Genomic DNA, 57,543 nt, shown 5'->3' on the forward strand with positions numbered 1-57,543 from the left:
AGCGATCAGCGCTTCGGCTGCCTCCATTTCCGCCAGGATGTTTTTCGCATGATCGTAGAATATGCGCCCGCTATCGGTAAGGCTTTGCCTGCGGGTGGTGCGATTGAGCAGCTTGATCCCCAGGCCATGCTCCAACGCCCTCAACTGCTTGCCGGCCAGCTGCGATGACAATTCGAGTTCCTCGGCAGCAGCTGAAATGGAGCCAGTTTCGACGGCCTTTACGAACACTTGCATGCAAGCCAGTCTATCCATTTGAAACTAGTTGTTTGCTGTTATGATCCATGGCGATAATTTATCCCCGCTCATTTCATATGTACAGGTACCTCCATTGCACTCGGCCTTCTGCTGAACCCGCGGTCGGCTCAACGTCAAAGGAACACCTTATGGCCTCTTTCGCAAAAACAGCCGTTCTGGCAGCTGCCTTGGGCAGCACTGCACTCGCCGCAAACGCAGCACCTGTTGGTACATCCGATAACCGGAAGCCCACTGTCGTGCTGGTGCACGGCGCGTTCGCCGATGGCTCGGCCTGGAACAAAGTTATTCCCCTCCTTCAGAACGAAGGGCTGAAGGTTGTTTCGGTGCAGAACCCTCTTACGTCGCTGGCCGATGACGTAGCCGCAACGCGGCGCGCACTGGACAACGAGACCGATCCCGTCGTCCTGGTGGGCCATTCCTGGGGTGGTGTCGTCATCACCGAAGCTGGCCGGCACGAGAGCGTCAAATCGCTGGTCTATGTCGCCGCATTCGCTCCATCGGAAGGGCAATCGGTGGCGGAGCTGACGAAAGACTACCCCACACCGTCCGGTTTCGCTCACATCATCGCCGATAAAGAAGGATTCCTGACGTTGAGCCCCGAAGGGGTGGCCAAGCATCTCGCACAGGATCTTCCGGCCGATCAAACGTCGCTGATGGCGGCCACACAAGGCCCCGTGCGTGGCAGGAATTTCGAAGAGAAGGTCAGCGATGCGGGTTGGAAGACCAAGCCTTCCTGGTACGTTATCAGCGAGCAGGACCACATGATTCAGCCGGATCTACAAAAGGCGATGGCAAAGAAGATCTCGGCTCACGTTGTGAGCTTGTCGGCAGGACACACGCCGCAACTGTCGCAGCCGGCTGAAGTCGCAAAAGTGATCCTTGCAGCTGCGGCTGAGATATCAAAGTAGAAACGCCCATGCGCTGAACATCGGATGTGCGCAACTTCCCATTCCACTCACGGCGAACGAGCGCAGCCATAGAAACTGCCTGCGCTCGGTAAAAAAGTAAAGTTGAAATTCAACAGTCGACAGCCGCCGCTTCCATCAGAACTCTTCCCATGAAGAAGCGGCAGCGGCGGTCGCGGTGGCGGCGCGTCCGCCAAAGGCACCGGCGAGCTTTTGGCCGAGGCTGCGCGCCGGCGAGGTGACCGGCCTGCTTTCGGGATTGGCAGCACGCGGTGCAATCTGCCCGGCATCCAGTTTGAAGCGGGCGATCAGGCGGGCAAGATTGGCCGCCTCGTCCGCCAGCCGGTTGGTCGCGGCGGTGGATTCCTCGACCATCGCGGCGTTCTGCTGCGTCACCTGATCCATCTGATTGACCGCGGTCGAGACCTCGGAGAGGCCGGTCGACTGCTCTCTCGCGGCCGTTGCGATCGAGCGTACGTGCTCGTCGATCTTGACCACCTGATCCTGGATATTGCCGAGCGCTTCGCCCGTCGCCGTCACCAGCTTTACCCCGGAATGGACCTCGTCGCTGGAACGGTTGATCAGCACCTTGATGTCCTTGGCGGCATTGGCCGAGCGCTGTGCCAGTTCGCGCACCTCCTGCGCCACGACGGCAAAGCCCTTGCCGGCCTCACCGGCCCGCGCCGCCTCGACGCCGGCATTGAGCGCCAGAAGATTTGTCTGGAAGGCAATCTCGTCGATGACAGAGATGATCTTGCCGATTTCGCCTGACGCCTGCTCGATCCGTCCCATGGCCGAAACGGCTTGGCTGACCACGGCGCTCGACTGGCCGGTGCTTCTCTTCGCCTCGTCGACCATATGGCTGGCTTCCGAGGCACGCTCGGTCGAGTGCTTCACCGCGACGGTAATCTCTTCCAAGGCGGAAGAGGTTTCCTCCAGCGAGGCCGCCTGCTGTTCGGTGCGCTGCGACAGATTTCCGGAGGCGATCCTCATCTCGCCGGCGCCGCCGTTGATAATGTCGACGGCCGCCCGCACCTCGCCGAGAACGGAGCGCAGATTGGTCATGGTTGCGTCGACATTTTGCTTGAGTTCTCCGAAGGCGCCCTGGAACTCGCCCCTCATGTTTTCGGTCAAATCACCTTCGGCGAGTGCTGCAATCACCCGGCATGTCTCGGCGATGCCGCGATCGACCGATGCAACCAGGGAGTTGACGCCCCCGGCGAAACCATTCAAGTCCTCGTAGCCGTATTCGGCGGCAGCGCGCCGTGAGAAGTCGCCGGTGCCCGCGGCCGTGATGACCGCGTCGACGTTCTTCTGCATTTCAATGACCTTCGTCCGCTTGTCTGCGCCGGCAGCGTCCAGTTCCCGTATCCTGATGCCATTCTGCTTGAAGACCTCGACGGCACGGGCCATCTGGCCGATTTCGTCGCGCCGGCCGGCGAAGGGGATATTGATGTCATGATTGCCGTGGGCCAGATCGTTCATGTTGGTGGTGAGCCGCCCGATCGGCCCTGCGATCACCCGGGCGCCGAACACGGCGGCGCCGATCAGCGTTGCGATCGTCAGCAGGCCGATGCCGAGATTGAGAAAGAGAACCAGAACGGCGGCGGCATTCGCCTCTTCCCCAGCCTTTGCCGCCATCGCCTTTGCTGAGTCCACCCCTTCATCGATCAGCTTGGCTGCCTCATCCGAGACGGTCAGCAGCTTTGCCTGAACGTCCTTCTGCTTTGCGTCGAGTGACGTGTCGCCGGCTTTGAGGGCGGCCTTTGTCTTGGCAATTTCGACCATCTCGCCCGTTGCGGCGAAAAGGCTCTCGGCCAGCGTTTTGAGCTTCACGATACGGTCCCGGTTGACCGGCAACCGCAGTCCGTCCATGGCCTCGTCCAGGTATTTGATAACCGAGTGATGGCGAGCGGCGATGTAATCGGCAGCCTTGGCAATGTCGTCCGCGGACGTGGCGAGGCGCAGATCGCGCACGCCGACCTGCATGCCGCGCCAGGAAGCCTTGGCATCGACCAGATCGCGGGAAACGATAAGCTGATCTTCCTGATATTTCGCGCTTTCGTAGACATGCTGGCCACCCTGCCAGACGGTGATGAGCATAACCGCCACTAGGAAAATGCCGATGCCGGAAAGAATGGCCAGTTTGGTGCTGATGCGCGAAAAGATGCTTGCGGGCATGTGTCAGGTCCTGCTTCGCGGCAACAGGAGTCCTCATATCCCCTGCTGTCCCTCGGAATGGGTGATCGACTTCATGCGACCGCCGCCTGTGCGCCCGGTCTTTTCGAAGCCCTTCGCTCTCGAAGGGAAAATCGCCACGGCTTGGCTAACTAAGGTTCGATAAAGATCTAATAAAAAGTTCAACTTTCGCCGAGCCTGAAACTTGCATGCGCGATTGGGATAGCAAGCGCCGGAATTGGATACGACAAAAAACCAGCCCCGATTGCAGGGGCTGGGTCGGGTCATCACGGCAACTGGGCGAATCACCCGCCGGTCGGCTTCGGCTTCGGCTGCAAGAGCAGCGGATCACTCCGCTACATCAAAGCGATGAGCCCTTTGTCAGACGAAAGCGTCAGGCCTTCTGCAGCTTCCAGGTCCGGATCTCAAACGGCATGATGTCGGCGGGACCTTTCCGTTCCATCGGCTCTTCGAGAATATTGAGCGGCGGCGAGGCCCTCCATGCGGACGGCAGGGCAAGGGAGAGGCGGCCGCGCCGGCCAGCGGGTTCGTAGAGACGCAGGATGAGGCCGTCGCCCTCTTCCGCCGGTTTCAGGCCGGAAAAGGCGACGGGGGTGCCGGTGACCGCAAGCGGCGCGAACGTGCCGGCGGAGAGGCCCTTGGCTTCCACTGCGACGAGCGGCTGGTTGAGATCGAGCGCCTCGTCGAGCACGCCGCCCTCGTGCCAGGCGCCGTCATGCGGCATCAGCGCATAGGTGAAGCTCTGCTCGCCTTCGTCGGCCAGCGGATCCGGATAGATCGGCCCGCGCACCAGGCTCATGCCGATCACGTTGCCGCGGGCGCTGTGACCATACTTGGCATTGTTGAGCAGTGCGACACCGAAACCCGGCTCGCTGATATCGACGAAACGATGGGCGACCGCCTCGAACATCGCCTGTTCCCAGGAGGTGTTCGTGTGTGTCGCCCGCTCGACAAGGCCGAAGGCGCATTCGAACGTAGCCTTGCGCGACCGGACATCGACCGGGTTCAGGGCGCGCAACAGGGTGCGGCGGTCATGCCAGTCGATCGTCGTTTCGATATCGAGCCGCTTCGCATTGGCGGTCAGGATATAAGTCTGGGTGACGCTCGAATTCCGGTAGCGATGGATGACGCGGATTGCCGCGCGGTGCGGGCCGCTTTCGACGAGCGAAATACTCTCCGGCGCCTCGAGACGGACGGCCTTTTCGGCATAATCCGCATCGATATCCCAGGCGTCCCAATTGCGCGGCTTGTCGGCCGGATAGACCCAGAGCTGGTTGGCCGAACCATCGACCGCTTCGCGGCCCGTCGCCTTGTGGATGATGCTCGCAACCGCCCCGTCCTTGCCGATGATGACGGCGAGGTAGTCGTTTTCGAGGCGATCGGTGCTGGCCTTAAGCCCGCCCGCCGGCTGCAGCGCCTGCCGATCGAAGACCGCGACGGACAGAGGAGCGACGATATCGCCGGCCGAGATGACCGTGCCGTCGGCAAGCGTGGCGCTCACCGGCCGCGGCGCAAGCGAGGGATTGACGACGACGAGCGCATCGCCGACCCCACCCTTCGGCAGATGGGCCGAGAGCGCCTGCAAGGCCTTTGCCTGCTCGGACTTTGCATTGTCGATGACGCCGCCGAGTTCCTGCTCCGCATCCTGATAGACCTCGCGGATGCTCGATCCCGGCAGGATGTCGTGGAACTCGTTCTTCAGCACCACGCGCCAATCCGCTTCGAGGCTTTTCGGCTTGTCGGCACCCAGCATATGGGCGAGCGAAGCGAGCGTTTCGGCGGTAATCAGCGCCCGTTCGGCCTGGCGATGCTTGCGCTTGACGCCGCTTTGGCTCGTCAGCGTCGCGCGGTGCAGTTCGAGGTAGATTTCGCCGTCCCAGACCGGGAGGTTCTTTTCCCCCGCGGTGCGATGGGCCTTCTCATAGAAGCTTTTGACGGTGCCCCAGCGCGCCTGCGGGATGGCGGGGAAATCGCGCAGCTGCACTTCGCGTTCTACCATTTCGGGCGTCACGCCGCCGCCGCCGTCGCCATAGCCGACCGCCAGAAGCGAAGTATCGTGCTGGACCTTGCCGCGGAAATTCTTCCATGTCGGCACATAACAATCGGCCTGCACGAAGCCGTTATATCCCTGCATCGGATTGTCGAAAGTGTGGGTCAGCACCTGGCTGCCGTCGAGGCCCTTCCACCAGAAGAGATCGGAAGGGATGTGGTTGGTCTCGCTCCAGTTGACCTTGATCGTGAAGAAGCTGTCTATGCCGCCCTGTCTGAGGATCTGCGGCAGCGCACCGGAGAAACCGAAGCAATCAGGCAGCCAGCACACCGTATGGCGCGTGCCGAAGGTCTTTTCGAAATAACGCTGGCCGTAGAGAACCTGGCGGACAAGGCTTTCGCCTGTGGGCATATTGGTATCGGGCTCGACCCACATGCCGCCGACCGTTTCCCACTTTCCTTCCGCGACCTTCTCCTTGATGCGTTCGAGAAGCTCCGGGTCTTCCTCTTCCATCTGCGCGTAATAATGGGCGGTCGACTGGTTAAAGCGGAAATCGTCGGAGAGCTCCATCAGCGACAGCGCCGTATTGAAGGTACGCCGCATCTTCCGCCGCGTCTCGCGATAGGGCCAAAGCCAGGCAAGGTCGATATGGGCATGACCGGTCAGCAGCAATTCGCCATTCGGGGGGAAGCGCTTCTGCAGTTCCTTCAACCGCGCCGTCAAAACCTCGAAAGCAGAGGCTGCCGAGGCGCTCTGTTCATCACTCAGGCCTGCCGGATTTGCCGCAAGCTCCGGCAGTTCCCAGATCTTCTGCTGCATCACTGCATCGGCGGTGCGGGAGATGTAAGCGGCCGTATCCGACGGCCAGTCGAGGCTGCGCAAGGCCTGTTCGGCGGCATCGACCAGATGCGGCACGACTTCATGTTCACCAAGTATGCCGATCGCCTCGGTGACCTGCTTCAGGAGAAGATGCAGCTGATGAGCAGGACGATCGAGCCAGATAAACCGGGCCTTATTCAGCCGCGGCGCCCGGTTCGGCTCGCCGAACGGAAAGCGCGCAACGCTTTCCGTCGCAATCTTGAAGCGGCGACCTGTGACCGGGAATTCCTGGTGATAGGGATCGAGACCGAACGTCTCCGTCCCGCCGCCGGGATAGGTCAGCGTGATCAGGCTTTCACCGCCGAGATCGAGCTGCAGGCGGATATCTTCGAGCGGCCAGTTCGCCGGCGCCTCGGCAGTGACGGCAAAATGCACGACGCCCTGGCGATGCGGCCAATCCTGATGATGGGCGATCGGTTCGCCCTCGAACGTCCAGCCGTCGATCGGGCTACTCTGCCGGTCCCGCCAATGCGCCAGCTCGGCGATACGGACTTTCAGGCGGTCGAGGCGTTGGGCAGTGGTCAGAGGCATGGCTTATCCTGTTGAAAAATCGGCGGCGCGCGATCCGGAATCATGGCTTCGGGAGATGAAGATGATGCGACAGAGATCGCAAATGCCGGCCCCTCCTCCCAGCGGGTCCAGCCGGCGCTTAGATTAAGTAACTTTGATTTGGCGTCAAGCCTGCAAAAAATCAATTGCAACGGGCACGAGCGTGGCGATGTCCGATGCATGGGTTTCGGACACCCTATACTCTGTCACAAGCATGTCATGAAATACGTCGACACCTCGTGCCAAATCAGGAGCGGGTACACAGATGGACTATTTCAGACGTTTCAATTTTCTGTTCGCAACGCCGACCTTTGACAACGAGGATCTGGAGGGTGCCCGCTACCGCCAGATCGTCGAGGAGATCGAACGCTCCGGCTTTGAGGTGGTGCGCGCGCGCAATCTCGAAGATGCCGAGATCGCCGTGCAGACGGACGCCGCAATCGGCTGCATGCTGGTTGACTGGGGTAAAAAGGGGCTCGAGGGGAAGACGGCCTCTCTCATCAACCTGATGCGCCGGCGCGGTCTCGAGTTTCCGATCATCCTGCTGATCCGTCGTAAACGCTTCGAGGATGTGCCGGTTGAGGTGCTCGATTTCATCGACGGCTATGTCTTCCTTTCCGAAGAAACTCCCGCCTTCATCGCCAAGAGCCTTATCAGCCGACTAAAGCAATATGCAGAGACGCTGAAGACGCCGTTTTTCGGCGCGCTGGTCGATTATGCCGAGGAGGGCAACCACCTCTGGACCTGCCCCGGGCACAATGGTGGCATCTTTTACAGCCGGAGCCCCATCGGCCGGGTATTCATGGAGCATCTTGGCGAAGCGGTATTCCGAGACGATCTCGACAATTCCGTGCTTGATCTCGGCGACCTGCTGACCCACGAGGGACCTGCGCTGGCTGCACAGAAGGAAGCCGCCAAGATTTTCGGCGCAGAGAAGACCTATTTCGTCCTCAACGGCACCTCCACCTCTAACAAGGTCGCGCTTTCCGCGCTCGTCACCGACGGCGATCTCGTGCTGTTCGACCGCAACAACCACAAGGCCGCTCATCACGGCGCTTTGATGATCTCCGGAGGAATTCCGGTTTACCTGCCGACCACCCGCAACGCTTATGGGCTGATCGGTCCCATCGATTTCGGGGCCATGGACGAGGAAGCCCTGCGGGAACGCATCCGCACCCATCCGCTGGTGAAAGACCCCGAGGCCTACAGGAAGCCACGCCCGTTCCGCGTCGCGGTGGCGGAACAGTGCACCTACGACGGCACCATTCACAACGCCGAGATGATCCTCAAGCGTATCGGACATTTGTGCGACTACATTCTCTTCGACGAGGCCTGGGCGGGCTTCATGAAATTTCATCCGCTCTATGCCGGGCGTTTTGCCATGGGCCTTGCCGATCTCGGCCCCGACGCGCCGGGCATCATCGCCACGCAATCCACCCATAAGCAGCTCGCAAGCTTCTCACAGGCCTCCCAGATCCACATGAAAGACCGGCATATCACCGGCCAAAAACGCCGAGTGGAGCACCGGCGATTCAATGAAAGCTTCATGCAGCACGCCTCGACGTCGCCCTTCTATCCACTGTTTGCTTCGCTCGACGTGGGAGCGCAGATGATGAAGGGCCGCTCGGGCGAAGTGCTGTGGGACGACACGATCCGCCTCGGCATCGAGCTGCGCAAGAAGATCCGTGCCGTGCACCGCGAATTCGAGGAAAAGGAACACCGCCCCGAGCGTCGCTGGTTCTTCGAACCGTTCGTGCCGGATCGGGTCGTGATCCCGGACGTGTCCGGCCCCGGCGCGGTGCACGACGTGCCGTGGGAGAGCATTGCCACCGACCAGCTCGCCACCAATCCAGCCTTCTGGCACCTGACACCGGGGGCGGCATGGCACGGATTTCCCGCCATGGAGCCGGGCTTTGCGATGACCGATCCGAACAAGCTCACACTGCTTACTCCCGGCTTCGACCGGGTAAGCGGAAAATACACCGAGCATGGAATTCCGGCACCCGTGGTGGCGCAATATCTGCGTGAAAACCGGATCGTTGCGGAAAAGAACGACCTCAATTCGCTGCTGTTCCTCCTCACCCCCGGCGTGGAGGCCAGCAAAGCCGGTACCTTGATCAGCGGCTTGGTTGCCTTCAAAAAGCTCCATGACGACAATGCGCTGCTGGAAGAGGCAATCCCGGAATTCTATCGTCGCCGGCCGGCCCGCTATTCGGGAGTGCGGCTGCGCGATCTCTGCAGAGAAATGCACAGCTTCTTCCGTCAAGCCGATGTCAGCGCGCTCCAGACGATGCAGTTTTCCGCCGACCACCTGCCGCCGATCGCGCTCTCACCCCATGATGCCGCACGTTGCCTGGTGCGCAACGATGTGGAGTATCTGCCGATAGACGCTATTGTCGGCCGCATCGCAACAACGCCGTTCGTGGTCTATCCTCCGGGTATCGCCACCATCGTGCCGGGCGAGCGGTTGACGGAAAGGGCAAAGCCCATGATCGACTATCTCAAGATGTTTGAGACCTGCTTCAACACCTTCCCCGGCTTTGAGGTGGAAATTCAAGGGGTCTATCGCGAGATCGATCCATCCGGCCGCATCCGGCTTTATACCTACGTCGTCGCGGAATAGGCTGGGAAACTCAGGTCAGTCATGAAGCAGGACAGAACGATCGTCATTCGCCCGTCCCGGGAAACCGACGTCGACGCCATGTTGGCGATCTATCACCGTCATATTCGCCGCGGCATCGACGCTGGGGTGGACGATAGCGACACGCCGCAACCGGAAGAGCTGCGGCAACGGCGCAAAAATTTGAAAGACCGCCGCTTTCCACATGTCGTGGCGATCGAGGGTGAAAAGGTCGTGGGATACGCCTATGTGGTGTTGTTCCGCAAACGCCCTGCCTACCGCTATACGGTCAAGCATTCGATCTATGTGCATCACGACCATATCGGCCAGGGCATTGGCAGCCTGCTCATGCGGGGACTGATCGATGCCTGCGCGGCGGCCGGTTTCCGGCGGATGATCGGCTATATCGCCGCCGACAATGTTGCATCGCTCGCCCTGCACGAACGCTTCGGCTTCGTTCGCGTCGGCCTGTTGCCCGGAGTTGCCCATCGTTATGACCGTTGGGCGGACAGCGTTATGGTTCAGCGCTCCCTCGCCTCCGGCTCGACGACCCCACCGCCACCGCCGCCGCTCTCCACCCGCTGAATCCGGTGGGATTGGGACGATACTTCTCCGAGTTCGACGGAAGCCCGCGCCAAGCTACAGGTCGTCATGCCGGCGCTGGCCCTCCGCCGCTGAAGACTCCCGCCTGTGGCGGTGAGCGGCCATGAAGGCCCCATGCCTGAGGCCTTCATGTATGTTGGGCTGGCCGCGGAATGAACTGCTTCAACGCAGCTTGGAAGGTTGCACGTAGCTCTGCGGCCAGAAGCTGGGGCCGCTCCCAGGCAGTCCCTTTTTCATGCTTCGGTCGGCTGCATCTGCGACATCGTCGTGTTCTTCAACCAATATCGCCGCGGCGGCACCCGCAGCTGCCGTCAGAGCATTGGCCAGGATGCCTCTTCAATGTCGCTCCCGAGCAATCCGTTAATCAGGGACGACTTGCGAAGCGCTTTTGGTACCTTATAACGAGCGTTTGAAACCGGCGCCGGGTAGAACCAGGGGCCGTACACCATGTCCCCCAAATTCAAACCGGAAAGTGGCCTTATTATCCCAAGGATCGCGGGGTTACGAACCGCTCGAGATAACCAGTGCCCGCCGCGATCTTGTCCCATCCGTCGAGATCGAGGTCGATGACGGCGAGTGCCGTCGGGAATTTCTCCCGCATGCGCCCCATGGCATCGGCATCGCCGTCCGACACGATAAGCGAGGCCGCATTCTCCATGCCGGGATTGTGGCCGACGATGAGTAGCGTGCGGGTGCCAGGTTCGACGGCCCGGATCACATCGAGGATGCGCTCGGCCGACACCTCGTAGATATCCGCCGCCTCGACTTCCGAGACCTTTTTCGAAAGGGCCCTGCGGACGAGCTTCCAGGTTTCCTGCGCCCGGCGGGCCGGCGAGACAAGGGCGAGATCGGGGATCAGCTTTTCGCGCACCAAATAGCTGCCGACGACGGGTGCTGCCTTGCGCCCGCGATTCGCCAACGGCCGTTCACGGTCGGCCACACCGGCGGGCCAGGCGGATTTGGCGTGGCGCAGAAGGATGAGGCGGTGTTTCGGCAGCATCGGGTTCAACCTCAGTTTACGCGAGGCCGATGTCGTCAGCGAGAGCTTCGTTTCGTGCTGACTCCTGGAGCATGAAGGGGCCTCCGATACAACTCGCAAACTAGGCGTATGCCACTGATTCCGCGATTAAAGCCGCGACAAGACTTCAAGGAATAACGGAATCTTGATCAGCGACAACGGTTTACCGATGCCGCACCGACCCTATCTGCCCGGCAATGATGCTGAAATCGCTGGCCCCCGGCGAGCGATAGGGAGGGCGGGGATGCTTCAGATTCGCAAAATATTGGCAGCGGTCACAGCCGTCGTTGCGGTTGCCGTTTCGTCGTCGTGTACAACGAGTTCATATGACTCCGTGCAAACCGGCTCGGTTGGCTATACCGGCGCCGACTATGCGCTCCGACCTGCCTGCCGCGATGGCTTCGGCAACGATCGTCCTTGCAGCTATTAGACCAACGGCCGCTCGATGAGCCCACGCTCTTGCGCGTGGAACGCACTGATCCAGGAGAGGCATTGAAGATGCTTTCCGGATGGGTGTCGCCATGTTGGGTCTTCCCGAGAAATGATCACTTCTCCTGAACACCGCGCTGCCCATCACCAATCCAATCCCCTGATGCAACTGATTTAGTTTGTGACGCCTCTCTTGGAAAACCGTTACGAACACCGACAAGCGTGCTACACACCGAGATGTTGCTCTAGGAAAGACGGTCATGCGGTATCTTCGGTCAGGGCCGCGTCGGCTTCACACCCAGGAGATGGGCGTTCCGCGCGCCAAAACGGTGGGTCTGAGGTCGGGGGAGATCGCCGATCGGAATATTCGCGTCATCCTGGAAGCGATCCGCCGGCATGGGCCGCTGACGCGCACCGAGCTTGGCCGGCATAGCGGGCTGACCGGCCCCGGCATTACCAATATTCTGCGGCGGCTGGCGGAAGAAAAACTCGTCACGTCGAACCGCCGCAACAGCCTCGGCGGCGGCGCGACCGCCACGGAATTTGCGCTGCGGCCGGAGGGCGCCTTCTCCGTCGGGGTCAAGCTACGCCAGCGGCGTGGCGAGATCGTGCTCATCGACTTGAGCGGCCAGGTGCACGACCGGGTCTATTTCGACGTGGATGCTGCGGACAGGGTCGGCGCGGTGCATGCCGCCGCCAGGGATATGGTCGATCGCCACGCTGCCTTGCCGATCATCGGGCTCGGCATTGCCGCCAAGGACTGGACGGAGGATGAGAGCGACGCGATCGCCGCGATGTCGACGGTCGCGCGTCCCTATGTCGAGAACGAATGCACGGCAAGCCTGCTTGCCGAGCGCACCATCGGCAGCGCCATGCCGGAGGGCTGCCTGGCGATGATCATCATCGACGACGACGTCCAGGCCGGTTTTCTCGTTCGCGGCGTTCCCTATTCCGGCGTGCATGGCCGGGCGGGCAGCATTGGCGAAATGCTGACCGGCCCCGACAATGTCCAGCTCAACACCGTTGTCGGGTTCCATTCCCTGCGCTCACGCATCGGCGACGAGGACTTCGCCCGCCTGCTCGAGGGCGAGGAGTTCTCCTGCCCCTTGCTGTCGCAATGGATACGCGAGGCCGCCGGCCATCTGCTCGATCCGATCATCGCCATGGCCGGCTTCCTTGCCCCGAGCGTCGTGATGATCGGCGGCGATCTGCCGCAAGGCGTGATCGAAGCACTGATCCATCAGCTTTCCATCGAGCGGCGCGACACCTCGACAAGGCCGCTGCTGACACCCTGGATCTCGCCGATGAAACCGGCGAGCTTCAGCGGCGGCGGCGTGGCACTCGGGGCCGCCCTCCTGCCCTTCCTCAACACGTTGCTGCTGCCGCCGGCTTCAGCCTGATGCTCAGGTCAGCGCTTCATCGGCGTGGCTGAGATCGGAAGCCAGCGCCTTGTCCAGAACCTTCTGAATATTGGCGGCGCGGCGGAAGGACGGTTCCTGCGTCTTGCCGGCCCGCACGGCCTGGACGAAACGCTGATAATTGGTCTCGACGGGATCGAAGGGCACGTCGCGCCAGGTGGCAGTGTGCACGTCTTCGCCAAGACAGGCGCGCAGCGTCGATTGCCCGGTGTCGTAAATCATCTCGATCGAGCCGGTTTCGCCATAGACCCTGAGGCGCAACTGATCCATCTGACCGGCGGCGGTGCGCGTCGCCTGGATGGTGCCGATCGCGCCATTGGTGAAATCGACATTCATCGTGAAGCTGTCATTGGCGTCGAGATCATACTCGCCGATCTTATGACCCGGCACCTTGTCGAAAGTCTTCAGCCGCGCGAACACATGGGCGACGTCGAGCCCGGAACCATAGGAAGCGAAATCGACGATGTGGATGCCGATATCGCCGAGCGCGCCATTCGATCCATGTTTTTTGCTCAGCCGCCACAGCCACTTGCTTTCGCTCTTCCAGTCGCCCCAGTGACGGCCGACCAGCCAGCTTTGCAGATGGGACGCCTCGACGTGGCGCACAGCGCCGATTTCGCCGGCGAGCACCATCTGCCGGCCTTTCTGAAGGGCGGGCGAATTGCGATAGGTGAAATTGACCATGCCGACCTTGCCCGAGCGTTCGATCGCCTCGGTCATCTCCATCGCCTTGACCGCATCGGTGGCGAGCGGCTTTTCACAGAAGACATGCTTGCCGGCAGCGATCGCCTGAAGTGTCGTCGGATGGTGGATGCTGTCGGGCGTGACATTGGCAACCGCGTCGAACTCACCCCAGGCGAGAGCCTCTTCCAGCGAGGTGAAATGGTTGGCGATGCCATGTTCGCTGCAGAAAGCGGCGAGCCTTTCCGGCACGACATCGACGCCTCCTACAACGCTGACGCCTTCGATCGCCTTGAATCTCGCGGCATGCTGGTTGGCCATGCCGCCGGTGCCGAGAATGAGTAAACGCATCTTGTCCTCCATGAGTTCGCTTCCGGCTACCGCGTAGCCAGGCAAAAACCGCACTTGCCATCGCGGCCGTCCGCGATCGCCTCATGCTTCTTCAGGAAAATTGCGGTGGATGCGCCACGCGTCCGAAAGCGCGTTCCGTCACGTCGATGGCGCAGATCCTTTTCGAAAAATCGATCTCGATTTTCCGGAATTCTGCGCTAGCTGCTGTTGATTGTCGCCAGCATCTCAACCTCCCGGCTCTGGCCTCTCAAGCTGTGGCTTGACATCAAATCAAAGTAACTTAATCTAATTAATGCAGCACGGAAATGAGGAGAGGTCAACTGACCGCCAGGCTGTATTCGTTCAAAATGGGGAGGAGACCCATCATGAAGAGCGCCACCGTCAGCGCATTTGCGCTGAGCACAATGTTATTTTCAGCATCCGTTTCATTTGCCCAGGAACTTGCCACCAAAGACAGGATCGGCCTTGCCGATGCGCCAAAATCTCTCGTCGTCCGTCTGACCAACGACAGCCCGAACAATGCGGATCCGGCGATCGCCGAGGGCTATCAGAAGCTCTTCGTCGACTTCATCAAGAAGCATCCCGACTGGAAACTGCAGATGCAGTTCATGTCGTCGGATATTGGCACAGAACAGGCCAAGATGCTGGAGCAGGCCAAGGCCGGCAATGCGCCGGATTGCGCCGCCGTCGACTCCTTCGTCCTCTCGCAGTTCATGGTCAACCACGTGCTGGCGGACTTCACGCCTTATTTCTCCAAAGAAGAAGTGGACGATCTCTTCCCTTTCATCCGCGACGGCATCACCGACAAGGACAAGACGGTGCGCGCCTGGTGGTGGGATACCGACCTTCGTGTGCTCTACCGCAACAAGTCTGTGGTCGCAGATGCGCCGCAGACCTGGGATGACCTGAAAAAGGCCGCCCTTGCCTCCACCAAGGAGGGCATGGAAGGCGTGCTCTTCAACGGCGGGCGCTGGGAAGGCACGACCTTCGACTGGCTGGCGAACTATTGGGCGCTGGGCGGCAAGCTCGTCGACGACTCGGGCAAACCGGTCTTCGGCGAAGGCGAGAACAAGGAGAAATTCCTGAAGGCGCTCAACTATTTCAAGGATCTCGTCGATTCCGGCGCGGCCCCCAAGCGCGTCAGCACGATCGCCAATTACGACGACATGAATGCCGCGGCAGCCGCGGCGACCACAGCCCTCTTCATCGGCGGCAATTGGCAATATGCCCAGCTGAAGTCCACGCTCGACGAAGACGAGTTCAAGAACTGGACCTTCTCGCCGATCCCCGGCCCGACAGCCGATCAGCGCTCGACAGGTACCGGCGGCTGGACGATCGCCTCCTTCAGCAAGGACAAGGACAAGGTCGAGATGTGCGCCAACCTCGCACGCGAGGTCTATATGGGGCCGGCCAACGCGCTGCAGCAGCAGCTGCCGACCCGCAAGTCGCTGTTCGACAAATACGAGGTCTTCTCGACCGAAGCCAACAAGACCTTCGCCAAGGCTCTGGTCGACGGACAGGCGCGCCCCGGTGTGCCGATCTATCCGGAGATATCCAACCAGATCCAGATCATGATGGGTGACGTGCTCTCGGGTACGAAGAAACCGGAAGAAGCGCTGGATGCCGCCTTCAATGCGGCGATGGAGGCTTACAAGCGTCTGTGATGCTGCGGTTAAGCTCAGGAGATTGCGGCCTGCCCCTCATCCGGCTGCCGCCACCTTCTCCCCGTAAACGGGGCGAAGGGACAAGCCGCAACCTCTCGACCTCCCACCAGCCTCTCGCAGGGCACGTCCCCTCGCCCCGTTTACGGGAAGAGGGTTAGGGTGAGGGGCAGTCATCCGCACGACAACGACGGCGCCTGTCTGACAGGCGCCGCCGACATTGCCAAACCCGGACAGGGAAGCCAATGAGCCCTATTGCCATCGAGGTTGACAGCCCGCCTCAAAGCAGAACGTTCATGCGCCGTTTCGCCGGGGCGCCCCTGCCCTGGATCATGCCGGTGATCGTCGTCATCGGCATATTCTACCTCTACCCCGTCATCGACGTTTTCCGGCTTTCCTTCACCAATGCGACGCTGATCGGCGACACTCAGGACTACACGCTGGGCTCGATCGTCAATGCCTTGAGTTCGCCGCAGCTGCCCGACATTTTATGGGCGACCCTGATCTTCGTCGGCGGCAGCGTCATCGGCCAGCAGATCCTCGGCCTTGCGGTCGCCGTCACCGTCATTCGCGGCGAAAAACGCGGCCTCTTCGGCACCACGATCCTCAGGACGACGGCGCTGATTGCCTGGGTCGTGCCGGGCATTGCCGGCGGCATCATCTGGCAGATGCTGTTTTCCGAAGCGCCTTACGGCGCGCTGAACAGCATTTTCAGGCTGATGCACATGCCAACCGTCGCCTGGCTTTCCGATCCGGCCATGGCGCCATGGTCGACGCTGATCTCCAACATCTGGCGCGGCACGGCCTTTTCGATGGTGGTGATGTATGCGGCGCTGAAGGCGATCGATCCCTCGCTCTATGAGGCGGCCGAGGTCGATGGCGCAACGGCATCGCAGCAGTTCTTCTTCGTCACGCTGCCGCAGCTGCGCGCCGCCATCCTCGTCAACATGATCCTGATCACCATCCAGACGGTGAACACTTTCGATGCGATCATCACGCTCACCGGCGGCGGTCCCGGGCGGGCGACCGAGGTGATCTCGCTCTATGTCTTCAACATCGTCTTCAGAAACTATGACCTCTCCGGTGGCAGCGTGCTCTCGGTGCTGATGCTGATCATCAGCCTCGGGCTTGCCTTCGTCTATGCCTCGTTCCTGCCGAAGGAGGAAGAGCAATGAGCGGACGGACCGGAACGCGGCTCGGCGATGCCTTGAGCTATCTCTTCATGCTGGTGATGTTCGTCTTCTTTGCCGGCCCCCTCACCTATCTCCTATCGATGGCGATGCGTGACAAGCGCGAAATCTATCGCGGTGCGGCGCGCTATATTCCGCAGAACCCGACCATCGACAATTTCATCACGGTGCTGAACAACAGCTATTTTCCGATCTATCTCTGGAACGGCCTCAAGCTTGCGGCCCTGAGCGGGATCGGCGTGCTGATCGTTGCACTGCCCGCGGCTTATGCCTTTTCCCGCTTTCAGTTCCGCGGCAAGGGCCTGTCGATGATGGGACTGCTGCTCTTCCAGATGATCTCGCCGCTTGTCATCATGGTGCCGCTCTACCGCTACATGAACCGGCTCGGCATGCTGGACACCCATTTTGCCGTCGTCATGGTCTATATCGCACTCGGTGTTCCGCTGGCGACCTGGCTCCTGAAGAGCACCGTCGACGGCATCCCGCGCAGTCTAGACGAAGCCGCGATGATCGACGGCTGCAACCGCTTCTCGGTCTTCTGGCGCATCATCCTTCCCTTGTCGGCGCCGGGCATCGCCTCGGTCTTCATCATCACGGTAATTGCCGGCTGGTCGCAATTCCTGGTGCCTTTCCTGCTGCTCACCAAAAATGACCTGATGCCGATCGGCGTTGGAATCTTTAACTTCCGCGGCATGCAGACCGACTCGTCCATCCAGCTGCTTGCCGCCGCCTGCCTGATCTCGGTCGTTCCGGCGATCGTGGCCTTCCTGTCGCTCCAGAGGCTGATCCTCGGCGCGATGACCAGCGGCGCGGTGAAGGGATGAGGGTTGGTTCGGTCTCGATGCTCGATGAAGGATTCGACCCTATGAACCAGCCACTCGGCGCCAGGCCGTCCCCCGATCTGACCGGCGCCAATGTCGAGGATGCCGGCGAGCACAATAGGGCGGTCGTCCTGCGCTGCATTCACCGCCAGGCGCCGATTTCGCGGGCCGAAATCGCGAGGCGGACGGGTTTTACCAAACCGGCGATCGCCCGCATCGTCGACCGGCTGCTGGATGAGGGGCTGATCATGGAAGCCCGCCGGCGGCATGGGCTGCGGGGCCAGCCGGCGATCGAGCTCGAGATCAATCCGGACGCCTGTTTTGCGATCGGCATCAACATCGACCGCGACCATCTGACGATCCTGGCGGTCGATGCCGTCGGCAATGTCCGCGCCCGTGTGCATCACGAAAAGCGCTTCATCCTGCCGGCGGAATTCCTGCAGCTGACATCGGATGCGATTTCGCATTTCCAGCGCAGCCGGCTGATCGACGATGCGCGGCTCGCCGGCATCGGCCTGGCGATGCCAGATTGGCTCGGCGAAATTTCGCTGCTCGGCAAGCCCAGGGCCTATCAGGAATGGACCGCATTCGATGTGCGCGCCGCACTGGAGAACCTGACGCAGCATCCCGTTTTCATCGAAAACGAGGCCAATGCGGCAGCCCTTGCGGAGCTCGATTACGGCCTCGGCGCCGAGAGCAGCAGCTTCTTCTATATCGCCATCAATGCCTGCCCCGGCGGCGGTCTCGTGCTTGACGGCAACGGTCATCGCGGCGCCATGGGCCTCAGCGGCGAAATCGGCTGGCTTCCCATTGCCGACGACCGGGACGAGAAGGCCCACAAGGTCCAGCTTCTCGGCGAAATATTCTCGCTGTTTTCGCTTTATGATTTTCTTGCCCGCCACGAGATCGAGGTGAGTGTTCCGCACGATCTGTTGACGCTCGATGCGCATGGCAGGCGTCTGGTTTCGCAGTGGCTGAAGGAAATGAGCGCGCATCTGGCCGTCGCCGTCAAGCATATCGGCTTGATCGTCGATCCCGACGCCGTCCTCGTCGGCGGCCGGCTGCCGATCCGCATCGTCGACGAGCTGCTGCGCTATGTGCACGAGCATCTCGACCCCGAAGACACCACCCTGCCCTCGCTGCATCGCGCCTCAATTGGCGAGGATGCCTCGGCCATGGGCGCCGCCGCCATGCCGATGGCGGCAGCCCTTATCCTCGCATCGGCGGATGTGGCTCAACGCACGCGTTCGCCGCTGAAAAACATGGATCGCCTGAACAGTTGAACCCGCCGGCAAGGCGCCAGGGATTGGTGAAGATGGGAGGATTTTGATGAAGATCGGCTTTTACACCTCGACATTCAACGATCGCCCGCTTGAAGAAGTGGTGGATTTCGCCGCATCGGCGGGGTTCGACGCCATCGAAATCGATGTCGGCGGCCATATCAAGACGCCGGATCGGGTGGAGGCCGCCGTCGCGCTCGCCCGCAGCCGCAACCTCTTCGTCTCCTCGATCACCTATTTCGGCAATCAGCTCGATGCCGACCGCGACAAACGCAGGGAGCTCAGGGCAAGGACCGCCGATTTTGCCAGGGCGATCGGCGAGGCCGGCGTTCCGATCTTCGTGATCTTCCCCGGCCGCGACGACAGTGCCGGCGAAGATGCCAATTATGACGACTTCGCCGAATTCGCGAACGGGCTGATCGGAGAGACGCAATCCTCCGGTCTCATATTCGCGATCGAAAACTGGCCGGGGCCCAGAGATAATTTCATCGGCACGACGCCAAGGGGATGGCAGGAGCTTTTCCGCAGGATCGAAGATCGCCGCTTCGGGCTGGAATTCGACCCCTCACACCTCATCCGCATCGGCGTCGATCCCTATCGGGCGATGGAGGCGGTGAAAGACCGCATCGCCATCCTGCACGCCAAGGATACCGCGATCGACAAGGAGGCCCTACAGGCCATCGGCTACCACGGCAAGGGCTGGTGGCAATACAAGCTGCCGGGTTTCGGCCTTCTCGACTGGCCGCGGCTGCTGCGCCAGGCGCGCGCATCCGGCTTTGACGGCACGCTGTCGATCGAGCACGAGGACGCCGCCTATGGCTGGCCGGGCAAGGACCTGTCGGCGCGCAAGGAGGGCGAGCGTCTCGGCCTCGATTATCTCAAAACGGTCCTGAACGGACTTTGACGGCGAATTCGGGAGGACTGTCATGGCCCATGTTTCGGTCAACAATGCGCGCAAGGATTACGGCGCGTTCAAAGCCATCAAAGGCGTATCCGTCGATATCGGCGACGGCGAGTTCGTCGTCCTCGTCGGCCCCTCGGGCTGCGGGAAATCCACCCTGCTCAGAATGATCGCCGGCTTGGAGGGCATCACCTCGGGGAAGATCCAGATCGGCAAGCATATCGTCAACGAGCTCGCGCCCAAGGATCGCGACATCGCCATGGTGTTCCAGAACTACGCGCTCTACCCGCACATGACCGTCGCCAAGAATATGGGCTTTTCCCTGCGGTTGAAACGCATGCCGAGGACGGAGATCGACCAGCGGGTCGGCAATGCCGCCAAGATCCTCGGTCTCGAAACCCTTCTCGAAAGGTACCCGAAGCAATTGTCGGGCGGCCAGAGGCAGCGCGTCGCCATGGGGCGGGCGATCGTGCGGGACCCAGCCGTCTTCTTGTTCGACGAGCCTTTGTCGAACCTCGACGCCAAGCTCCGGGTGCAGATGCGCTCGGAGATCAAGGAACTGCATCAACGGCTGCAGACGACGACCATCTACGTCACCCACGACCAGATCGAAGCCATGACCATGGCCGACAAGATCGTCGTCATGAAGGACGGGCTGATCGAGCAGTCGGGCTCGCCGCTGGAGCTCTACGACCGGCCGAACAACCTGTTCGTCGCCGGTTTCATCGGCTCGCCGGCAATGAATTTCATCCATGGCAGCATGGGAGAAGACGGGTTCAAAACCGCCGACGGCCTGCTGCTGCCGAGCGAGCGCCGCCCGCGCGATGCCGTGACCTATGGCATTCGCCCCGAGCATATCAGGCTCGACCCCGGCGGCATCGAGGTGAAGACAGTGGTGGTAGAGCCTACGGGTTCGGAAACGCTCGTCATCGTCCGGCTGGGCACACAGACCCTCACCTGCGTCTTCCGCGAGCGGATCAGGGCCGCTCCCGGCGACGTTCTGAAGATCGCGCCGATCCATGATGCCGTTCACCTGTTTGCCGCCGACGAGCAGCGGATCACGTCAGGCGAAGCACCGCTTGAGTAAACCCGCCGAATGCCCCCTCCCGTTCGGCCGGGTGGTGGTTGGGGGCGCGTTTTCCGCGCCCCCGACCCCGAAGCTTTCGGTCCCGCCCGACTTTCATGCAGCATCGGCCAAGTGCCTGAACGAGCACCGAAAAGGTTAATATGCGTTAACCTTAAAATTCTTGGCCGGCATCGGAGAATCGCGGATAATAACGGTTAGAAGGGCTTTTGCTCCAGAAAATCGTTATCCGAAAGATTGCTGCCGATGAACGCTAATTTGACCGCCTTGAACAAGGCGCCGTTGCATTTCGAGGATATGATCCTCGAACAGGGCGACGCGATTTCAAAGAAGCTCCATCTGCTCAGCGTGCAGCGCTTTCCGCCGAATGCGAAGAAGACGCTGCGTAACTTCTCGCTGGCGGAGGTCGCCAATTATGTCGGCGCCTCGCAAAGCACGTTGAAGAAACTGCATCTCGAGGGCAAAGGCCCCTGCCCGCAGACATCGCCCTCCGGGCGCCGCTCCTATACCGCCGAGCAGATGCTGGAGCTGAGGCGCTATCTCGATGCCCACGGCCGCTCCGAGAGCCGCATGTATGTCCCCCATCGCCGCGGCCATGAAAAACTGCAGGTCATCGCCGTCGTCAATTTTAAGGGCGGCTCCGGCAAGACGACGACGGCGGCCCATCTTGCCCAGCATCTGGCGCTGACCGGCCACCGCGTGCTTGCCGTCGATCTCGATCCGCAGGCATCGCTCTCATCGCTGCACGGTTTCCAGCCGGAATTCGACCAGGCCTCGTCCCTTTATGAAGCGATCCGCTACGACGGCGAGAAGAAGCCGCTCTCGGAAATCATCCATAAGACGAACTTTCCCGGCCTCGATATCGTGCCGGCCAATCTCGACCTGCAGGAATATGAATACGATACGCCGCTTGCCATGGCCGACAAATCGACCAATGACGGCAAGACCTTCTTCACCCGTATTTCGCGCGCGCTCGCCGAAGTCGACGACCGCTACGATGTCGTCGTCATCGATTGCCCGCCGCAGCTCGGCTACCTCACGCTGACGGCGCTGACCGCGGCGACCAGCGTGCTGATCACCATCCATCCGCAGATGCTCGACGTCATGTCGATGGGCCAGTTCCTGCTGATGCTCGGCGGCATCCTGAAGCCGATCCGCGCGGCCGGCGCCGAAGTGAACCTCTCCTGGTATCGCTATCTCATTACCCGCTACGAACCGACCGACGTGCCGCAGGCGCAGATGGTCGGCTTCATGTCGACCATGTTCCATGAGTTCATGCTCAGAAACCAGATGGTCAAATCGACAGCGATCTCGGATGCCGGGATCACCAAGCAGACACTCTACGAAGTCGAGCGTTCGTCGATGAACCGGGGAACCTATGACCGGGCGCTCGAAGCGATGGACGCCGTCAACGCGGAGATCGCAGAGCTTATTCATCAGGCATGGGGACGGTGAATTTGTCGGCTGACAAATTCACCGTTTCATCAAGCCGAATCAATTGATTGACCGACATCGGAGGAAGCGATGGCACGAAAGAATCTCCTGGAAGGGTTGGCCGACATGCCCGACGAGAATGCAGGCGCGCCGAACTATCCGATGCGCGGGGCAGGCCGCTCACTCGTCCGCTCGCTGGATGAGCTTGCCAAACAGGCCGAGAAATTCCTGGAAGGCGAAGCGGTGGTCGACCTCGATCCCGATGTCGTCGAGGCTTCCTTCGTCAAGGACCGCCTGTCCGAGGATGACGATGATTTCCGCGCGCTGGTCGAAGCGATCCGTGCACGCGGACAGGACACGCCCATTCTGGTGCGCCCCCACGCCAAGATCGACGGCCGTTATCAGGTGGTCTTCGGTCACCGGCGGCTGCGCGCGGCCCGCGAGCTCGGCCGCAATGTCAGGGCCGTCGTCAAGTCGATCGACGACCGCACGCATGTCATTGCCCAGGGCCAGGAGAATTCGGCCCGGGCCGATCTCACCTTCATCGAGCGGGCGCTCTTCGCCGGGCGGCTGGAAGAACTCGGCTACGACAGGGAGGTCATCGCGACCGCCCTTGCCGCCAATGCGGCGTCGATCTCGAAGATGATATCGGTCATGGATCGCATCTCGCCGGAGGTCGTCCGGGCGATCGGGCCCGCACCCGGCATCGGCCGTGAACGCTGGGTGGAGCTTTCGCTGCTCGCCGGCAAGGCCTCCAATGCGGCAGATATCGCCAAGGTCATGGACGAGGACGAGTTTTCTCGCCTGCCGTCCGACAAACGTTTCGAAGCGCTCTACACGGCGCTGAACAAGAGCGCCCGGCCGGTGCGAAAGACGCAGGCCGCGGCAGGGAAGGTCAAATGGCAGCCGCTAGATAAGGCCGTCCAGGCGGAAATGAAGAATGACGGCAAAGCGTTCTCGCTCTCGATGAAGGCGAAGAATGCCGGCCGCTTCGGGGAATTTCTCTCCAGCAGGCTGGATGCGCTCTATGAGCAATTCCTCGCCGAGGAGAGCAAATAAGGAGCTGAAACCGCAAAAGAAAAAGGCCCCCAAACGACCTGAGTCGTGGAAGCCCTTCTCCTATCCTTAAGCAAGACAGAGAATCGCATTTTCACGAATCCCAGTCAAGAGTCCTGCAGCGCCGCCCGTGTCTTTTCAGACGCGTAAAAGACGCTCCAGCGCTCTTATCCTCGCATCGTTTCGGTGAGCGGATTTCTTTTGCCTGATGAGAGGTGAAGGAAATGGAGAGTGAATCTGTAACGACGCCCTTCGGGCGGCGGCCGATGTCGCTTGCCATGCTGCTGAAACAGCGGCGCGGCGAAGCGATCACGGCTGGCACCACGCGCAACAAATGGAAGCTGTTCCGATCGGTCTGCGAAGCCCGGGCAGGGCTCGACGTGACCGATCGGGCGTTGACGGTGCTCGATGCACTGCTGAGCTTTTATCCGGAGGACGAACTCTCCAGCGAACGCGGGCTGGTGGTCTTTCCCTCGAACATGCAGCTTTCGCTGAGAGCACGCGGCATGGCCGCCGCCACGTTGCGCCGGCACCTCGCCGTGCTCGTCGAGGCCGGGCTCATCTCCCGCAAGGACAGCCCGAATGGCAAGCGCTATATCAGGCGGAATAGGGAAGGCGGCATCGGCGAGGCCTACGGCTTCAGCCTGGCGCCGCTGCTTGCTCGCGCCGGCGAGATCGAAGCGATCGCCGCACGCATTGCCGCCGACCGGCAGATGCTGCGGGGGATGAAGGAGCGGCTGACCATCTGCCGGCGCGACATCGCCAAGCTCGTTGCCGCGGCCATCGAGGAAGCGATCCCCGGCGACTGGGAGCATGTGTCTTCGATGCTTCATGCACTGCTGCAGCGCATCCCGAGGGCGGCAACGCTCGAAAATCTTCCGCCAATCCTCGAAGAACTCGAGACGATCCGCCTCGGCATCATCAACTCATTGGAATCGCTAAATAAAAGTCATCTAGCGAGCACCAATGAATCCCAGATTGAGCGCCACATACAGAATTCGAATCCCGAATCCGCATCTGAACCAGGCTTGGAAACCGGGCAGGAGGCGAACGGGCATCCTAAGCCGAGGGCAGGGCTGGAAAGGCGCGAACCAGGAATGGCCGGCAGGGACGGGAAGGGATCGCGGGCCATGGTCCGGACGAATGCCGGGAAATTGAAATCCTTCCCGCTTGGCATGGTCCTCCAGGCCTGCCCTGATATCGTCGACTATGGGCCGGGCGGCACGATCGCCAGCTGGCGGGATCTGATGATGGCGGCGGTCGTCGTGCGCTCTATGCTGGGCGTCAGCGCTTCGGCCTATGAGGAAGCAGCCTCGGTGATGGGACCGGAGACCGCCGCCACCGTCATGGCATGCATCCTGCAGAGGGGAGGGCACATCAACTCCGCCGGCGGCTACCTCAGAAACCTCACGCAGCGCGCCGAACGCAGCGAATTCGCGCTCGGCCCGATGCTGATGGCGCTATTGCGGACAAGGGAGCGGTTTAAAGTTCTGCCGGAGGCGGGTGGACAGCAGGTCAACGTCGGGAAAGAGCCTGAAGTACCTGCTCGGCAAAACGGGGGGAGGTGAGTGCGAGTCTTTCGATGAGCTCGCTTACGGTCAACGTTGGTCGTCGATAGGCGGCGGCTTGCAGAGTAAGCGCCCTCAGCACCTTCGTCTCGTTTCTCGCGAAGATCTCGATGAGAAATTCATCTGGGGTCAAGGCAACAATGCCGTCGGGGATATTACCGAAATCAGGATGTTTGAGGTCACGATAATTGGAGCTTCTGCAGCAACTGCAGCAGCGACGACATGTCGATCCTTCGGATCATTTCGCATGGCCGGCTCGATCTCCTCCCACCCTTCCGCATTCGCTTCAGGAAATGCATCCTCCATAACAGTTCGCAACGCTTCTGCTCTGGATGGCTGCATACCGTAATCGCTGACCAGGTTACGGGTCATTTCTTCCAGAATACGAGGCGACCAATGAACCCGAAAACAACCTTCTGACGCCACGCGCAGCAGCGTATCCCGCAGCAGCATGGGAAAAAGAACATTGGCATCAAGAACAGCGACGAACATAAGCACTCATGCGAAATTTCCGATTACTCAAACGAGGCCAGTTGCGTTTATAGCGTTTGCGCGCCATATTCTCGGCATGGCCATATCACATCGCACATCGCAGGATAAAAATCCTCCCAGAACGCCGACTGCTATTCCGGCACCCGAGAGATCGGCCGCGGCTCGTATTGCATCGCTTTTACGGGCGACGTCCAGGAAGCGGCAGGGGAGTGTTCAGGTCGTTGACGCCGACGGCGAGCGTCTAGAAGTGCCCCATGCATTGGCCGAGATCATGTATCGGGCGGCCGAGCTTCTCGCTGAGGGCCGCCCAGTGACGGTTCTGCCGGACGAAGAGATGCTGTCAACGCAGGCTGCGGCCGACATTCTCAACGTTTCCAGGCAATATCTGGTTCGATTGGTCGACGCGGGGGAGCTGCCGGCGGAAATGGTTGGCAGTCACCGACGTTTGAGGGCAACGGATGTCGCGGCATTCAAGGCAACTCGAGACGCCAAGCGGACCTTGGCGCTCGATCGGTTGACATCTCTGAGTGAGGACGTCGACGGCTATCAGCTCGGAGACAAGCCTCGCTGACAGGCTCTGAACGTCACGTCTCTCAAAATCCGAGATCGGGTTCGCTCGCCAACCCCGCGTTCAGGCAGCGTCGCGATAGTTCCGCGCACCAAGCTCCGCCTTGCCCAGTTCGAACTGGGTGACCAGGTCGCGCAGGCGCTCGGCCTCGCCGGCGAGCGTGACGCTGGCGGCGGTGGTTTCCTCCACCATCGCGGCATTCTGCTGGGTCACCTGATCGAGCTGGTGCATGGCGGAATTGACTTCCGACAGGCTGGTGGCCTGTTCGCGCGCCGAGCCCGCCAGCGCTTCCATGCGCTGGTTGATATCGACGATGAAGCGGCCGATGTCGCCAAGTGCTGCGCCGGTCTGGTTGACCAGCTCGACGCCGCCGGCGACCTTGGCGGATGCCCGCCCGATCAGTTCCTTGATCTCCTTGGCGGCCTGGGCCGAACGCTGTGCCAGTTCGCGCACTTCCTGGGCGACGACGGCAAAACCCTTGCCGGCCTCGCCGGCGCGGGCAGCTTCGACGCCGGCATTGAGCGCCAGCAGGTTGGTCTGGAAGGCGATCTGGTCGATGACGGCGATGATATTGTTGATCTGCCTGGAGGATTCCTCGATCTGGCCCATGGCATCCACCGTCTGGGCCACCACCTTGCCCGAAGCGAGAGCGCTGCGATTGGCGTCGTCGGCGACCCCTCGGGCCTCTTCGGCAATCTCGAAGGCTTCGGTCACTTTGGCGGTGACGGCGCTCAGCGCCGCAGCGGTCTGTTCCAGCGTCGCCGCCTGCCGTTCGGTGCGGCCGGAGAGTTCGTTGGAGCCGTTGCTGATCTCGCGGGTGCCGGAATTGATGATCGACACACTTTCGGAGACGGAGAGCAGCGTGCCGCCGAGCTGCTCGACGGAAGCGTTGAAATCATGTCTCAGCGGTTCGAATTCCGGCGCGAACCGCTCCGAAAGCTTGAAGGCGAGATCGCCCGCCGCGAGCCGCTTCAGCCCGGCTGCCAGCCCCGATGTGGCGACCGTCAGCCGCTCGGCCGCGCTCCGTTCGGCCTGCTCCTGGTCGACCAGCCGGTTTGCTTCCGCCAGCCGCCGGTTCTCCTCGGCCTCGCTTTCGAGCCGGGTGCGGGCGATGGCATTCTGACGGAAGACTTCCACCGACCCGGCCATCAGGCCGATCTCGTCGCGGCGCCCGGCATAGGGGATTGCCTTGTCGGTTTCGCCACTCGCGAGCGCCTGCATGGATTGGGTAATGCGCTGGATCGGGCGCGACACATGCCGGGCGATCGCGATCAGAATGCCGAGGCCGATAATGGCGGCGAGGCCCGCCAGGGCCAGTTCGATTTCGATTTTCGTCTCGAGCGCGCTGCCGGCGTCGGCGACACTCTCGGTGGCGATCTTATCGACGATGGCGTTGACGGCGGCAATGCCGGTCAGGATCGCCTGCTGCGAGCGCGCCAGCTTTTCGGTGGTCGGCACTTCATCCGCCGGCTGCAGGCCGAGGCTGACCTTGACGTCTTTTTCCCAGACACCATGCGCCTGGCGCAGCGAGCGCACGCCCTCGGTCAAGGACGCTGCAAGATCGATACCGCCGAGCTCGTCGAGCGATTGCGTCAGCGCACCGTTGCTTTCGTCGAATTCCGTCTTGACCTCGGCCGCCGAGACGAAATTGGTCATCGACAGCACCCGGTCGACGACCGATGTCGCTTGCCTGAACTGCTGTTCGATATGGGCGGAGGCCAGCTTGGCGTTCACCGCCTCCTGCACCACCGCGGCAACCCGGGTCTGGCCGGTGACCGACTGGTAGCCGATCAGGAATGCGCTGCCGAAGCCGACGACGATGGTCGCCACCATTGGCACGAGAATCTGCATGCGTATGGAGAGTGTCATCGCCTGCACCTCAGTTCGGCAGCGTCGGAAGGGGGATGTCCTGCTTCTCGGCGGTCAGGGTTCCGAGAAAAGCGATCAGATCGCTGCGCTCCTGATCCGTCAGCAGAAAGGCCGACATGCCGGGATCGAGCGACGGGCGGCTGACGCCGCCGCTTTCATAGTGGGTGATCACCTCGTCCATGCTCTTCAGGCTGCCGTCATGCATATAGGGACCACGATAGAGCGTGTTGCGCAGGCCGGGCGTCTTGAAGGCATATTTATTGCCGGGGCTGCTCGGATCGATCTTGTAGCGGCCGATATCGTCGCTCGGCAAACCGATGTCATGGAACTTGTTGTCGGTGAAATTCCAGCCCGAATGGCAGGCGGAACAGCCGGCTGTGCCGGTGAACAGCTCGAAGCCCCGCTTGGCGCTGTCGGAGACCGCCTTCTCGTCGCCATCAACCCAGCGGTCGAAGGGCGACCAGTTGGATACCACCGTCCGCTCATAGGTGGCGATCGCCGTCAGCAGCGTCTCCTTGCTGATGCCCTTGTCCGGGAAGACCTCGCCGAACCAGTTTTTGTAATCGGGTATATCCTGCATTTCGGCCACGGCGTCGTCGAGCTTGCCGTTCATTTCGGCGGCGGCGGTGATCGGGCCCGCCGCCTGCTGCTCCAGGTTCGGCGCGCGGCCGTCCCAGAAGAAAGGCGAGACCCAGGCAACGTTCAGAACCGTCGGCGCCTGGCGTCCGAGCGCGGTATTGGCCGCGCCGATCGGCGTCTTCACAGGCGTCTCGAAGCCGAAGGACGGGTTATGACAGCTGGCGCAGGTCATATTCTTATTGCCGGAAAGCCTGGGATCGAAGAACAGCATCTTGCCGAGCGTCGCCAGTTGAGGGGAATAAGCCGTCACCCCTTCGAAAGGCACGGTCAGCGGCCGTTTATAGGCGGAAAGATCGGCGGCCGCGCCGGGCTGGACTGCGGCCAATGCGAAGAGGGAAGCTGCAATCAGGAGACGCATCGTTCTAGCAAGTCCGGAGGAAGTTTCTGGCTGATGCTAAATTTAGCGCAATTGCATTAATGGTATGTAAAGCAAAATATACTTGAGGCCGACGTGAAGGTTTTGCCGGCTGGAGTTGTATCGCAGATATTTATCCCTGCGAAATACAATAGCAGGTTACTATTCCTCCATTGCAAATGGAGACGACGCCTCATCCCGCTCTGGCTGACGAACTCTTCCTATTGAGAAGGGCTGCGCGAATCTGTTCGTTCTTACTCAACAGGGGAGGGGGAACCGGTGCAGGCTGCTCGGGCGCTTCGGCCTTGCCGGTATTCTGCTTGAGGCTGAGGAAGCGTGTTTGCGCGACCAGCCGGTCTTCCGAAGACAGCGGCTCGACGGGCTCGCCGTCCACGCCATGGCGCATGGAATCGGGCTGGGCGCTGGCGAAATAGTAGCGCCGGCAATGGACATAGGCGGCGGTCGCGCGTCTCAGCGTCGTCACGCCCGCGTCGGGCTTCAGGAGCGGGCGCAATTCGTTGAAGAGGCCGACGGCAAAGGGGAGGATCGGATCTCCGGGCTTCGCCGGAAGCACGCCGACTGGCCGGATCAACAGCGTGTTGATCGCGTTTGCTTTCTCGACGTCGAGCTCGGTTGCCGCAATCGGCCCGCGGCTGATCTTCCAGGGTTCCATGCATCCTCCATAGCGACCGACTGTGATGGTATCTTGACGGACAGGGGCAATAGCGTTGCGGCTCGCATATTGCCAGCCCCGCTGCAAGCTGCCATTTCCGGGCGGATATAGGCCGGCCTTATCGGCCTGCTATTGCACCTAATCGTTTTTATCGCGGAATATGCATTGACCTCCAGCATCGATTACACTTCTTATCCGCGCCCAAGATGAGTGACCGGCCGCGGGGAGGATATATGCGGGTTTTCTCGAGCATTGACGAGCTGCGCCACACGCTCGATGCGCTGAAGCGCCAGGGACGCACCGTCGGCCTGGTGCCGACGATGGGCTATCTCCATGCCGGTCATATGGAGCTCGTCTCGCGCGCCCGGGCCGAGAACGATCTCGTCGTCGTCTCGATCTTCGTCAATCCGCTGCAGTTCGGCCCGGCCGAAGATCTCAGCAAATATCCGCGCGATATGGAACGCGATGCGACCATGCTCAAGCAGGCGGGCGTCAATTTCCTGTTCGCTCCCGGCGTCGCGGACATGTATGCGCGCCCGATGAAAACCGTGGTCGACGTCCCCGATCTCGGCCGCGAACTCGAAGGCGCGGTCAGGCCAGGGCATTTCGCCGGCGTCGCCACCGTCGTCTCCAAGCTCTTCAATATCGTACAGCCGCAAACCGCCTATTTCGGAGAGAAGGATTACCAGCAGGTCGTCATCATCAAACGCATGGTGGAGGATCTCGCGATACCGGTGCGGGTGATATCGGTGCCGACCGTCAGGGACGGCGACGGCCTCGCATTGTCGTCGCGCAATGTCTATCTCAGTCCTGCGGAGCGGCGTGCCGCGGCGATCGTCCCGCAGACCCTCGACGAGGCCGAGCGGCTGGTTGCCGACGGTCTCACGGATGCCAGGGAGTTGGAAGCAAAGCTCACGGAATTTCTCGGTCGCGAGCCCCTGGCAAAGCCCGAAGTCGTCGCCGTCAGAGACGCCTCGACGCTTGAGCCGGTCGGCTCGATCGACGACCCGGTCGTCGTGGCGCTTTTCGTTCGGTTCGGCTCGACGCGGCTCCTCGACAATCGCGTCGTCCGCAACTGGGTTGCCGGGGTTATCGGCGGGAAGGGCCAGCCGGGAAAGGGCCAACCTGGAAAGGGCCAACCTGGAAAGGGAGTGACGAAATGAGCGCCATCGGATCTCAAAAGCGCCTGACGCCGACCCGCATCTCAGCCATGAAGGGCGGCAAGCCGATCGTCTGCCTGACCGCCTATACGACGCCGATGGCGCGCCTGCTCGATGAGCATTGCGATTTGCTGCTGGTCGGGGATTCGCTCGGCATGGTGCTCTACGGCATGGAGACCACCCTCGGCGTCACGCTCGATATGATGATTGCCCATGGCAAGGCGGTGATGCGCGGCGTCGCCAAAGCCTGCGTCGTCGTCGACATGCCGTTCGGCAGTTATCAGGAATCGAAGGAGGTGGCCTTCCGCAACGCGGTGCGCATCCTGCAGGAAACCGGCTGCGATGCCGTCAAGCTGGAAGGCGGCGAGGAGATGGCCGAGACCATCGCCTTTCTGACGAAGCGAGGCATTCCGGTCATGGGGCATATCGGCCTGATGCCGCAGCAGGTCCAAACGGCGGGAGGCTATCGTTCCGTCGGCCATTCCGAACACGAGACTTCGAAGATCCGGCGCGACGCGCATGCCATCGGCGGCTCGGGCGCCTTTGCCGTCGTAGTCGAAGGCACGGTGGAACCGCTCGCCCGGGAGGTGACGTCAGCCATCCACATACCGACCATCGGCATCGGCGCATCCTCCGCTTGCGACGGCCAGGTTCTGGTGTCCGACGATATTCTGGGGCTCTTCAACGATTTCACGCCGCGTTTCGTCAAACGCTACGACGACCTCGGCAAGAGGATCGCAGCGGCCGTCTCCGTCTATGCCGACGAAGTCCGGTCGCGAAAATTTCCGGCAGCCGAGCATACGTTCAAGCGCCGCTCCTGAGGCAGAATATGATCAGGTCCATCACCGTGCGAGCTGCCGTTCGCGCATGATGTCGGCCGATCGGCGAACGGCCTCGGAAACCTGCAGCAGCTGTTTGGCCATGGGGGTCGAATTACGCCAGACCATGCCGATCGTTCGCGACGGCTGCGGCGACTGGAAGCGGGAGATCGAAACCTGTGCCGAGCGCGTTTCCACGGGAACGGCCATCTCCGGGATCAAAGTGATGCCGATGCCGGCGCTGACCATCTGGACCAGGGTGGAGAGCGAACTGCCTTCCATCACTTCGCGCGGGCGAGTCGAGCCGATCTTGCAGAACGACAAGGCCTGATCGCGGAAGCAATGGCCCTCCTCGAGCAGCAGCAACCGCATTTCGCGCAGCGCCTCGCGTTCGGGCACCGGCTTGCCCTCGTCTTCGGGCCGCCGCACCAGCACGAACTCCTCCTTGAAGAGCTCGAGCTCGGTCAGCGACGGTTCCGACACGGGCAAGGCAACGATCGCCGTATCCAGCTGGCCTTGGGTCAGCTCCTGAACAAGCTTTGCCGTCTGCGTCTCGCGCACCTCGATCTGAATTCCGGCGAAAGTTTCGTTCAGATCGTTTATGATAATCGGCAGCAGATAAGGCGCGATGGTCGGTATGATGCCGATGCGCAGCCGCGACAGGAAGGAGTGGCGCGAGGCGCGCGCCAGTTCCCCCAGTTCGTCCACGCCGCGGAGAATTTCGCGGACCTTGAGAGCGAAGGTCTGGCCAAAGGCCGTCAGCTTCACCGCGCGCGCGCTGCGCTCGAAAAGCTCGCTGCCCAATTCCTGCTCAAGTTCTTTGATCTGCATTGAGAGCGCCGGCTGGGAGATGGCGCAGGCGTCGGCAGCGCGCCGGAAGCGGCCATCCCTTGCCAGGGCTTCGAAATAACGCAGCTGTTTCAGGGTCAGGTTCTTCATAAGCTCAGCTTATCGCAGCAATCAGTAAATCCAACTTAAAATTATCATATGCTTCCGATATGAAGACAGCAAGGAAGAGCGGCGCGCCCACTCGGCTCAACGTTTGAACGGCAGACAGATCAAGCAATGAAGGAGACAATCATGGACAACCCCACTGACAGCACAGGCAAATGTCCTGTTGCACATCACAAGGCTCCAGCCGGCCGGTCGAACCGCGACTGGTGGCCGAACCAGCTGAACGTGCAGATTCTTCACCACAACTCCGGCCGCGCTGACCCGCTCGGCAAGGCCTTCGACTATGCCGAGGAGTTCAAGAAGCTCGATCTCGACGCGCTGAAGCAGGATCTTCACGCGCTGATGACCGATTCGCAGGATTGGTGGCCGGCCGACTTCGGCCATTACGGCGGCCTGTTCATCCGCATGGCCTGGCATAGTGCCGGCACCTACCGTATCACCGACGGCCGCGGCGGCGCCGGTCAGGGTCAGCAGCGTTTTGCGCCGCTGAATAGCTGGCCTGACAACGCCAACCTCGACAAGGCCCGCCGCCTGCTGTGGCCGATCAAGCAGAAATACGGCAACCGCATCTCCTGGGCCGACCTGCTGATCCTCACCGGCAACGTCGCCCTGGAATCCATGGGCTTCAAGACCTTCGGCTTTGCCGGCGGCCGCGCCGATGTCTGGGAGCCGGAAGAGCTCTACTGGGGGCCTGAGGGAACCTGGCTCGGCGACGAGCGCTATAGCGGCGAACGCCAGCTGGCAGAACCGCTCGGCGCCGTACAGATGGGCCTCATCTACGTCAATCCGGAGGGCCCGGGCGGCAATTCCGATCCGATCGCTTCGGCGCGCGACATCCGCGAAACCTTTGCCCGCATGGCGATGAACGACGAAGAGACCGTGGCGCTGATCGCCGGCGGCCACACCTTCGGCAAGACCCATGGCGCCGGCGATCCGTCCCTCATCGGCGCTGAGCCGGAAGGCGGCGCGATCGAGGATCAGGGCCTCGGCTGGAAGAGCTCGTTCGGCACCGGCGTCGGCAAGGACGCGATCACGGCCGGCCTCGAAGTCACCTGGTCGCAGACGCCGACCAAGTGGAGCAACTACTTCTTCGAAAACCTCTTCGCTTTCGAATGGGAGCTGACGACGAGCCCGGCCGGCGCGAAACAGTGGCAGGCCAAGAATGCCGAAGCCTCCATTCCGGATGCCTATGATGCCGGCAAGAAGCACCTGCCGACCATGTTGACCAGCGACCTGGCGCTGCGTTTCGATCCGGTCTACGAGAAGATCTCGCGCCGCTTCCTCGAAAATCCCGATCAGTTCGCCGACGCTTTCGCCCGCGCCTGGTTCAAGCTGACCCACCGCGACATGGGACCGAAGGTGCGTTACCTCGGCCCCGAAGTGCCGGCAGAAGACCTGATCTGGCAGGATGTGATCCCGGCCGTCGATCATCCGCTCGTCGACGACAGGGACATCGCCGAGCTGAAGGCAAAGGTGCTGGCAACCGGCCTTTCCGTGCAGGAACTGGTCTCCACCGCCTGGGCTTCCGCCTCGACCTTCCGCGGCTCCGACAAGCGCGGCGGCGCCAATGGCGCACGCATCCGCCTTGCCCCCCAGAAGGATTGGGAAGCCAACCAGCCGGCCCAGCTCGCCAAGGTGCTCGGCGTTCTCGAAGGCATCCGGGCGGACTTCAACGCCGCCCAGACCGGCGGCAAGAAGATCTCGCTCGCCGACCTGATCGTGCTCGCCGGTGCTGCCGGCGTCGAGAAGGCGGCGGCAGCCGGCGGCAACACCGTCAGCGTGCCCTTCACGCCGGGCCGCACGGATGCCTCCGAGGCCCAGACGGATGCGCATTCCTTCGCTGCGCTCGAGCCGCGCGTCGACGGCTTCCGCAACTATGTGAACGGCAAGCGCCATCAGTTCATGAAGCCGGAAGAAGCGCTCGTCGACCGCGCCCAACTGCTGACGCTGACCGGACCCGAGATGACCGTCCTCGTCGGCGGCCTGCGCGTGATGAAGGCAGGCAGCCCCGAGCACGGCGTCTTCACGTCGCGTCCCGAGACACTGACGAACGATTTCTTCGTCAACCTGCTCGACATGGATACGCAGTGGGCTCCGGCCGCCGGCAAGGAAGGCGTCTATGAAGGCCGCGACCGCAAGACGGGCGCCGCCAAGTGGACCGGCACCCGCGTCGACCTGATCTTCGGCTCGCACTCGCAGCTTCGCGCCTTTGCCGAAGTCTACGGCCAGGCCGACGCCAAGGAGAAGTTCGTCAAGGACTTCGTCGCCGCCTGGAACAAGGTCATGAACGCCGACCGCTTCGACCTCGTTTGATCGGCAGCATTCGCCTGGGCGCAGCTTCGGCCGCGCCCGGGCTTTTTCTCACCGCCAACGCTCAAGAGAGCCTCATCCTGAGGTGCCCCGCAGGGGCCTCGAAGGGCGAGGCGGGCGCGCCCGTCAGGCGAGCACCACCTTGCCGCCCGCCCGGAAGGGAAGGGCGGAGCGCAGCGCCTCGCCGATCTTTTCCAGGGGAAAGACGTCCCGCACCTCGGTCGCGATGACCTTTTCAGCGATTTGCGCCGCCACGTCGGAATAGGCGCGCTGGACCTCGCCCATGTCTTCGGAATGAACCCATTCCCGGAGATGGAAAAAGGAGAAGGTGATATCGGGATGGGCGGCCCAGAAGGAATTCGGGATGCTTTGGCCCGAAAGCAGGCCGTAATGCACGAAGTGTCCGCCTGGCTTGAGCGCAGCAGCGAGGATTGAGGCACGCGCGCCGCCGACACAGTCGAGTACGGCGTTCAGCCCATGCCGGCCGGCAAGCCCGTCGGCCAGATCGCCGTCCGCCCCATCGACGATGACGGACTCGATACGGCCGCTGAGGCGCGTGCGCGATTCCTCGCTGCGGACAATCGCCACCGGCTCGACGCCGACGGCATTGGCAAGGCCGATCAGGATCGATCCGATCGAAGAGGCGGCGGCATTGACGGCGATGCGCATGCCGGGCCTCAGCCCGATCTTCTTATGCAGCATCAGCCAGGCGGTCATCGGGTTGACGTAGCTGGTCGCCGCCTCGAAATCGGAGAGCCCTTCCGGAACACGAAGACACCAGCTGGGATCGGTATCCTTGAATTCCTGCCATCCGCCGGCGCTACGCACCGGCAATACGCGGGTGCCGGGCGTAAGCCCGTAAACGTCTTCACCGCAGGCCTCGACCACCCCGAAGGCTTCGAAGCCGGGGATGAGGGGCAGGGTCGTGCGTCCGGCATAGGCGCCTGAAATGGTGATGATATCGGATGGATTGATCGACCGCGCCAAGAGCCGCACCCGGACCTGATCGCGGCGCAGCACCGGCAATGCGGCCCGCTCGATCCCGACGACATCCTGAGCCGGGCCGAATTTTCGCACCACCGCCTGATATTGCATTGCATCCCCCAGACAACAGCGGTTAGAACAGCCCACCAATTTTCGGTGACCGCATGAGTGTTGACGACAGGCCTTTAACATCCTTCCGGGTCTCGATGCGAGACATCGACATCTATGGTCATGTCCATAACTCGGTTTACCTCGACTATTGCGAGGATGCGGTCGTCGAGTTCCTGCGGCACCGGGAAATTCTGAGCCACTTCCGCCACACCTCCTCGGGCGTTGCCTATCACGTGAAGAAGGCGGAGATCACCTTTCACAACCCCATCGACGTCGACGACGTGGTCGAAGCCAAGGTGACGGTCGAGAAAATCGGGCGCACGAGCCTCTCCTTTGCGATCGAACTTTTTCGCCAGCGCGATGGCGCCCATTGCGCCTCGGCCGGGCTCGTCTGGGTCTGCGTCGACCTCTCCGACAGCCGCCCGACGCCGATCCCCGACGCCACCAGGGCCGCTTTGGGCTGACGGCCGATCTTCAAACCCGCGGGTGTCCATGCCGATCCATGCGCAGCTTCTTCGACATGCAGCCGAAAGGCCCGGTAAGCCGGCGCTGGCAATCGACGGCCGCTCGCTGAGCTACGGCGAACTCCATTTACGCGCCAAGGCGATTTGCCGTTTTCTCCAGGAATTGCCGCGCTCGTCCCGCCGCAGGCTCGATCTGCCCGGCGTGGAGAGGCTTGCGGCCCTCAGCCTCGGCAATCATATCGGCTTCGCCGAATATTTCATCGCCGCCACCGCCGCGCCGCATGCCTGCGCGGTGATCGACCCGATGATGCCGCCTGAGAGAATCGAGCGCATCATCGAGCGGCTGGCGCCCGACGTGCTTGTCGTCGACGACGATAGAGGCCCAAGCGCCGAGATCGGTCGCAGGCTCGGTATCTCAGTCATCACCGCCGGAGCCGAGCCCTTCGATCTCGCCGAGACGGAAGGCGAGCTGTCTGATGATGCCGAGGGCATCTTCCTGATCGGCTTTACCTCCGGCACCACCGCCGAGCCGAAAGCCTATGTTCGCTCGCGCGAGCAATGGCGCCGCAGCCTCGATCGTGGCCGCATGGTTTTCGAACTCGAAGACGCCCCGTCCACCCTGTGCCCCGGCGCCCTGGCGCATGGCCTCGCGCTTTACGCCATGGTCGAAGCCCTCGATGCCGGCAGCACCTTCCATTCGGTCAGAAAATGGGATGCCGCTGCCGTCGCACGCATCCTCTCCGCCGAAGCGATCGAACGGCTGGTCGCCGTGCCCACCCATATAGCAGGCATTGCCAGAGCCTGGGCATTCGAGCCGGCGCTGACCTCCCTGCGCGACGTCCTGACCGCCGGCGCGAAATTGGACGTGAACGGGGTCGAAGCCATGCGCCGCCTTTTTCCGAAAGCCCGCATCCGCGAATATTACGGCGCATCCGAGATCGGCTTCATGACCGTCTCGACCCTCGCCGGCGGCGCTATCGATTTTCCGATCGACCGGGTGGGCCAGGCCTATCCCGGCGTCGAGATTTCCATTCGGGACCCCCATGAAAACGATGTCGGGACCGATGCGCCGGGCACCATCTTCGTCAGGAGCGACCTGATCGCCGATGGCTATCTCTGGGGTGACGACGGCCAGGCGTTCCGGGTCACCGAGGCCGGAGCGACGGTCGGCGATCTCGGCGAACTCGATGGAAACGGCATGCTGCGGGTGATCGGCCGGGCAGGCGGCATGATGATATCGGGCGGCAACAACGTCTATCCGGCCGAAGTCGAGAGCGCCTTGAAAACCTGCCCCGGCATCGAAGATGCCGTCGTCTTCGGCCTGCCGGATGCCTATTATGGCCAGCGGATCGTGGCGGTCGTCTCGGGAGAGGCGACAGACGTGAAAATGCTCGCCGACCATTGCGCAAGACAGCTCGCCAGGTTCAAGATCCCCCGGGAATTCTACCATATCGCCTCCTGGCCGATGACGAGCAGCGGCAAGATTTCCAGGGGGCAGGTGGAAGCCGCGGCCATTTCGGGAGACGGTCTTGTCCTACGCCTATCAGCCTGACGAGGATTGGCAGCCGGTCGTGGTTGCCGCTTACCGCACGCCGATCGGCCGCGCCTTCGGCTCGCTTGCGACCGTTGCGGCCGAAGACCTGCTTGCACCGATCATCCGCCGGATCGTTGCCGAAACCGGCATCGCGCCGGACGATATAGACGATGTGCTGGTCGGCAATGCCGCTGGCGGCGGCGGCAATATCGGCCGGCTGGCGGCACTCACCGCCGGCCTGCCGGTGTCGGTTCCCGGTGTCGCCGTCGACCGGCAATGCGGTTCGGGCCTGGAAGCGATCATCATGGCCGCCCGCCTGATTCAGGCGAAAGCCGGCGCCTGCTATCTCGCCGGCGGCGTCGAGAGCGTCAGCACCGCGCCATGGCGGGTCGAACGACCGAAAGCCAACGGGGCGCTGCCGCGCTTCTACGGTCGCGCCCGGTTTTCCCCCGAAGCGGTCGGCGATCCCGAGATGGGCATTGCCGCCGAAAACGTCGCCCGTCAATTCGCCATCACACGCCAGAGACAGGACGAATTCGCGCTCCGCAGCCACCGCCTCGCCGTCGCGGCCGCCGAGGCGGGCCTCTTCCGGCCGGAGATCGTCGGCATCTCCACCAGCAACGGACTGGTCGACCGCGACGAATCCCCGCGCCCCTCCACATCGCTCGAGGCGCTCGCAAATCTCCGGCCGGTCTTTCTCCGCGACGGTTCGGTAACCGCAGGCAATGCCTGCCCGCTGAATGACGGCGCCTGCCTGGTGCTGGTCATGAGCCGCGGGATGGCCAAAAGCCTCGGCATCGACAAGGGCCTCGCCTTCATCGACAGCGCAGCGGCCGGCGTCGATCCCAATCTGCTCGGCATCGGCCCGGTCGCCTCGACCAGGAAGCTGCTGCAGCGTCAGCCCGGGCTTTTGCTCTCCGGCATCGATGCCATCGAATTCAACGAGGCTTTCGCCGCCCAGGTTCTGGCATCGCTCGATCAGCTCGATATCCCCGCCGACACGGTCAACAGCAACGGCGGCGCCATTGCGCTTGGCCATCCCTTCGGCGCGTCGGGCGCCATTCTCGTTACCCGGCTATATACCCAGCTGATCCGCGAGGAGGCGATCGGCGCGACCGGTCTCGCCATGATCGGCATCGCCGGCGGCCTCGGGTTGACGGCGCTGTTCGAGGCGGTCAGGTTTTGCTGAGAAGGACCGCCTTCATCGCCTGCCCATAAAAGACGGAGAGAGGGATCGGCGACGTCAGCCCCACCCTCCGTCCTGCTCGGCCCTGAGCCGAGCATCCACACCGCATCCACCGGCGGCCGTGGCTCCTCGGCTCAAGGCCGAGGACGACGGAGAGCGGGGTTGGCTTCTCGACAAACTCGGTCGGACCTGCTCAGCCACATCGGCAACGACCTGAGGCCGCTGCGTGAGGAGTGGGAGCGGTAAGTCGGACCTGACGGCAAGTCTCCGACAAGGTGAGCAATCTCCGGCGACTTTGGCCCCACCCTCCGTCCTGCTCGGCCTTGAGCCGAGCATCCACGCCGCATCCACCGGCAGCCGTGGCATGGGTCCTCGGCTCAAGGCCGAGGACGACGGAGCGTGGGGTTGGCTTCTCTCCAAACTCCGCTGGACCTATCCAGCCGCCCCCTCCGTCCCTTGCAACGCCTGACGACGCAGGTCTCCGGGCCGAACGGCCCGATCGTAGGGCGAGCCGCCCTACTGCCTTGGCATAGGGCGACAGCGACCGAGGGAGAATGGTTCGGGCTCGCGATCCGGCGCATTCTCCTGCCCATCGGTTCCGGCCGCCCGTACCCAAGTAACAATTCCATACCGATGAAGTCGCCTGCCTCGCTGAGGCGGCGATTTCGGCAGCCACCCGAGATCAACAGAGGAAATCCTCGCTAGGACAAGGAGACTACCCATGAAGATCGTCATTATCGGCGGCACCGGGCTTATCGGCTCGAAGACCGTGGAAAGATTGCGCAGCAAGGGGTACGAGGTGCTGGCGGCGTCGCCGAATTCCGGCGTCGACACGATCACCGGCAAGGGGCTCGCCGAAGCGCTCGCCGGCGCCGAGGTTGTGCTCGATCTCGCCAACTCACCCTCCTTCGAGGACAAGGCCGTCCTGGAATTTTTCCAGACATCGGGCCGCAATCTGCTGAAGGCAGCAGCTGCCGCCGGCGTGAAGCATCATATCGCGCTGTCGATCGTCGGCATGGAACGGCTGCAGGGCAGCGGCTATATGCGCGCCAAGATGGCCCAGGAACAGCTGATCAAGGCTTCCGGCATCCCATACACCATCGTCCACTCCACACAGTTTCACGAATTCATGGCCGGCATCGCCCAGTCGGGCACATCAGGCCAGATGGTGCATCTGTCGCCCGCCTATGTGCAGCCGATCGCATCGGACGATGTCGCCGACGTCATGGCCGAGGTGGCGCTCGCAGCACCCGTGAACGGCACGATCGAGATCGGCGGCCCGGAGAAAATCCGTCTCACCGACATCGTCACACACCTCCTGAAAGCGACGAACGATCCGCGCCAGGTAATGGCGGATCCCCACGCCCGTTATTTCGGCGTCGAACTCGAGGATGACTCGCTGGTAACCGGCACCGGCGCGCGGCTCGGCCGGATCCGATTCGACAATTGGCTGAGCCGGCAGCCGCCGCAGAAAAAGAGCGCTTGAGGAGACCAGATATGTTCAGAAAGATTATTTCAGCGACCGCCTTCGCCGTTGCCCTCGCAGCCGGAGCGCAGGCTTTCGCCGCATCGGGCGGCAAAGCCAAGGTAACCCTCGTCTACGACCACGAGCTTCCCAATGTTCGCGGCAAGAGCATCAAGGCCGTGCTCGTCGAATATAAGCCCGGCGGCACATCGCCGGGCCACACCCACCCGAAATCCGCCTTCATCTATGCCACCGTTCTGGAGGGCTCGATCAAAAGCCAGGTCAATGACGGCCCGGTGAAGATTTACAAGGCCGGGGAAAGCTTTCCCGAATTCCCCGGCGATCACCACAGTGTCAGCGCCAACGGCAGCAAGACCGCGCCGGCGAAACTGCTTGCGGTCTTCGTGGTGAACTCGGACGAGACGGAGCTGACGACCGACGACAAGTAAGTTGCCCTCGATGCCCGGCGCCGCCGGGCATCGTTCCTTGCTCTCAGTCAAGCAGATTGCAGCGCCATCTCCAGGTCGGCGATCAGATCGTCCGGATGCTCGATGCCGATCGACAGACGGATCGTCGATTCCAGCACGCCGATGCGCTGGCGGACATCTGCGGGCACACCGGAATGCGTCATGGCGGCCGGATGGCTCGCCAGCGATTCCGTGCCACCGAGGCTGACCGCAAGCTTGAAGACCTGCAGCGCGTTCAGAAACTTGAAAGAGGCCGGCTGGCCGCCGCGAATGTCGAAAGAGAAGGTGGAGCCGGCGCCGGTGCATTGCGCGGCGAAGGTCCGGCCGGCCGGCGAATCCGGATCGTGATAGGGCAGGTAGTGAACCTTCTCGACCTTCGGATGATCGCGCAGAAAATCGGCGACGGCCCGCGCATTGCTGTTGGCCCGCTCCATGCGCAGCTGCAGCGTTTCCAGCGACCGGCCGAGCATCCAGCAGGAATGCGGATCGAGCTGCGTGCCGATCGCGCCGCGCAGCGCCTTGACCTGCTTGATGACAGCCTTGCGGCCGAGAACGGCGCCGGCGATCAGGTCGGAATGGCCGCCGACATATTTGGTCAGCGAATAGAGCGAGATATCGGCGCCGTGCTCGATCGGCCGCTGGAAAACCGGGCCGAGCAGGGTGTTATCGCAGACGATGATCGGCGTATGCCCCTGCTTTGCGCCGATCGCGTCGGCCACGCGCCGGATCATCGCGACATCGACCAGGCTGTTGGTCGGGTTGGCCGGCGTCTCGATCAAGATGACGGAAACGCGGCCCTTGGCCATCGCCTCGTCAGCCGCCTTCTGCACCGATCCTTCGCTGACGCCGTCGGCAAAGCCGACCGCGGCGACGCCGAAATTGAGGAACGTTTTTGCCAGCAAGGTTTCCGTGCCGCCATAAAGCGGCTGCGAATGCAGGATCGCATCGCCCGGCCGGACGAAGGCGAACAAGGTCGTGGCGATCGCCGACATGCCTGAGGAAAACAGCGCGCCGCTTTCCGTCCGCTCGTAGACGGCAAGCCTGTCCTCGACGATCTCGCTATTGGGATGGTTGAACCGCGAATAGACGAGACCGGCGCCTTTTCCCGCCGGCGGCTCGCGGCGGCCCGAGACGTAGTCGAAGAAATCGCGGCCATCCTCGGCCGAGTTGAAGACGAAGGTGGAGGTGAGGAATACCGGCGGCTTGACCGCCCCTTCCGAGAGTTCGGGATCGTAGCCGTAGTTCAGCATCTGCGTTTCGGGATGCAGTGCATGATTGCCGATATGGGTTTTGGAAGGATGCGGGGCCGTCATGATCGTCTCCTCTGTCGGGATTGCCCAAAAACAAATTACATCAAATCCGCGTCTGAGGCGCAGCCATCGATGATGCTCCTCAATGATCAGTTGATGGCCTCGCCCAAAGTGTCTGCAACATAGGCGCCGCGCGCGCCCATCGGCAACGGCGGTCCCGTCGTCGTGTCCCTCGCGGTCTGATGTTCCAGTTCGGCGTTAAGTTCTGCGCCGATGACGAGAATGACGACGGAAAGCCAGATCCAGATGAGGAAGCCGATCAGCGCACCGAGCGTGCCGTAGGTCGCGTTATAATTGGCGAAATGATCGAGATAGAAGGAGAAGCCGAGCGACATTGCCGCCCAGGCGATCGTCGTCAGAGCCGCCCCCCACGTCATCCACCGGAGCTTGGCAGGCTCCCGGCTGGGGCCGAAGCGGTAGACCGAGGTCACCGCCACCGCCACAACAAGCAGAAGCAGCGGCCATCGCAGGAGAAGCGCCATGTGCTCCTTGAACTGATCGAGCCAGAGATAGGAAAGCACGACCGGCATGACGCCGACAAGCGCCACCATGACCACCGTCAGAAGCATCGCGCTCAAGGTGAAGCAGAGGCCGACGAGGTTCAGCCGGATAAGACCGCGCTTCTCATTCTCCTCATAGGCCACGTTCATCGCATCGAAGATCGCCAGCGTGCCGCTATGCGTGCTCCACAGCGCAATGCCGAGACCGACGAAAAAGGTGATGCCGAGGGCACTGTCGCGCTTGCTGACGAGCTCCTTGATCTGATCAGCCAGAAGGTCGAAGGCCCCCGGCGGCAACAGACCGGCCAGTTCGCGTAGATGCTCCGATATGGTGACCGGGTCGGCGACCAGCCCGTAGAGAGACACCAAAGCCGCCATGGCGGGAAACAGGGCCAGCAGCAGATAGAAGGTCACACCCGCGGCGATGAGTGTCACCCGGTCATTCAGGACTTCGTGGTAAACCCGCCAGAACACATCGCGAAGTCCGCTGAGCGGAATAGCCTCGGGCGTGGCAGCGCTGCGTCCATGATCGTCAACCGGGCGGCCCGGCTCCGCCGGCGGGACCAGCCCACCGCCCTGCTTTGCCTGCACCAACACAAATGCCCCGATCGCCGCCGCCATCATCGCAGCGGCGATGGACAATCTCTTGAGCGGGAGCGCATCTGCCATTACCCTATCCTCTGATTTGCTGCGTGGATAACGCCGGGTACCGCAAAAGGATGCAAGCCGTTGCTTTCTTGTGGAGATTCGGAGCGCAGGGGAGGGGAGGCCGCGGCGACAAGGGCTGCGCCGGACAGAAAGCCGGGATCGTAATATTCTGATTTCACTGGATAAGTTCTTCGATACGGAAACGAAACCGGACTTTAGTTTCATCACTGCGGGTTAAGCTATATCGACACGCCGCCGCCGTCGCCGCGATTTTGGGCCCCTGGGACGGCAAATTCGGCACCACGCAATCTTGGAAAGCCCGATTTGGACCCGAGTTTCGTCCGCCACCATCAGCTCGAACGCTGAGCATCAAGCGCGCTCCGCCTCCCCTCATTAATAGCGCCGCCGGAAATAGCCGGCAATAACGCTCGCGTCGTCCACGGCGAACATCGCCCCTTGAGGTATCGACGATGCCGGGCCAGCATCCAAGAGAGCCTCATCCTGAGGTGCCCCACAGGGACCTCGAAGGACGAGGCGGGAGCACCGACGCCGAACGAATGCAAGGAGCAACGCTGGAACGCGTCCTTCGAGGCTCCAGCCTTCGGCTTGCGCACTTCAGGATAAGGCCGCTGGAGGATGCCGCGCCGCCCCCCGAGAAGCCTCATCCTTGTACGTTGCCGTTGCTGTATAATGCGGCTGTGCGGCGGGATGCGTGTCATCCTAGGGTTTTGAACTCGCGCCTCAGCGAGCATCTCCGTCGCCATGTCTTCGCTCGAACGGTTGGTTGGGCCTTGAGCCCGCGTTGCAAGGAGGAGCACCCCATGCATGCCCCCAGAACTTTCATGGTCGGTATCGATGTCTCGAAGGCCCATCTCGACGTGGCCGTCGAAGGCAAACGCACCGTTGTCCGCTTCGACAACGATGCAGCAGGCTGAGCCGCACTCGCGGCGGCGGTGGCCGGCGCAGAGCTTGTTGTCGTCGAGGCCACCGGCGGTTACGAGATGGCGACCGTCAGGGTGCTGATGGCCGCCGATAGTCCTGTCGCCGTCGTCAATCCCCGCCAGATCCGCGATTTCGCCAGGGCCAGCGGCCGGCTGGCCAAGACCGATCAGGTCGATGCCCGCGTCATTCTCCACTTCGCCAGAGCGATGCGGCCGGCACAGATCCCCCATATCGACGACGGCCGCATCGCGCTTGCTGCCCTCGTCACCCGTCGCCGCCAGCTCATCGACATGGCGGTCGCCGAGAAGAACCGCCTCGAACATGCCCCGCAAGCCGTCGCCGTGCTGATCGGCGAGACCCTCGCCGCCCTCAAGGCCCAGCTCGCCCGCGTCGATGCCGCCATCGCGCTCGCCATCGAGGCCGAGCCCAACATGGCCGCACGCCGCGACCTGCTGCTGACCGTGCCCGGCATCGGCGAGGTCGGCGCCGCCGTGCTCATCGCCGAACTGCCCGAACTCGGCGGCATCGACGACAAGAAACTCGCCGCCCTCGTCGGCGTCGCACCGATGGCCCACGACAGCGGCGCCTGGCGTGGCCAGCGCCACATCGCCGGCGGCCGCGCCACCGTCCGATGCGCCCTCTACATGGCAACCCTCTCGGCCATCCGCTGCAGCCCGGCCATCAAGGCCTTCTACAAAAGGCTGCGCGACGCCGGTAAACCGCCCAAGGTCGCCCTCGTCGCCGCTATGCGAAAACTCATCATCATGATCAACACTATCCTCAAAAGACACACGCCCTGGAGCGAGCCGCAACAACACGGTTGCTGAGGTGCCCCGAAGGGGCCTCGAAGGACGAGGCGGGTGCGCCAACGTCCGGACGAACGCAGGGAGCAGCGTTGGAGCATGTCCTTGGAGGCTCCAGCCTTCAGCTTCCGCACCTCAGAATAAGGTTCGTTGGAGGATGCCGCGCCAACACCTCGAAAAGCCTCATCCTAAGGCGCCCCGCAGGGGCCTCGAGGGACGAGGCGGGTGCGCGCCGTCCAGCCCACGCGAGGGGCTTCTCCAGATCTCTACAAAGAACGGCGCCGGCGCTTCGGCAGGTCCGCTCGAGCTTTAGACATGCAGCCAATGAGCTACTCGGCATTGGCGGCCGCGGGCCTCCTGCGCGCCCGGACAATCTGGCCGACATCGTCGTCATATCGATCATCGGGGAAGTTTATAGTCCAGATGAGACGACGCAACGACTCCGGTGCGATACTTCGGTAACCAAGTTCCTCCAGACGGAGCAGAAGCAGCAAATGGTCGGTAACGACTATCAGCCGGGCGTAAGCGCCAAGCTGATGCAACGCAGGGCGCATGGCAGCATAGGAGTTGAGGCCGAATGATGCTGCGATCGCCTCATCGAAGTGCGACGATTTGATGTGAGGATATTGGCCACGCAGAGCTTGCTTTAAGGCGACGACATTCGAAGGCGAGAACCTGATGGATGGGTTCAACATAGGACGATCCTGTGCTCTGGTCGAAGTCTGCCGATGACACTTCGACCTTGAGGAACACGGTCGTCGAGAAGTCTTACACACCCTTCAACCCGGCAGGAGGTTTGGATAGGCTTCCAGACTCATATGGTAACCGTCAAACACTTCGCCATCAAGGCATGGGCTCGTCTTGGGGCCAACGGGATCGTTGGCGCAACGCGACACGCGAAATCGCATACCTGAACGGCTGCCAGCAACATCCGTTGTCCGCGGCGCTCGGATGAATGCCGGACGCAACGTCGGAGCGAGTCCTTCGACGATAAAGCCTTCGCCTTCCGCATCTCAAGGACGAGGACCGTCGGAGGGCGCCGCGCGGCTTTCGCCTCGGCTGTCGTCGTTGGTCCTCCGATGATCTTCCGAGCGGCAAGCGCCGATATCCAAGAGAGCCTCATCCTGAGGTGCCCCGCAGGGCCTCGAAGGACGATGCGGGCGCGCTGGACATTGAGCAATGCAAGAAGCAGCGCTGGAGCGTGTCCTTCGAGGCTCCGGCCTCCGGCCTGCGCACCTCAGGATGAGGCCCCTTGGAGTATGTCGGACCACCCCCCGAGAAGTCTCATCCCGAGGCGCCCCGCAAGGGGCTCGGAAGACAAGTGAGTGCGCCGACGCCCGAGCGATTAAGAGGCAGCGCTGGAGCATGCTTGGAGCCTCCGGCCTCCGCACGAGGGAGCTTGCAGGATACCGCGCGCTAGAAGCAAGCGAGGATCAGACATGAAAACGGCCAGCGAGAACCCGGAATTGATTGCCGTTGTCCGCGGACAACAGGGTCATTCCAGAGCGGCAGCGCAAGTTGTCCGCGGACAACCATGCAGAACCCGGGAGCACCCATCGGAAGCTGCCAATCATTTCCGACGCGTCCGGCGTCACCCTTCACGCCACCCAACCGTCAAGCTTGAATTTGCCGCTCTGCAGCACTACCTCGTGGTGGACCGAAGCGCTCCCCCTCCGAGCCGCTTCGGTTCGACGGACAGCATCCCTCCTCCCAGGCTGTCGGTCACTATCGAAGCCCGGCGCCCTCTCCCGCGCCGGGCTTTGGCTATCTCGGCAAACCGCTGTCGTCGCCGGCGAGGACGTCTCCTCATTAGCCCACCACCGGAATGGATGCTTCAGGGATCGTCGTAGCAGAGCGCCCAATGATCACCGATATACCAGCAGCGCCCTATCCGCGGGTCGGTCTTCCAGAGCAGGCTCTTGATGAACTCGATGCCGCCGCGCTTGAAGGCAGCCGTCAGCGCCTCGATCTCATTCTCGTCGATCGTCAATCCACCATCGGCGCAGACGAAATAGGCTGCACTGATCCAGCGCGCCGCAAATCCACTGGCGCCGCGCTCAATCCGAAGTGCTGCGCCATGGGATGCATGACGGCCGCCACTCGACGGCCGGCCCTGGCGCGGTACACCAAGCGGCAACACCAGGCGCCCTCCGGTTCGCAGCCTTTCGATCCAGGGCGCCGCCGGACGCCCGACGGCGAAGTTCACATAGATCGCATCCACCTCTTGCTGCGGCCATTGATTGCCGTCGGCGGCGATGACGCTGACGTTGGCCCGATCAGCAAGCGCTGTTTGAGCGTGACCCGCTAGATCGGGATCCATCTCGACGGCATAGACATGACCCGCAGCACCCACCAACTCCGCGAGAATGGCGCTATAATAGCCGGTGCCGGCCCCGATATGGGCGATGCGATCGCCGATTTGGACGTCCAGCTCATCCAGCAGCCGCGCATGCAGCGAAGGGCTGCCATTGTTGACGCCCTTGTCGGGTTGCAAGGCGAACAACGCATCCTGATAGGCCAGGACCAGATCGGAGGAAAGCAACGGGCGATATCCGCCACCCAGATTGGCGACCTGCCATGGCGGCGTACCAAGGAATTTTTCGCGCGGCACGACGGCAAAGGCGGCCTCGATCCGCGGGATCGCCGTTCCGGCGGTTGCCGCCACCTGATGGGCGTAGGCGCGGCGGACCACCGCAAGTTCGTCGGCCGTGAACGTCGCAGTCGGCATGGCACATCTCCGGACTTCGATCCGTTCCGTTTGCCGACCCCTTAGCGTCCGCGGATCCGCATCTGTCGATACATGATCGATTTCGATAGAGGATGACATCTTCAGCAGGCGGCATTCGTGACGGAAGTTAAATGCTATTTTGCTTCCCTTGCGGAAAACTTCGTTGTTACGTCATATGCTTAATATCGTCGGGACGAAAACGAAGCCGCCACCGCCCGGCGAATCTGACCTGCAAAGCAGGCAGCATCGCCGGAGTCCGCCTAGCCTCGGGCATCAACAGCCTGCCAGAGCGCCAACGATGCAATCAGGCGCGCGGCGTCGTGCCACCCATGGCGTTTACGCTGAAACGCTTCTTGATCCTGTCGACGGGCGTCCCGTCCTGAAGCGGAACTTGGACCACCCTGTCATAGGTCTCAAAGCCCATCTTCGCGTAGTAGCCAAGTCCGCTGACATTGTCGGCGCGGATGGTCGCATTGATGAAGTCGAGCCCGAATTCTTCCGCCGCCGCGCGGGTCGCCGGAAAAAGCGCGCGGCCGACGCCCGCGGTCTTTGGGTTCATGCGAGCAAAGGTCGCGATGTCGGCGACGCCTTTCGGCGGATCGCCGTATAAGCTCAACGATTGAAAGCCGACCAGCGCCTGATTGTGCTCGGCCACATGGCAGGCCAGCGGAAATTCGCCATCGATGAACCAGTCGGCGAATTCGGCAGCCGAAAGCGGCGTCTCGAGCGCTGTCGTTCCGCCGGCCCGGATGATCTCGTTCAGCAGAGCGCTCAGTTCCTCGGCGTCGGAAGCGACGGCCTTTCGGATGTGCATGTCTTGGCTACCTCGTTATCCCCGACAACCTATCGGCGAGATTTTGAGATGACAAGTCACCATTTCGTCTGCCGGGATGAGGCATCATCCAGCGCACCCGACAGCGATTTCGCGCTCCCCGATTGCGCAAACTGTCTTCAGGCGTTCAAACGCTGCTGCGTCTGCCGGTCGAAAAAATGAACCTTGGAGGTCTCGAAGGAAAGTTTCACCGGCTGTTCCGGAACGAGTTCGACACGTTCGCGCACCACCCATGTCAGCTCCCGTCCATCCACCTCCACGGCGACATGGGTTTCCGATCCCGTCGGCTCGACCACCTTGACTACGGCATCGACCCCGTTCTCGCCGCCGAAGGCGATGTCTTCGGGGCGGATGCCGAGCGTCAGCGGCCGGTTGGCGGAATTGGCCGGCGCCCGCGAGAGCGCCACGCGCGACCCGCTGGAGAGCGCCAATGCCGGCTTTCCCGCCTGGTCGATCGTCCCCTCGAGAAAGTTCATGGCGGGGGAGCCGAGGAAACCGGCGACGAAAATGTTGCGCGGCCTGTCGTAGAGTTCGAGCGGACTGCCGATCTGCTCGACACGGCCGCCATGCAGCACGACGATCTTGTCGGCCATGGTCATGGCTTCGATCTGGTCATGGGTGACGTAGACGATGGTGGTCTTCAGCCGCTGATGCAGGGCCTTGATCTCCGCCCGCATCTTCACCCGCAGTTTCGCATCGAGATTGGAAAGCGGCTCGTCGAAGAGGAAGACTTTGGGATCGCGAACGATGGCACGGCCCATGGCGACGCGCTGGCGCTGCCCGCCGGAAAGCTGGGCCGGCTTGCGGCGGAGAAGCGGCTGCAGGCCGAGAATGGCGGCAGCCTCGCCGACTTTCTTTTCGATCTCCGGCCGCTTGGCGCCGGCAAGTTCCAGCGCAAAGCCCATGTTCTGGGAGACGGTCATCTGCGGATACAGCGCGTAGTTCTGGAAGACCATCGCGATATCGCGATCCTTCGGCTGCAGATTGTTCACCACCCGGCCGTCGATGCTGATCTGGCCGCCGGTGATATCCTCCAGCCCGGCGATCATGCGCAGCAAGGTTGACTTGCCGCAGCCGGAGGGGCCGACCAGAATGGTGAATTCGCCATCGGCGATCTCGACGTCGACGCCATGAATGATGTCGACCGTGCCGAAGGATTTCTTGACGTTTCTGATGCTCAAGCCAGACATGGACTTATCCCTTTCAAGCATGTCGCGCAAAAGTGTGCAGCGGTTTTGCGGCACCGACATGCGCAAAAACAAAGAGCTAAAGCGCAAGCAGCGATCTGAAAGATCGCGACGCGCTTTAGCGTTTTCTGCGCACGCGCAGCGCCTGATACGGCTTGCGCGGGATTTTCACGCCGAAGGCGGCATCCGGCTTGCCGCCGCGCACGACCGAGCCGTGGCGCGTCGGATGCGGAACGGGTGCCGCCACCTTCTCGGCCGGCGTGATCGTCATCTCCCAGGTGTCGATGATATCGACATCGTAATCGGCGCCATCGACGGGCAGTCCGGTGGACCAGACGACCGGCTGATGCTCGCCGAAATAGATCAGCCGGAAATCGCCATCGCCGTCACGCGCGCCCGAAACGCGCGACCAGGGCCATTCGCCGATGATGCCGAGCGGCTCGAGTCCATGCTTGACGTCTGCTTCCAGCAGGTCGCGAAGGAAGCCGATCCGCTTCCAGGCCTCGCCGCGCAGTTCCCCGCCCTTGGCCCACCAGATCAGGTCCTCGGGATGGGAATAGGTCTCGCCATGGCCGGCATAGCCGCCGCGCGCCATGGTGATCCAGAAGCGATGCACGAGTTCCCCCGCATGAAGATTGCCCCATGACTGCAGGATGTCGCCCTCGTATTCCGGCTCGTCATTGACGACAGGCTTGCCATAGGCATCGCGCCATTCCTGGGTGCGCTTGACGTCGGGGTTCTGAATGCAGGTGTGGGTGACCCACGGCTTGCGGTGATCGAAATTCGCGGTCACGTCACCATTATGGATGGAGCGCAGGTGCTGGTAGGGATCGTTTTCCTCGAGGATGTGGAAGTAGCGGTCCCACTGCGCCATCGGCTTGGTGTCGATCAGGAAGTCATATTCATTGGCGAGCGACCACCAGACGTTCCGATAGGCGGAAAGACGGGCGGCGAGATATTCGACATAGCGGAAATCCTGCGCCGCCGACATGTCGGCATAACCCCAGCGGTCATAGGGATGGAAGATGATGATATCGGCTTCGATGCCGAGGTCGCAAAGGGCCGCGACCTGTTTTTCGAAATGCTGGAAGGCCGCGGGGTTGGGCCGATCGAAATCCTGCCTGCCGTCCGCGCCGCTTTCAAAGCAGGCGTGCAGTGGCTCGTTGACGTTATAGGGATAGTCCTTCGGAAACACGCCCATGCGCATCTTGTTGAAACGCGCCTTCTTCAGCGTCTCCAGCGTCTGCTTCTGCATCTCGAGCGGCTGGTGCGTCCAGGCGTAGCAGGTCGTTCCGAAGGAGAGGAACGGCGTGCCGTCGGCATAAGCGAAGTGGAATTTGTTGCGCACGCGCACCGGGCCGTGATTGCCGGCCGAAGGTGCCACCGCGGTCAAAAGGCCGGTCCTGCCGTCGAGCGCCGCGGTCTTGGAGCGCGTCTTGAACGACCACTCGCCCTCGCTGTCGGGCATGAAACGGATGCGGTAGGTGCCGTTGCCGTCATAGAAGCCCGGCACGCGCACGTCGCGGCTCTTCTGGGTGAACACGGCATCGAATGCCACGTCGAGATAGGGATTTCCGGCCGCGGGCCCCTCGAAGGCGGCCTCGAACACACCCCATTTTTCGACTGTTGCATCAGACATTCTGTCTCTCCTCGTAGAAAAGATTTCGCGATCAGCCCTTGACGGCGCCGGAGGTGAGGCCGGAGACGAAGTAGCGCTGGAACATGAGATAGACGATCGTCGCCGGCAGGACGGTCATGACGATCGCGGCGTTGAGCTGGCCGTAATTGCTGGAGAACTGCCCCTGGAACGACATCAGGCCGAGCGGCAGCGTCCACATGTGCTGGTCCTGCAGCAGCACCAGCGCCATGGCGAATTCGTTCCAGGTGGAAACGAAATCGAGGATGAGCAGCGCGGCAAGCACAGGCAGGCAGACCGGCAGGAATATCCGCCGGAAGATCGTGAAGTGGGTTGCGCCGTCGATCAGCGCCGCTTCCGACAACTCCTTCGGAATGCCCTTGAAGAAGCCGTGCAGGATGAAGACCTGATAGGGAACGCCGAAGGCGATATAGGGAAGGATGACGCCGGGATAGGTGTCGATCAGACCGAAGGAATTGACGAGCGTGAAGAGCGGCGCCAGCATCACCTGGAAGGGGATCATCGTGCCGAAGACGACGATGAGCAGCAGCGCCTTGCTGATCTTCAGCTTGATCTTGGCAAGCGCATAGGCGGCCATCGCCGACAGAAACAAGCCGAGCGGCACCTTGATGACGGTGATGATGACGCTGTTGAGGAAGGAGTTGGCGAAATTGCCGCGGCTCCAGGCAGCGCTGTAATTGTCATAGGCGAGCTCGGTCGGCGGCATGAAGGCGCCGGTGCTCGTCACCGCCGCCGGTGTCTTCAGCGAGGTGAAGACGATGAACACGAAAGGCGCGACCCAGACGAGGGCGACGATGACAAGCGTGATCCAGAGGCCGATCAGGATGGGATCACGCTTCATCGACGATGGCTGGACGTCCAGATGCACGGCGGCGGTATCGCTCGGCACTGCTGTCACGATTCGACCTCCTCATGCTTCTGGGTCCATCTCAGATAGGGGATGACGACAGCCATGGTGATCAACAGCAGCACGACGGAGATCGCCGCACCCCGGCCGAAATCGAAGATCTGCATGGCCTGGGTGAAGGCCCAGAGCGCCAGCATCTGGGTGGACTGGGCCGGGCCGCCGCCGGTCAGGCCGTAGACGATATCGAAGGCCTTCAGCGAGGAGATGATCGAAAGAACGAGAACGATGGTGATCGTCGGGCGCAAAGCCGGCAGCGTCACATGCTTGAACACCGCCCAGCGGCCGGCGCCATCGATGCGCGCGGCCTCCACCAGCGTCTGCGAGACATTCTGCAGGCCGGCCAGGAACAGCACCATGGAGAAGCCGACCGTCTGCCAGAGATAGGCGACGAAAACGGAATAGAGGGCGATATCCTTGTTCCCCAGCCAGTCCTTGATCCAGCCCTGCATACCCCAGGAGGTCAGCAGCTGAGCGAACAGGCCGAAGAAGGGATCGTACATCCACTTCCACATGGTGGCGACGGCGATCGGCGCGATGATGACGGGTAGATAGAAGACGGCCCTCAGGCCATTGCGGCCGAAGATTTTCTGATTAAGGCTGAGCGCCAGCAGCAGCCCGACCATCGGCGGGAAGATCAGGCTCATCAGCGTCCAGATCACCGTGTTGCGGAAGGCAACCCAGAAGACCGGGTCCCGGGAAAAGATCGCCGAATAATTGGCCATGCCCACGAATTGCCGGTTGGCGTCCAGCCCGTTCCACTTCTGGAAGCTCAGGATGACGACATTGAGCATCGGGTAGAGCGCAAAGACCGCATAGATCGCCAGCGCCGGTACCAGCAGGATTGCCGCTTGCATACGCGGATCATGTGTCGATTGTCGAAGTGACATGCTTTCCTCCTGGCAGTGAAAGCCGCTGCCAGCTCATGAAAGAATGTGCCAGCCGATCGACTCGAAGGTCGATCGGCCGGCGCTTGGGAGGAATCAGGTTCTGCTTGCGATGAAGGTCTGCAGCTGCTTGGCCGCCTCGGCCGGCTCGGTGTTGCCGGAGGCGACGTCATTGATGACGCGGAAATATTCCGTCGTCACATCGAGCGGGAAGGCCTGGTCGCCGTTCATGTAGACCTTGCCGTATTTCTGGAAAATCCCCAGCCATTCCGCCTCGAGCGGCTTCTGGTTGGCGTATTGGACATTCTTGTTGACCGAGGTCGAGCTCAGCTGGCCGAGCAGATCCTGCTGCACCTTCGTCGACAGGAAATAGTCGAGGAATTTCGCGGCGGTGTCGGGATTCTTGCTCTTGGTGCTGATGTAATTGTACTCGGCGAAACCATAGAGACGCTCGGTATTGGTCGGGAAGGGGAAGATGCCGTAATCGTCGAGATTGGCGCCCGAGCCGTCGAGCTGGCTAACCAGCCAGTCGCCTTCGAGCATCATCGCCGCGCGGCCGGCCGTGAAGAGGCTGTAGGACTGCTTGTTGTCGATGCCCATGAAGGGCTGCAGCGTATAGTCCTTCGTCCACTTGGCAAACTCCGCAAAGGCGTCCGTTGCGCAGGGTTCCTTGGTCCAGTCCAGCGTCATCGCCTTCAGCGCGTCGTGCTTCTCGGCGCCGCACTTGGTCTCGAGGATGACGTCCATCAGGCGCATGACGTGCCAGTTGACCGTGCCACCGAAGGTGAAGGCGGGGATGCCGGCAGCTTTCAGCTTGTCGGCGGCGGCCAGAAGTTCCTCATAGGTCTTCGGCTCTTCCTTGATGCCGGCCTGTTCGAAAAGCTTCTTGTTGTAATAGACGGCCTCGCCCTTGAAGGTGAAGGGAACGCCGTGTTTGCCGCCGGGATAAAGGTCGGCGAAAGCCGCAGCCGAGGGCAGCAATTCGTCGTTCCATTTATATTCGGTGTAATATTTGTCGAGCGGCAGAGAGAGGCCGGCCTTCACATATTCGCCGCCGAGGCCAAGGCCCGCCCAACTGAAATAGATGTCAGGCCCCTTGTCGGAGCCGGCCGCGACGCGCAGCGCCGTCTTGTGCTCGTCGACGGCGCGCTGAACGATCTCGACATGCGTTCCCGGATTCGCCGCTTCGAAATCCGTCGCGACCTTCTTCAGCGCGCCGTTGGCGGCATTGTTGTCGAAGTTGAGCGTCCAGAGCGTGATGTCTTCGGCAAGAACCGGCGTCGCGGCGAAAGACGCCATGGCAATCGCGACGATGCTCGCAGTCTTCAATTTCGCGGATAGGGTCAGCATTACCGTCCTCCTCTTGATAAGCCGGCCCCTTGTCGCAGATGCTCATTTACATGTCAACTGGTATGATGAGCTAACCATCACGATGCCGTGCGAATTTTGCGATGGAGGCGATGATGATGGCTGCCGATGCCGCACCGGGGTCGATATGGCCGATTACCCGATCTCCAAGCCGAGATGCCCGTCCCTTCGCCGCCAGTAAATCCCGGGTCGCTTCGCAGCCTTGGCGCGCTGCCCGGTCCGCCATGTCGAAGCATTCAGCAAGGGCAGATCCCGACGCCCTGACCTTGAGCGCCGCATCTGCCGCTGGCTTCCAGGTATCGACCATGGTCTTTTCGCCGGGCTCGGCCTTGCCGCGTTCTTGAATCCCTTGCGCCATCACCGCAAAAGCCCGCACGAAGTCGTCATCACTTAGTTCAGGCTTGTCCTTGACGGCGGCTCCGGCGCGCATGAAAGCCGTCGCATAGAGCGGGCCCGATGACGCGCCGACCGCATTCAAAAATGCCTTTGCCGCCGCGTTGAAGACGGCCGTCGGCGCAGCCTGCGCGGGGTCGAGCCCGCCGACGGCCTTGGCCGCGGCCTCACAGCCGGCGTCCATGGCAAGGCCATGATCTCCGTCGCCGATGGCGCCGTCCAGCTCGCAGAGATGATCACGCTGCGCCGCGATATCCCCGGCGATCAGGGCAAAGAGGTGCTGCAGGTCTTTCGTCGTGATTGCCATGGTCACCTCGCAAACATGGCGCAATCGCAGGGATGATCGATCAGCCGCTGCAGCTCGTCGTCGAGATGCATGACGGTGATCGACGCGCCTGCCATTTCCAGCGAAGTGCAATAATTGCCGACGAGCGACGTATGAATGACAAGCCCGGCTTCATCGAGCCGCGCCTTGACGCGCCGCATCATGATGTAGAGTTCCATCATCGGCGTGGAGCCCAGCGAGTTGACGAGCACGGCGACGCGATCGCCCCGCTCTGCCTTCATCTCCCGGAGGATGCTGTCCATCAGTTCGTCGGTCACCGCGTCGGCCGTCTTCAACGACTCGCGGGCAACACCGGGTTCGCCGTGAATGCCCATGCCGATCTCCATCTCCTCCTCGCCGATCAGGAAGTTCGGCTTCAAAGTCTGCGGCAGCGAGCAGGGCGCGAGCGCCACGCCCATTGTATAGGTGCGCGCATTGGCATGGCGCGCGGCGCGTTCGACCTCGTCGAAGGAATAGAGAAGATCGCAGGCAGCACCAGCCGCCTTGAAGATGAAGACATTGCCGGCAACGCCGCGCCGCTCTTCCCTCTGATCGGCAGGGGCGGAGGCGACATCGTCGGTGGTCAAGACGGTGCGCACCTCGATCTCGTCGAGCGCCAGCATTTCCGCCGCCATATCGAAATTCATCACGTCGCCGGCATAATTGCCGTACATGAAAAGCACGCCAGCGCCGCCGTCGACGGCCTTGGCGCAGGCGATGATCGGATCGGGCGGCGGCGAGGCGAAGACATTGCCGATCGCGGCGGCATCCGCCAGCCCCTTGCCGACATAACCGAGAAATGTCGGTTCATGCCCGGATCCGCCGCCGATCACCAGCCCGACCTTGCCCTTGCGTGGCCCGTTTCTGGCAATGATCGCACGCGGCACATCCTCCACCGCATAGAGATGCCGGGGATGCGCCACGAGGACGCCTTGCAGCATTTCATCGACGGCATCTGCGCCTGCATTGATAAGCTTTTTCGTCTTCACGCCGATCCTCCCAGAACGAGCTCCGACTGCATAGATGCGGCTGGCGCGCAGGACGTCAATCCGCGAGCGGCAAGACCGCGGTGGCGAATGGTGCGAGCCGCACCTCTTTGGCCAAGGCGTCGCCGTCGACCCGTCGCTCTTCGCCGGTCAGATTGACCACGTAGATCTTGGCGCCGCCGGCATCCCGCGCCACGAAAGACAGCACCTGGGAGGGCGAAGACGAAACGCCTTCCTGCCAGGACGCGCCGGCGAGTGCCGACAAAGTCTGCACCGTATTGAAGAGCGGCCGCCGCCCGCCGCGTTCGGTCGGTTCATCAGGGCCGGCAATCAGGCCGAACGGGCCGGTCAGTGCCGAAAGCGCCAGGCATTCGAGATCGGCATCCAGCACCCGGATCGCGTAGCCTAGCGCAAAGGCCTCGGCGAAACGGCCGTTGTGGCGCGGGTCACGATTGGCCATCGGAATGCGCCCACCGGACGGATTGTCCATGGTGCGGCTGCCATAAGGGTTCTGTCGCATCGGGATCGTCGACGGGCCGATGCGATAGGGCTTGTCGCCGTAAATTGCGCGGACGGATCGCGTGATGAAGGGCAGCGCTTCCAATGTCTGCATGACGCTGAGATCGTCGGCCGCATGCACGATCGGGTTGGTGCAATGGCTGACGAAGTCGATCTCGCCAGCCGGCACGCGTTTGCGGTTGAGCTCGGTGAAATAGCTCAGCATGCCGCCGCCGATGCGAATCCTGGGGAAGGCGGCGCGGGCAGCGGCATAGATCTCTTCGAGGGGAGGGCAGTCCGGCCATTTGCTGCCGGGCGGCGTCGACTGCCGATCGACGGAAGGCGAGATCAGGATCGCATCCGGTCGGAAGTCCGCACGCTGCATCTGGCGGGCAATCTCGGCCGCCTCGCTTGCTGGTGACACCTTGCAGGCAAGCGCGATCTCCAGCGTCGTGCGGCCGCGATGAGCGGCAGTGATCGCGGCAAATTTCTGCAGCGCTTCGGCGGCATGTCCGGCGTTCGGATCGAAATGGAAGAGAAGCTCGCGAGGCGCGATCTCCGACAGGAGAGGAAGGGCCGAGAGCGTTGCATCGGCCTGCTCCGGCGTAACGACCACGCCGATATCGGGCATGGT

Annotated in this window: 48 protein-coding genes and 1 pseudogene (2 of these 49 cut by a window edge); 24 read left to right on the top strand and 25 right to left on the bottom strand. The window is 62.1% G+C overall.

All coding sequences use genetic code 11. The features are described 5' to 3' along the window. On the bottom strand, nucleotides 1-252 hold the 5' portion of the coding sequence (locus tag CO657_RS28090) for a LysR family transcriptional regulator (protein ID WP_054184387.1). 648 nt of this gene lie to the left of the window's left edge; 252 of the gene's 900 nt are visible here — the first part of the coding sequence; the start codon lies at nucleotides 250-252; its stop codon lies off the left edge, out of view. 131 nt (nucleotides 253-383) lie between these two features. On the opposite strand from CO657_RS28090, the gene CO657_RS28095 reads away from it, so the two are divergent. Next, on the top strand, nucleotides 384-1,163 hold the full coding sequence (locus CO657_RS28095) for an alpha/beta fold hydrolase (protein ID WP_054184386.1): 780 nt from the start codon (nucleotides 384-386) through the stop codon (nucleotides 1,161-1,163). Between the two features lie 135 nt (nucleotides 1,164-1,298). Here CO657_RS28095 and CO657_RS28100 read toward each other — a convergent pair whose 3' ends face one another. Continuing rightward, the gene (locus tag CO657_RS28100) at nucleotides 1,299-3,341 is read right to left on the bottom strand and encodes a methyl-accepting chemotaxis protein (RefSeq protein ID WP_054184385.1); all 2,043 of its coding nucleotides are present in this window, start codon (nucleotides 3,339-3,341) and stop codon (nucleotides 1,299-1,301) included. A 391-nt stretch (nucleotides 3,342-3,732) separates the two neighbouring features. After that, nucleotides 3,733-6,759, bottom strand: a complete 3,027-nt coding sequence (locus tag CO657_RS28105; RefSeq protein ID WP_054184384.1) for an alpha-mannosidase — start codon at nucleotides 6,757-6,759, stop codon at nucleotides 3,733-3,735. Between the two features lie 283 nt (nucleotides 6,760-7,042). Between CO657_RS28105 and CO657_RS28110 the strand changes: the two genes are divergently transcribed. Both CO657_RS28110 and CO657_RS28115 read left to right on the top strand, forming a co-directional pair. Continuing rightward, nucleotides 7,043-9,400: an Orn/Lys/Arg family decarboxylase gene (locus CO657_RS28110; RefSeq protein WP_054184383.1), complete on the top strand. Its 2,358-nt coding sequence runs from the start codon at nucleotides 7,043-7,045 to the stop codon at nucleotides 9,398-9,400. Between the two features lie 21 nt (nucleotides 9,401-9,421). Further along, nucleotides 9,422-9,982 carry a GNAT family N-acetyltransferase gene (locus CO657_RS28115; protein WP_054184382.1) on the top strand — a complete coding sequence of 187 codons (561 nt, stop codon included), beginning with the start codon at nucleotides 9,422-9,424 and terminating at the stop codon, nucleotides 9,980-9,982. A 499-nt stretch (nucleotides 9,983-10,481) separates the two neighbouring features. On the opposite strand, the gene CO657_RS28120 is transcribed toward CO657_RS28115, so the two are convergent. Beyond that, nucleotides 10,482-11,000: a SixA phosphatase family protein gene (locus CO657_RS28120; RefSeq protein ID WP_054184381.1), complete on the bottom strand. Its 519-nt coding sequence runs from the start codon at nucleotides 10,998-11,000 to the stop codon at nucleotides 10,482-10,484. 262 nt (nucleotides 11,001-11,262) lie between these two features. Here CO657_RS28120 and CO657_RS37635 point away from each other — a divergent pair, with 262 nt between their 5' ends. Together CO657_RS37635 and CO657_RS28130 are read left to right on the top strand one after the other, a co-directional pair. Further along, nucleotides 11,263-11,448, top strand: coding sequence for a hypothetical protein (locus CO657_RS37635; RefSeq protein ID WP_054184380.1), 186 nt, complete (start codon nucleotides 11,263-11,265; stop codon nucleotides 11,446-11,448). Nucleotides 11,449-11,707: 259 nt separating this feature from the next. Further along, complete coding sequence (locus tag CO657_RS28130; protein ID WP_054184379.1) at nucleotides 11,708-12,847, top strand: ROK family transcriptional regulator; 1,140 nt, start codon at nucleotides 11,708-11,710, stop codon at nucleotides 12,845-12,847. A 3-nt stretch (nucleotides 12,848-12,850) separates the two neighbouring features. Here the strand turns inward: CO657_RS28130 and CO657_RS28135 are convergent, their stop codons facing one another. Then, entirely contained in the window at nucleotides 12,851-13,897 is a 1,047-nt protein-coding gene (locus CO657_RS28135; RefSeq protein ID WP_054184482.1) for a Gfo/Idh/MocA family protein, read from the bottom strand. 365 nt (nucleotides 13,898-14,262) lie between these two features. On the opposite strand from CO657_RS28135, the gene CO657_RS28140 reads away from it, so the two are divergent. The 9 genes from CO657_RS28140 to repC all read left to right on the top strand — a co-directional run bounded on the left by CO657_RS28140 (nucleotide 14,263) and on the right by repC (nucleotide 24,892). After that, complete coding sequence (locus tag CO657_RS28140; RefSeq protein ID WP_054184378.1) at nucleotides 14,263-15,561, top strand: type 2 periplasmic-binding domain-containing protein; 1,299 nt, start codon at nucleotides 14,263-14,265, stop codon at nucleotides 15,559-15,561. A 242-nt stretch (nucleotides 15,562-15,803) separates the two neighbouring features. After that, complete coding sequence (locus CO657_RS28145; protein ID WP_054184377.1) at nucleotides 15,804-16,733, top strand: carbohydrate ABC transporter permease; 930 nt, start codon at nucleotides 15,804-15,806, stop codon at nucleotides 16,731-16,733. Beyond that, nucleotides 16,730-17,572: a carbohydrate ABC transporter permease gene (locus CO657_RS28150; protein ID WP_054184376.1), complete on the top strand. Its 843-nt coding sequence runs from the start codon at nucleotides 16,730-16,732 to the stop codon at nucleotides 17,570-17,572. The genes CO657_RS28145 and CO657_RS28150 overlap by 4 nt, the downstream gene beginning before the upstream one ends. 41 nt (nucleotides 17,573-17,613) lie before the next feature. Continuing rightward, nucleotides 17,614-18,852: an ROK family transcriptional regulator gene (locus tag CO657_RS28155; RefSeq protein ID WP_054184481.1), complete on the top strand. Its 1,239-nt coding sequence runs from the start codon at nucleotides 17,614-17,616 to the stop codon at nucleotides 18,850-18,852. Nucleotides 18,853-18,898: 46 nt separating this feature from the next. After that, nucleotides 18,899-19,753: a sugar phosphate isomerase/epimerase family protein gene (locus CO657_RS28160; RefSeq protein ID WP_054184375.1), complete on the top strand. Its 855-nt coding sequence runs from the start codon at nucleotides 18,899-18,901 to the stop codon at nucleotides 19,751-19,753. A 22-nt stretch (nucleotides 19,754-19,775) separates the two neighbouring features. Beyond that, nucleotides 19,776-20,837 (top strand): ABC transporter ATP-binding protein, encoded by a 1,062-nt coding sequence (locus CO657_RS28165; protein WP_054184374.1) that lies wholly within the window; start codon nucleotides 19,776-19,778, stop codon nucleotides 20,835-20,837. Between the two features lie 243 nt (nucleotides 20,838-21,080). After that, nucleotides 21,081-22,289: a plasmid partitioning protein RepA gene (repA, locus tag CO657_RS28170; protein WP_054184373.1), complete on the top strand. Its 1,209-nt coding sequence runs from the start codon at nucleotides 21,081-21,083 to the stop codon at nucleotides 22,287-22,289. A gap of 69 nt (nucleotides 22,290-22,358) precedes the next feature. Then, the gene (gene repB / locus CO657_RS28175; protein ID WP_054184372.1) at nucleotides 22,359-23,327 is read left to right on the top strand and encodes a plasmid partitioning protein RepB; all 969 of its coding nucleotides are present in this window, start codon (nucleotides 22,359-22,361) and stop codon (nucleotides 23,325-23,327) included. A gap of 221 nt (nucleotides 23,328-23,548) precedes the next feature. Next, nucleotides 23,549-24,892, top strand: coding sequence for a plasmid replication protein RepC (gene repC / locus CO657_RS28180; protein WP_054184371.1), 1,344 nt, complete (start codon nucleotides 23,549-23,551; stop codon nucleotides 24,890-24,892). Here repC and CO657_RS38385 read toward each other — a convergent pair. Together CO657_RS38385 and CO657_RS28185 are read right to left on the bottom strand one after the other, a co-directional pair. Further along, nucleotides 24,840-24,974 (bottom strand): VapC50 family PIN domain-containing toxin, encoded by a 135-nt coding sequence (locus CO657_RS38385; protein WP_483431331.1) that lies wholly within the window; start codon nucleotides 24,972-24,974, stop codon nucleotides 24,840-24,842. The two genes, repC and CO657_RS38385, sit on opposite strands and share 53 nt — an antisense overlap. A gap of 47 nt (nucleotides 24,975-25,021) precedes the next feature. Next, a complete protein-coding gene (locus CO657_RS28185) occupies nucleotides 25,022-25,384 on the bottom strand; it encodes a PIN domain-containing protein (protein ID WP_245292991.1) in 363 nt (120 codons plus the stop codon). 259 nt (nucleotides 25,385-25,643) lie between these two features. Between CO657_RS28185 and CO657_RS37640 the strand changes: the two genes are divergently transcribed. After that, nucleotides 25,644-25,955 (top strand): excisionase family DNA-binding protein, encoded by a 312-nt coding sequence (locus CO657_RS37640; RefSeq protein WP_245487177.1) that lies wholly within the window; start codon nucleotides 25,644-25,646, stop codon nucleotides 25,953-25,955. Nucleotides 25,956-26,015: 60 nt separating this feature from the next. On the opposite strand, the gene CO657_RS28195 is transcribed toward CO657_RS37640, so the two are convergent. The 3 genes from CO657_RS28195 to CO657_RS28205 form a co-directional block, all read right to left on the bottom strand. Next, nucleotides 26,016-27,821 (bottom strand): methyl-accepting chemotaxis protein, encoded by a 1,806-nt coding sequence (locus CO657_RS28195; RefSeq protein WP_054184369.1) that lies wholly within the window; start codon nucleotides 27,819-27,821, stop codon nucleotides 26,016-26,018. A 10-nt stretch (nucleotides 27,822-27,831) separates the two neighbouring features. Beyond that, nucleotides 27,832-28,818: a cytochrome-c peroxidase gene (locus tag CO657_RS28200; protein ID WP_054184368.1), complete on the bottom strand. Its 987-nt coding sequence runs from the start codon at nucleotides 28,816-28,818 to the stop codon at nucleotides 27,832-27,834. A 190-nt stretch (nucleotides 28,819-29,008) separates the two neighbouring features. Beyond that, the gene (locus CO657_RS28205; RefSeq protein ID WP_054184367.1) at nucleotides 29,009-29,488 is read right to left on the bottom strand and encodes a ProQ/FINO family protein; all 480 of its coding nucleotides are present in this window, start codon (nucleotides 29,486-29,488) and stop codon (nucleotides 29,009-29,011) included. A gap of 233 nt (nucleotides 29,489-29,721) precedes the next feature. Between CO657_RS28205 and panC the strand changes: the two genes are divergently transcribed. Further along, a complete protein-coding gene (gene panC / locus CO657_RS28210) occupies nucleotides 29,722-30,651 on the top strand; it encodes a pantoate--beta-alanine ligase (RefSeq protein ID WP_054184366.1) in 930 nt (309 codons plus the stop codon). Continuing rightward, on the top strand, nucleotides 30,648-31,469 hold the full coding sequence (gene panB, locus CO657_RS28215; RefSeq protein ID WP_054184365.1) for a 3-methyl-2-oxobutanoate hydroxymethyltransferase: 822 nt from the start codon (nucleotides 30,648-30,650) through the stop codon (nucleotides 31,467-31,469). Before panC ends, panB begins: the two co-directional genes overlap by 4 nt. Nucleotides 31,470-31,490: 21 nt before the next feature. Here the strand turns inward: panB and CO657_RS28220 are convergent, their stop codons facing one another. After that, nucleotides 31,491-32,405: a hydrogen peroxide-inducible genes activator gene (locus tag CO657_RS28220; protein ID WP_054184364.1), complete on the bottom strand. Its 915-nt coding sequence runs from the start codon at nucleotides 32,403-32,405 to the stop codon at nucleotides 31,491-31,493. A gap of 141 nt (nucleotides 32,406-32,546) precedes the next feature. Between CO657_RS28220 and katG the strand changes: the two genes are divergently transcribed. Further along, nucleotides 32,547-34,733: a catalase/peroxidase HPI gene (gene katG / locus CO657_RS28225; RefSeq protein ID WP_054184363.1), complete on the top strand. Its 2,187-nt coding sequence runs from the start codon at nucleotides 32,547-32,549 to the stop codon at nucleotides 34,731-34,733. Nucleotides 34,734-34,856: 123 nt separating this feature from the next. On the opposite strand, the gene CO657_RS28235 is transcribed toward katG, so the two are convergent. After that, complete coding sequence (locus CO657_RS28235) at nucleotides 34,857-35,825, bottom strand: zinc-dependent alcohol dehydrogenase family protein (RefSeq protein ID WP_054184362.1); 969 nt, start codon at nucleotides 35,823-35,825, stop codon at nucleotides 34,857-34,859. Between the two features lie 53 nt (nucleotides 35,826-35,878). Between CO657_RS28235 and CO657_RS28240 the strand changes: the two genes are divergently transcribed. From CO657_RS28240 to CO657_RS28260, 5 genes are all read left to right on the top strand, one after another. Beyond that, nucleotides 35,879-36,289: an acyl-CoA thioesterase gene (locus tag CO657_RS28240; RefSeq protein WP_054184361.1), complete on the top strand. Its 411-nt coding sequence runs from the start codon at nucleotides 35,879-35,881 to the stop codon at nucleotides 36,287-36,289. Nucleotides 36,290-36,317: 28 nt separating this feature from the next. Next, on the top strand, nucleotides 36,318-37,841 hold the full coding sequence (locus CO657_RS28245; RefSeq protein WP_054184360.1) for a class I adenylate-forming enzyme family protein: 1,524 nt from the start codon (nucleotides 36,318-36,320) through the stop codon (nucleotides 37,839-37,841). Then, nucleotides 37,819-39,012 carry a thiolase family protein gene (locus CO657_RS28250; protein ID WP_054184359.1) on the top strand — a complete coding sequence of 398 codons (1,194 nt, stop codon included), beginning with the start codon at nucleotides 37,819-37,821 and terminating at the stop codon, nucleotides 39,010-39,012. Before CO657_RS28245 ends, CO657_RS28250 begins: the two co-directional genes overlap by 23 nt. A 718-nt stretch (nucleotides 39,013-39,730) precedes the next feature. Continuing rightward, nucleotides 39,731-40,495 carry an SDR family oxidoreductase gene (locus CO657_RS28255; RefSeq protein WP_054184358.1) on the top strand — a complete coding sequence of 255 codons (765 nt, stop codon included), beginning with the start codon at nucleotides 39,731-39,733 and terminating at the stop codon, nucleotides 40,493-40,495. 11 nt (nucleotides 40,496-40,506) lie between these two features. Next, nucleotides 40,507-40,923: a cupin domain-containing protein gene (locus CO657_RS28260; protein ID WP_054184357.1), complete on the top strand. Its 417-nt coding sequence runs from the start codon at nucleotides 40,507-40,509 to the stop codon at nucleotides 40,921-40,923. A gap of 47 nt (nucleotides 40,924-40,970) precedes the next feature. Here the strand turns inward: CO657_RS28260 and CO657_RS28265 are convergent, their stop codons facing one another. Further along, nucleotides 40,971-42,254 carry a cystathionine gamma-synthase family protein gene (locus tag CO657_RS28265; RefSeq protein WP_054184356.1) on the bottom strand — a complete coding sequence of 428 codons (1,284 nt, stop codon included), beginning with the start codon at nucleotides 42,252-42,254 and terminating at the stop codon, nucleotides 40,971-40,973. 86 nt (nucleotides 42,255-42,340) lie between these two features. After that, nucleotides 42,341-43,420, bottom strand: a complete 1,080-nt coding sequence (locus CO657_RS28270; RefSeq protein ID WP_054184355.1) for a YihY/virulence factor BrkB family protein — start codon at nucleotides 43,418-43,420, stop codon at nucleotides 42,341-42,343. A gap of 800 nt (nucleotides 43,421-44,220) precedes the next feature. On the opposite strand from CO657_RS28270, the pseudogene CO657_RS28280 reads away from it, so the two are divergent. Further along, a pseudogene (locus tag CO657_RS28280) lies at nucleotides 44,221-45,168 on the top strand (IS110 family RNA-guided transposase). 305 nt (nucleotides 45,169-45,473) lie between these two features. Here the strand turns inward: CO657_RS28280 and CO657_RS28285 are convergent. The 11 genes from CO657_RS28285 to apnL all read right to left on the bottom strand — a co-directional run. Continuing rightward, nucleotides 45,474-45,839, bottom strand: coding sequence for a hypothetical protein (locus CO657_RS28285; protein WP_054185395.1), 366 nt, complete (start codon nucleotides 45,837-45,839; stop codon nucleotides 45,474-45,476). A 1,139-nt stretch (nucleotides 45,840-46,978) separates the two neighbouring features. Continuing rightward, nucleotides 46,979-47,872, bottom strand: coding sequence for a protein-L-isoaspartate O-methyltransferase family protein (locus CO657_RS28290; protein WP_054185396.1), 894 nt, complete (start codon nucleotides 47,870-47,872; stop codon nucleotides 46,979-46,981). Between the two features lie 304 nt (nucleotides 47,873-48,176). Beyond that, entirely contained in the window at nucleotides 48,177-48,686 is a 510-nt protein-coding gene (locus tag CO657_RS28295) for a GNAT family N-acetyltransferase (protein WP_054185397.1), read from the bottom strand. Nucleotides 48,687-48,823: 137 nt separating this feature from the next. Further along, nucleotides 48,824-49,894 (bottom strand): ABC transporter ATP-binding protein, encoded by a 1,071-nt coding sequence (locus tag CO657_RS28300; protein ID WP_054185398.1) that lies wholly within the window; start codon nucleotides 49,892-49,894, stop codon nucleotides 48,824-48,826. A gap of 115 nt (nucleotides 49,895-50,009) precedes the next feature. After that, entirely contained in the window at nucleotides 50,010-51,530 is a 1,521-nt protein-coding gene (locus CO657_RS28305) for a DUF5060 domain-containing protein (protein WP_054185399.1), read from the bottom strand. A 31-nt stretch (nucleotides 51,531-51,561) separates the two neighbouring features. Continuing rightward, nucleotides 51,562-52,389: a carbohydrate ABC transporter permease gene (locus CO657_RS28310; RefSeq protein WP_088930296.1), complete on the bottom strand. Its 828-nt coding sequence runs from the start codon at nucleotides 52,387-52,389 to the stop codon at nucleotides 51,562-51,564. Between the two features lie 53 nt (nucleotides 52,390-52,442). Then, a complete protein-coding gene (locus CO657_RS28315) occupies nucleotides 52,443-53,342 on the bottom strand; it encodes a carbohydrate ABC transporter permease (RefSeq protein WP_054185400.1) in 900 nt (299 codons plus the stop codon). 93 nt (nucleotides 53,343-53,435) lie between these two features. Then, on the bottom strand, nucleotides 53,436-54,689 hold the full coding sequence (locus CO657_RS28320) for an ABC transporter substrate-binding protein (RefSeq protein ID WP_054185401.1): 1,254 nt from the start codon (nucleotides 54,687-54,689) through the stop codon (nucleotides 53,436-53,438). A 70-nt stretch (nucleotides 54,690-54,759) separates the two neighbouring features. Further along, nucleotides 54,760-55,407 (bottom strand): dihydroxyacetone kinase subunit DhaL, encoded by a 648-nt coding sequence (gene dhaL, locus CO657_RS28325; protein ID WP_054185402.1) that lies wholly within the window; start codon nucleotides 55,405-55,407, stop codon nucleotides 54,760-54,762. A 2-nt stretch (nucleotides 55,408-55,409) separates the two neighbouring features. Further along, nucleotides 55,410-56,414, bottom strand: a complete 1,005-nt coding sequence (locus tag CO657_RS28330; RefSeq protein ID WP_054185403.1) for a dihydroxyacetone kinase subunit DhaK — start codon at nucleotides 56,412-56,414, stop codon at nucleotides 55,410-55,412. Nucleotides 56,415-56,469: 55 nt separating this feature from the next. Then, nucleotides 56,470-57,543, bottom strand: the 3' portion of a protein-coding gene (gene apnL / locus CO657_RS28335; protein ID WP_054185404.1) for a D-apionate lactonase. It continues 771 nt past the right edge of the window; the window shows 1,074 of its 1,845 coding nt (coding positions 772-1,845); the start codon falls outside the window, past its right edge; the stop codon is at nucleotides 56,470-56,472.

The organism is Rhizobium acidisoli (genome assembly GCF_002531755.2).
In the GTDB taxonomy this organism is placed as follows: domain Bacteria; phylum Pseudomonadota; class Alphaproteobacteria; order Rhizobiales; family Rhizobiaceae; genus Rhizobium; species Rhizobium acidisoli.

What these genes read in the sequence shown, in the direction of transcription:
- CO657_RS28095 (WP_054184386.1), top strand. Translation starts at nt 384, where the DNA reads ATGGCCTCTTTCGCAAAAACAGCCGTTCTGGCAGCTGCCTTGGGCAGC.
- CO657_RS28100 (WP_054184385.1), bottom strand. Translation starts at nt 3,341, where the DNA reads ATGCCCGCAAGCATCTTTTCGCGCATCAGCACCAAACTGGCCATTCTT.
- CO657_RS28105 (WP_054184384.1), bottom strand. Translation starts at nt 6,759, where the DNA reads ATGCCTCTGACCACTGCCCAACGCCTCGACCGCCTGAAAGTCCGTATC.
- CO657_RS28110 (WP_054184383.1), top strand. Translation starts at nt 7,043, where the DNA reads ATGGACTATTTCAGACGTTTCAATTTTCTGTTCGCAACGCCGACCTTT.
- CO657_RS28115 (WP_054184382.1), top strand. Translation starts at nt 9,422, where the DNA reads ATGAAGCAGGACAGAACGATCGTCATTCGCCCGTCCCGGGAAACCGAC.
- CO657_RS28120 (WP_054184381.1), bottom strand. Translation starts at nt 11,000, where the DNA reads ATGCTGCCGAAACACCGCCTCATCCTTCTGCGCCACGCCAAATCCGCC.
- CO657_RS37635 (WP_054184380.1), top strand. Translation starts at nt 11,263, where the DNA reads ATGCTTCAGATTCGCAAAATATTGGCAGCGGTCACAGCCGTCGTTGCG.
- CO657_RS28130 (WP_054184379.1), top strand. Translation starts at nt 11,708, where the DNA reads ATGCGGTATCTTCGGTCAGGGCCGCGTCGGCTTCACACCCAGGAGATG.
- CO657_RS28135 (WP_054184482.1), bottom strand. Translation starts at nt 13,897, where the DNA reads ATGCGTTTACTCATTCTCGGCACCGGCGGCATGGCCAACCAGCATGCC.
- CO657_RS28140 (WP_054184378.1), top strand. Translation starts at nt 14,263, where the DNA reads ATGAAGAGCGCCACCGTCAGCGCATTTGCGCTGAGCACAATGTTATTT.
- CO657_RS28145 (WP_054184377.1), top strand. Translation starts at nt 15,804, where the DNA reads ATGAGCCCTATTGCCATCGAGGTTGACAGCCCGCCTCAAAGCAGAACG.
- CO657_RS28150 (WP_054184376.1), top strand. Translation starts at nt 16,730, where the DNA reads ATGAGCGGACGGACCGGAACGCGGCTCGGCGATGCCTTGAGCTATCTC.
- CO657_RS28155 (WP_054184481.1), top strand. Translation starts at nt 17,614, where the DNA reads ATGAACCAGCCACTCGGCGCCAGGCCGTCCCCCGATCTGACCGGCGCC.
- CO657_RS28160 (WP_054184375.1), top strand. Translation starts at nt 18,899, where the DNA reads ATGAAGATCGGCTTTTACACCTCGACATTCAACGATCGCCCGCTTGAA.
- CO657_RS28165 (WP_054184374.1), top strand. Translation starts at nt 19,776, where the DNA reads ATGGCCCATGTTTCGGTCAACAATGCGCGCAAGGATTACGGCGCGTTC.
- repA (WP_054184373.1), top strand. Translation starts at nt 21,081, where the DNA reads ATGAACGCTAATTTGACCGCCTTGAACAAGGCGCCGTTGCATTTCGAG.
- repB (WP_054184372.1), top strand. Translation starts at nt 22,359, where the DNA reads ATGGCACGAAAGAATCTCCTGGAAGGGTTGGCCGACATGCCCGACGAG.
- repC (WP_054184371.1), top strand. Translation starts at nt 23,549, where the DNA reads ATGGAGAGTGAATCTGTAACGACGCCCTTCGGGCGGCGGCCGATGTCG.
- CO657_RS28185 (WP_245292991.1), bottom strand. Translation starts at nt 25,384, where the DNA reads ATGTTCGTCGCTGTTCTTGATGCCAATGTTCTTTTTCCCATGCTGCTG.
- CO657_RS28195 (WP_054184369.1), bottom strand. Translation starts at nt 27,821, where the DNA reads ATGACACTCTCCATACGCATGCAGATTCTCGTGCCAATGGTGGCGACC.
- CO657_RS28200 (WP_054184368.1), bottom strand. Translation starts at nt 28,818, where the DNA reads ATGCGTCTCCTGATTGCAGCTTCCCTCTTCGCATTGGCCGCAGTCCAG.
- CO657_RS28205 (WP_054184367.1), bottom strand. Translation starts at nt 29,488, where the DNA reads ATGGAACCCTGGAAGATCAGCCGCGGGCCGATTGCGGCAACCGAGCTC.
- panC (WP_054184366.1), top strand. Translation starts at nt 29,722, where the DNA reads ATGCGGGTTTTCTCGAGCATTGACGAGCTGCGCCACACGCTCGATGCG.
- panB (WP_054184365.1), top strand. Translation starts at nt 30,648, where the DNA reads ATGAGCGCCATCGGATCTCAAAAGCGCCTGACGCCGACCCGCATCTCA.
- CO657_RS28220 (WP_054184364.1), bottom strand. Translation starts at nt 32,405, where the DNA reads ATGAAGAACCTGACCCTGAAACAGCTGCGTTATTTCGAAGCCCTGGCA.
- katG (WP_054184363.1), top strand. Translation starts at nt 32,547, where the DNA reads ATGGACAACCCCACTGACAGCACAGGCAAATGTCCTGTTGCACATCAC.
- CO657_RS28235 (WP_054184362.1), bottom strand. Translation starts at nt 35,825, where the DNA reads ATGCAATATCAGGCGGTGGTGCGAAAATTCGGCCCGGCTCAGGATGTC.
- CO657_RS28240 (WP_054184361.1), top strand. Translation starts at nt 35,879, where the DNA reads ATGAGTGTTGACGACAGGCCTTTAACATCCTTCCGGGTCTCGATGCGA.
- CO657_RS28245 (WP_054184360.1), top strand. Translation starts at nt 36,318, where the DNA reads ATGCCGATCCATGCGCAGCTTCTTCGACATGCAGCCGAAAGGCCCGGT.
- CO657_RS28255 (WP_054184358.1), top strand. Translation starts at nt 39,731, where the DNA reads ATGAAGATCGTCATTATCGGCGGCACCGGGCTTATCGGCTCGAAGACC.
- CO657_RS28260 (WP_054184357.1), top strand. Translation starts at nt 40,507, where the DNA reads ATGTTCAGAAAGATTATTTCAGCGACCGCCTTCGCCGTTGCCCTCGCA.
- CO657_RS28265 (WP_054184356.1), bottom strand. Translation starts at nt 42,254, where the DNA reads ATGACGGCCCCGCATCCTTCCAAAACCCATATCGGCAATCATGCACTG.
- CO657_RS28270 (WP_054184355.1), bottom strand. Translation starts at nt 43,420, where the DNA reads ATGGCAGATGCGCTCCCGCTCAAGAGATTGTCCATCGCCGCTGCGATG.
- CO657_RS28285 (WP_054185395.1), bottom strand. Translation starts at nt 45,839, where the DNA reads ATGTTGAACCCATCCATCAGGTTCTCGCCTTCGAATGTCGTCGCCTTA.
- CO657_RS28290 (WP_054185396.1), bottom strand. Translation starts at nt 47,872, where the DNA reads ATGCCGACTGCGACGTTCACGGCCGACGAACTTGCGGTGGTCCGCCGC.
- CO657_RS28295 (WP_054185397.1), bottom strand. Translation starts at nt 48,686, where the DNA reads ATGCACATCCGAAAGGCCGTCGCTTCCGACGCCGAGGAACTGAGCGCT.
- CO657_RS28300 (WP_054185398.1), bottom strand. Translation starts at nt 49,894, where the DNA reads ATGTCTGGCTTGAGCATCAGAAACGTCAAGAAATCCTTCGGCACGGTC.
- CO657_RS28305 (WP_054185399.1), bottom strand. Translation starts at nt 51,530, where the DNA reads ATGTCTGATGCAACAGTCGAAAAATGGGGTGTGTTCGAGGCCGCCTTC.
- CO657_RS28310 (WP_088930296.1), bottom strand. Translation starts at nt 52,389, where the DNA reads ATGAAGCGTGATCCCATCCTGATCGGCCTCTGGATCACGCTTGTCATC.
- CO657_RS28315 (WP_054185400.1), bottom strand. Translation starts at nt 53,342, where the DNA reads ATGTCACTTCGACAATCGACACATGATCCGCGTATGCAAGCGGCAATC.
- CO657_RS28320 (WP_054185401.1), bottom strand. Translation starts at nt 54,689, where the DNA reads ATGCTGACCCTATCCGCGAAATTGAAGACTGCGAGCATCGTCGCGATT.
- dhaL (WP_054185402.1), bottom strand. Translation starts at nt 55,407, where the DNA reads ATGGCAATCACGACGAAAGACCTGCAGCACCTCTTTGCCCTGATCGCC.